This window comes from Streptomyces sp. NPDC048197 (genome assembly GCF_043202395.1).
Classification (GTDB): Bacteria; Actinomycetota; Actinomycetes; order Streptomycetales; family Streptomycetaceae; genus Streptomyces; species Streptomyces siderophoricus.
Genome location: NZ_JBIDAJ010000001.1, coordinates 364536 through 421907 on the forward strand (window position 1 = coordinate 364536; position 57372 = coordinate 421907).

The following is a 57372-nucleotide window of genomic DNA, read 5'->3' on the forward strand; positions in this document are numbered from 1 at the left end:
AGATCCTCGAACTGAAGTCGACCATCAACACCATGGTCGACCAGCTCTCCGCCTTCGCCGACGAGGTCACCCGCGTCGCCCGCGAGGTCGGCACCGAGGGCCAGCTGGGCGGCCGCGCCCAGGTCAGGGGCGTATCGGGGGTCTGGAAGGACCTCACGGAGAGCGTCAACTTCATGGCGGACAACCTCACGTCCCAGGTCCGCAACATCGCCCAGGTCGCCACCGCGGTCGCGGAGGGCGACCTCGGCAAGAAGATCACCGTCGAGGCGAAGGGCGAGATCCTCGAACTGAAGTCGACCATCAACACCATGGTCGACCAGCTCTCCGCCTTCGCCGACGAGGTCACCCGCGTCGCCCGCGAGGTCGGCACCGAAGGCAACCTGGGCGGTCAGGCGCAGGTCAGGGGCGTCTCCGGGGTCTGGAAGGACCTCACCGACAACGTCAACTCGATGGCGCTCAACCTGACCTCCCAGGTCCGCAACATCGCCCAGGTGACCACGGCCGTCGCCAACGGTGACCTGTCCAAGAAGATCGACGTCGACGCCCGCGGCGAGATCCTCGAACTCAAGGACACCGTCAACACCATGGTCAAGCAGCTGCGGGCGTTCGCCGACGAGGTGACCCGGGTGGCCCGCGAGGTCGGCACCGAGGGCCGGCTGGGCGGCCGCGCCCAGGTCCACGGCGTGTCCGGTGTCTGGAAGAACCTCACCGACAACGTCAACTTCATGGCGGACAACCTGACGTCCCAGGTCCGCAACATCGCCCAGGTCGCCACCGCCGTCGCCAAGGGCGACCTGTCCAAGAAGATCGACGTCGACGCCCGCGGCGAGATCCTCGAACTCAAGACGACGATCAACACCATGGTCGACACCCTCTCCTCGTTCTCCTCCGAGGTGACCCGGGTCGCCCGCGAGGTCGGCAGCGAGGGGCAGCTGGGCGGCCAGGCCCGGGTCGAGGGCGTCTACGGCACCTGGAAGCGGCTGACCACCAGCGTCAACGACCTGGCACTGAACCTGACGACGCAGGTGCGCGCGATCGCCGAGGTGGCCAGCGCGGTCACCCAGGGCGACATGTCCGGCTCGATCACCGTGGACGCGCAGGGCGAGGTCGCCGCGCTGAAGAACAACGTCAACCTGATGGTGGCCAACCTCCGCGAGACCACCCGTGCCAAGGACTGGCTGGAGTCCAACCTCGCCCGTATCGCCAGCCTCATGCAGGGCCACCGCGACCTGGTCGAGGTCGCCGACCTGATCCTGCGCGAGCTGACCCCGCTGGTGAACGCGCAGTTCGGCGCGTTCTTCCTGGCCGAGGCGGGCGCCGAGCCGGGCGAGGGCCTGGAGCTGATCGCCGGTTACGGCACCGGCCAGCCCGAGGGCCGGCGCTCCCTGCCGCGGCTGCGTCTGGGCACCCCCGGCTGGGGGCTGATCACCCAGTCCGCCATGGAGAAGAAGCGGATCGTGGTCGACGCCGTGCCGCCCGACTACATCACCATCAGCTCCGGTCTGGGCGCCGCGGCCCCGGCCAGCCTCGTCATCCTGCCGGTCCTCTTCGAGGACCAGGTGCTCGGCGTCATCGAGCTGGCGTCCTTCAGCCGCTTCAGCGATGTCCACCTCGCCTTCATCGACCAGTTCGTGAACACCATCGGGGTGTCCATCAACACCATCATCGCCAACTCCCGTACCGAATCGCTGCTTTCGGAATCCCAGCGGCTCACCGCCGAACTCCGCCAGCGGTCCGACGAGTTGCAGCTCACCAACGCCGAACTGGAGGAGAAGGCCGCACTCCTCGCCACCTCCTCCCAGTACAAGTCCGAATTCCTGGCGAACATGTCGCACGAGCTGCGCACCCCGCTGAATTCCCTGCTGGTGCTCTCCCGGCTCCTCGCCGACAACCCCGAGGGGCGGCTCTCCGCGCAGGAGGTGGAATTCGCGGTCACCATCCACCGGGCCGGCTCCGACCTGCTCCAGCTGATCAACGACATCCTCGACCTGTCGAAGATCGAGGCCGGCCGGATGGACGTGCACCCCAAGCCGCTGCCGCTCATCAAACTCCTCGACTACGTCCGCGCGACCTTCCGGCCGCTCACCGTCGACCGCGGCCTGGCCTTCGACGTCAAGGTCGCCGACGACGTCCCCGAGGAACTGTTCTCCGACGAACAGCGCCTGCAGCAGATCCTCCGCAACCTCCTCTCCAACGCGGTGAAATTCACCTCCACCGGTGGCGTGGAACTCCTCGTGGCACGCGTTTCCGGGCGGCATTTCGAGGAGGAATCGCTGCGCACCGCCGACGATGTCGTCGCGTTCTCCGTCAAGGACACCGGTATCGGCATTCCGCCGGAGAAACTCGGCGGGATCTTCGAGGCGTTCCAGCAGTCCGAGGGCACCACCAACCGCAAATACGGCGGCACCGGCCTCGGCCTGTCCATCAGCCGCGACATGGCGGCGCTGCTCGGCGGCCGGATCACCGCCGAGAGCGAACCCGACGTCGGCTCGACCTTCACCCTCTACGTCCCGGCCCGCTACACCGCACCGCTCCCGCCCCTCGGCCCGGCCGCGTCACCCCGGCCCGTCGACGGCACCGAACCCAGGCCCGACGGCGGGCCCGAGGGCCGTCCCGGCGGCGCGGCGGAGCACCGTCCGGGCGGAGCGGCCGCCCGCGGAACCGGGCTCGCCCCCGTCACCCTGGGCGCACCCGCCGCTCCGACCGTGCCGTCCGCCCCCGCAGCGGGCGGCCAGGGCCCGGCGAAGGGCGACGTCTTCCCCGGCAGGCCCGAGTCGGCCACCCCCCGTACGGTCCCCCGCCCCACCGACGGCGGCGACGTGACCTGGCCCGAGACCACCCGCCTCAAGGACTGGCTGAGCGGCCGCGCCGGCCAGATCCTGATGAACCGCCGGATCCTCATCGTCGACGACGACATCCGCAACGTCTTCGCGCTCACCCACGTACTGGGCCGGGTCGGCATCAATGTGAAATACGCCGAGAACGGCCGCGAGGGCCTTGAAGTTCTCGACCGGACACCGGACGTCTCCCTGGTGCTGATGGACATCATGATGCCGGAAATGGATGGTTACGAGATGATCAAGGCGATCCGACAAGCCCCCCGATTCGCGGACCTGCCGGTCATCGCACTCACCGCGAAGGCCATGCCCGGCGACCGCGAAAAGGCGATCGACAGCGGCGCCAACGATTACATCCCGAAACCGGTGGACGTGGACCGTCTGCTTTCGGTGATCTGCCAACTGCTGGACCCGAATCCGGCCCAGGATTCCGGGGGCTGCGATCCGTACACCGCCGGGGACGAGGCCGGGCAGAGCGGGAAGGCCGGGGAGGTCAAGGGGGTCGGGAAGGCCGGGGAGATCAAGGATGTCGGCAAGGCCGGGGAAATCGGGAAGGCCGGGGAAACCAAGGGGGTCAAGGGGGTCAAGGGGGCCAAGGAGACCGTGGAGACCGGGGAGGCCGACCCGCAGGACGATACGGCGGGACCGGAGTCAGGGCGGCGGTCATGACGACGACACCGGACACCTCATCGAGCATCCTCATCGTGGACGACATGGAGGAGAACCTCGTCGCCCTGGAGGCCGTACTGGGCTCGCTCACCCAGAAAGTCGTCCGCGCCCGCTCCGGCGAAGAAGCCCTCAAGGCAATGCTCCGCGAGGAATTCGCGGTGGTCCTCATCGACGTCCTGATGCCCGGCATGAACGGTTTCGAGACCGCGGCCAACATCAAGGGCCTGGACCAGACGAAGGACGTGCCCATCATTCTGCTCACCGGCGCCTCGGTCGACCCCAATTACGCCTACCGCGGCTACACGGTCGGCGCCGCCGACTTCCTCATCAAGCCCTTCGACCCCTGGCTCCTGCGCACCAAGGTGAACGTCTTCCTGGACCTCCACCGCAAAAACCGCCAACTGGCCGCTCAGGCAGAGCAATTGAAGCGGCTCCTCACGAACGAGAACCGCCCGGGCGCCGCCGAAACCGAACAGGCGGCGGGCGCGTCCACGTCCACCGCCACGTCCACGGAGGCTCGCGGGGCGGAGGAGGCTGGTGCGTCTGCCGATGTACCGGAGAGCGCGGCCGCATCCGCGACGTCCGGGGCATCCAAGGCGCACGGAGAGCCCGGGGCGCACGGGGCGACCGAGGTGCACGGGGAGACCGAGGTGGCCGGCGGCCCTCCTGAAGGCCCCGTCCCCCATCCGACGACACCCACGGCCCCTGCTACCGCCACCACGCCCGCCCCCGGCGATGCGGCCCGTCTGGCGGACATCGCCGGCCAGTTGGCAGACCTGGAGCTCCTGCTGCGCGACGCCTCCTCGGTCGACCGCACCCACCTCGCCGACCGCGTCGCCGAACTGGAAGAGGCAGTCGGCAGACTGCTGGTGAACCGCGAGACGTAACACCGCCCGGCCGGTCGGCCGCCGGACGGTTCGTGGGGGTTACGGGCGGCACAGGGGCGTGACGGACAATCCCTGGGCATGACGAGCGGCCCCTGGGCACGTGAGGGCAGTCCCCGGGCACGTGAGGGCAGTCGCCGGGCATGTGAGGGCAGTCCCCGGGCGTGACGCGTCCTGGTCCGCTAGTCCGTGGGGTACGTCCCGCGCCCGGGCTCCTGCCCCGGCCCGCCCCGGAAGCGGTGCCGTCCTCGCTGCTCCGGCGGCCGGGGGATGTACGGGAGCCCGTCGTCCTGTGTTTCCCTCGTACGGCTCCAGGCGCGGCTCTGCGCCGGCTCAACGCGTGTGAGCTCGCCGCCCGGCTCCCGGGCCGCGTCGAATTCGTCCTCGTCCTGGCCGGTGACCAATATCAGGTCGTGCAGCATCCGCTCCGCCAGATCCGGCTCCAGCTGCACCCCTACCCCCTCGGAGCCCCAGCGCAGCACGAGCTCGGCGGCCCGGGTCAGGCCCTCTTCGGTGGCGGTGGGAAACGCCAGCGCCAAGGATGCCCGCACGATCTCCACCGCACTCTCAGCCTGCATCGACCGCCACCCTCTCCCTGCTTACGGCTCACAAGCCCTACGGCTTACGAGCAATGCACACCACGCACAACCCGACGAGCGCCGCCGGCCGCATGTGGATACGCGTGGTGTCCTGTGCCTGACGCAGGCACTCGTGCCGATCGAGCTTGGAAAACTGCTGGGTACTCATCGTGTCCCGGATGATGACCTCCCAGTGGTCCTGCGCCTTCATCCAGTCATTGCGGTGGGCGATGCGCACAAAGGCGTCCACGAAGGCCTGCTCCGCCAGTGTGCCGTGAAAGTAGTTCCCGAGGTAGTCGATCCGGGACGGCGGCCGGAGTCGCGCACTCCAGGTGCGTCGCTGGAACAGGGTGCTGGTGGAGATCGACTTCACGCTCTGGATGCGGGTCGCGATCACATGACCTGCCACCCCACCGATGACCGCCGGTACGGCCAGCCAGCCGATGACCGAGGCCAGCCACAGCAGGGTGTGGCCCGGGGGATCGATGAGGGTGAACGTCCGGTAGACCTCGCTCGGGCTCGCCGCCCGGGAGGCGAAGACGGACAGCAGGGTGATGCCGACCGCGAAGGGGATCCCCCAGTCGATCACCCACTGAGTGAGCCCAGCCAGTGCCTTCCGGGAACGCCATACCCGCCGCAGCCTCCCCCTCGTGCGTACCGGTGGCAGCGCCAGAGCCGTGGGTATAGGTATCGGATTGCTCACTTGCGCCCCCGTCGTCTCACGGCCCCCGGCCCCCGCACGCGTCCACCCGCCCCGAGTTTAGGCAACGCGAACGTGCCGGGGGACGCTGATCGTCCGCTTGCCCCGGAGCACTGTCAGGGTTCACCTCAGGGTCGGACCAGGGTTGATCACTGATGCTCAACCCGCGGCTGCAGAGGGAGAGTTGTACCAGCAAGAAACGCGAAGCACGACGCAGGACGCGCGGAGCGCGGAGCGCGAAACGCGAAACGCAGAACACGAAATACGGAGCGCGAAGCAAACAGCACGCGACTCGCGACTCGCGCCCCACGCCGCTACCGACCCGTTAGGAGCATCCCGATGGCATACCGGCCCTTCACCCCCGTCGACATCACACGCCGGCTGGTCCCCTCCCTCAATTCCGCCGGCCCGGCCGCCGACCGCCACCGCGTGGGTGCCGCCGTTCCCTCAGGCGATCATGGCGAGTTCGGGGTCCTGGCGGAGCTTGGCCAGAGCGCGGGAGACGGCGCTCTTGACCGTGCCGACCGAGACCTCCATGACCGCGGCGGTCTGGGCCTCGCTCAGGTCCTCGTAATACCTGAGGACGACCATGGCCCGCTGGCGCGGGGGCAGCCGCATCACCGCGCGCCACATCGCATCGCGCAGGCCCTCCAGCTCGGCCGGGTCGGGGGACGGCAGCGGGTCGGGCTCGGGGAGCTCGTCGACGGCGAACTCCTCCACCCTGCGCTTGCGCCACTGCGAGGTACGGGTGTTGATCAGCGCGCGGCGGACGTAACCGTCCAGCGCGCGGTGGTCCTCGATCCGCTCCCAGGCCACATACGTCTTGGCCAGGGCGGTCTGGAGGAGGTCCTCGGCGTCGTTCGGGTTGGCGGACAGGGACCGCGCGGCGCGCAGCAGGACCGGCCCCCGGGCCCGTACGTAGGACGAGAAGCTGGGGAACACAGCGGCGGTCGAAGCGCTGGTGCACACAGGCGTGGTCATGGCTCCCACGCTAGGAGCGAGGGGGGTGCGGGCGGATCGGTCCCAGGTGCCGAAGCGGTCTCCCCCTCAAGTTGTACGGAGACGGCGGGCCCCACCTCCTTTGGGGGGAGGGGACGCGGCGGTCCCCTAGGGGCGACCCGGGGGACTGTCCGTGGAACCGTCCGTGGGACCCGCCGGTGGACTGTCCGCGGGACCAGCCATGGGATCGGCCGTGGGACCGGCCGGTGGACTGTCCGCGGGACCGGCCATGGGGCCGGGCGTGGGGCCGGGCGTGGGGCCTGCCTGGGCGCCGGCTTGGTCGCGGCTGAGGACCAGTCCGGAGGTCGGTACGCCGGTCCCCGCCGTGACCAGCACGTGGGTGGCGTCCGGGGTCTGGTTGGGGGAGGTGCCGCGGAGTTGCCGGACGGCCTCGGCGATGCCGTTCATGCCGTGCAGGTACGCCTCGCCGAGCTGGCCGCCGTGGGTGTTCAGCGGAAGGGCGTCCGCGGCGACGAAGCCGGCCGCCTCGCCCGGCGCGCAGAAGCCGAACTCTTCCAGCTGCATGAGGACGAAGGGGGTGAAGTGGTCGTAGAGGATGGCGACGTCGATGTCGGCGGGGGTCAGCCGTGAGGTGCGCCAGAGCTGGCGGGCCACCACGTTCATCTCCGGCAGCCCGGTCAGGTCGTCGCGGTAGAAGCTGGTCATCTGCTCCTGGGCGCGGCCGGCGCCCTGGGCCGCGGCCGTGATCAGTGCGGGCGGACGGCGCAGGTCACGGGCCCGCTCGGGGGTTGTGACGACGAGGGCCTGGCCGCCATCGGTCTCCTGGCAGCAGTCCAGCAGCCGCAGTGGCTCGGCGATCCAGCGGGAGGCCGCGTGATCGGCGAGGGTGATCGGCCTGCCGTAGAAGTACGCGGCCGGGTTGCGGGCGGCGTGCCGGCGATCCGTGACCGCGACATGACCGAATGCTTCGGAGGTGAGGCCGTAGGTGTGGAGATAGCGCTGGGCCGCCATCGCGACCCAGGAGGCGGGGGTGAGCAGACCGAAGGGGAGGTTCCAGCCGAGCGCCGCGCCCTCGGCGGAGGGCTGCCGTTCCTGTACGCCGGAACCGAAGCGGCGGCCTGAGCGCTCGTTGAACGCCCGGTAGCAGACGACTACTTCGGCGATCCCGGTGGCGACGGCGAGGGCCGCCTGCTGGACGGTGGCGCAGGCCGCGCCCCCGCCATAGTGGACGCGTGAGAAGAAGGTCAGCTCCCCGATGCCCGCTGCTTGCGCGAGGGTGATCTCGGGGGTGGTGTCCATGGTGAAGGTGACCAGACCGTCGACGTCGGCCGGGTCCAGCCCGGCGTCGTCGAGCGCGGCGTGTACCGCCTCGACGGCGAGTTTGAGCTCGCTACGGCCGGAGTCCTTGGAGAACTCCGTCGCGCCGATCCCGGCGATGGCGGCGCGCCCGGAGAGCGCGTCGGGGCGGTGCAGGCTCATACGTCGCCCTCCGGAGAACGGCGGGGCGAGGACGCGCAGGACGCCGCGGCCCCACCCGGAGGGAGGTGGAGGGTCGCTGTGCCGGTGACGTGGTGACCGAGCCCGTTGGTACCGATGATGCGGATCTGGACGGTGGTCTCGGCGGTGGCGGGGGCGGTGGTGTGGTGGGTCTCGGTGACGGCGTCCGTGGGGGTGTCCGTGGAGGCGTCGACCTCGGTGATCGTTCCCGTCAACGTCATGGTGTCGCCCGGGTAGTTGGGAGCGCCGAGCCGTATCGCGAGCTTCTGCAGCACGGCGGTGGGGCCGAAATGGTCGGTGAGGTAGCGGCCCACCAGCCCGTTGGTGGTGAGGATGTTCATGAAGATGTCGGGGGAGCCCTTCGCCTGGGCGAGCTCGGCGTCATGGTGCACGTCCTGGTAGTCGCGGGAGGCGAGGGCACCGGCGACGATCAGCGTGCGGGTGATCGGAATCTCCAGGGCGGGCAGCACGTCCCCGGCCCGGATGTCCGGCGTGCGCTGGTCAGACATGTGCTCATCAGGCATGCGCTCATCAGGTGTGCGCTCGTCAGGTGCGCACTGTTGAGGTGCGCGCTGTCGAGGTGCGCATTGTTCAGGCATCGTCATGCTGCTCCTCCTCCGTCACCGGCTCCGTCACCGGCTCCGTCACCGGCTCGGTCACCCGATTGGTCAGCAAGTCGCCGAGTTCTTCCAGGAGTTCGGCGCCGCAGCCGAGGTGGGCGTCGAGCTGGCGGCCCCAGAGGAAGTGCCGGTGGACGGGGTGGCCGAGGTCCGCGCCGATGCCGCCGTGCAGATGCTGGCCGGTGTGCACCACGCGCCTGCCCGCCTCGGAGGCCCACCAGGCGGCGGTCAGCGCCTGCCCCTCGTACGGCAGCCCCTCGTCGTGGCGCCAGGCCGCCTCGTAGGTGGTGACCCGGATGGCCTCGGTATCCATGTACGCGTCGGCCGCGCGGAGCAGGACCGCCTGGTTGGTGGAGAGCGGGCGGCCGAACTGTTCGCGGGTGGTGGTGTGGGCCACGGTACGCGCCAGCGCGCCGGCACAGACCCCGGCCTGCAGGGCGGCGAAGGCGATGCGAGCGCCCGCCAGCACGTCGTCGTACGGCGTCGGGGGCCGGTCCGCTGCCCCGTCCCCCCGCGGCCCGCCCAGCCGCTCTGTGCGCGTGCCAACGAGCCGCTCGGCCCGCGTCCCGCCCAGCCGCTCCGCCCGCGTTCCGTCGAGCGTGAGACGTCCCGCCGCCCAGGGCGCGGTCATCTCCACCGGCTCGACCCGGGCATCCGCGACGCGCACCAGCCAGAGCGCCCGCTCCGCGTCCGGGACCAGTACGTGGGTGGCGTCCCGCAACCACGGCACAACGGGGATGACTCCACTCAGCCACCCGGTACCACCGTCCACGCTCGCCTGCCCGGAGGGGGACGCGGTGGCGACGTCCGTAGTCGCGGTGACGGCGTCCGTGGTCGCTGGGCGCGCGCCCGTAGACGTTGGGAGGGCGCCCGTAGTCGCTGGGCGGGCGCCCGTAGTCGCTGGGCGGGCGTCCGCAGGCGCGGTGCGGGCGCCGGTAGTGGCGGTGACGGCGTCCCGTGCCGGGAACGGCACGGGGCGTGCCGGGAACGCGCCGGTCGCCACCGCGGTGCCGTCCCGCAGCGCCGGCAGCAGCCGTGCCCGCTGCTCCTCCGTGCCGTGCCGGGCGACGGCCAGCACGCCGTACGCGCAGGTCGCCGCGAGCGGTACCTGCGCTGTGGTGCGGCCCTGCTCCTCCAGGACCAGCGCCAGCCCCAGCAGCCCGATCTCCTCGACGGCCGCCGGCAGTCCGGCCGCGCACAACGCCTTCCAGAGCTCGGCGTCCGAGGCGGTACCGGCCGCCGCGAGCCGGTCGTGCGTCGCGAGGTCGCCGAAGATCCGCGCCGCGAGCTGCTGGGCGGCGGACTGCTCCTCGGTGGGCGTGAAGTCCATCAGCCCTCGGCCCTCCCCGACCCCGCGGAAGACCGGCCGCCGCACGCCTCGACCCCGCGGAAGACCGGCAGCTCCAACTCCTCGTCCACGGAGAGGAATTCCAGCTGCACCGGCATCCCGATCCGCACCTCCTCACAGGGCACGCCGATCACGTTGCTGACCATCCGCACGCCCTCGGCGAGTTCGATGAGCCCCACCGCGTAAGGCGGGTCGAAGGCCGGGAAGGGCGGGTGGTGCATCACCACGTACGAGTAGACGGTGCCGGTGCCGCTCGCCTCGACCGTGTCCCACTCGGGGGAGCCACATGCCTGGCAACCAGGAAGCCAGGGGAAGCGCAGCGTCCGGCATCCGCCGCACCGCTGTATCAGCAGCGTGTGCCGGCTCACGCCTTCCCAGAACCCCGCGTTGTCCCGGTTGATCACCGGCCGCGGCCGCCGCACCTTCACCGGCGCCTGCACCTTCACCGGTGCCTGCGCCTGCGCTGGTGCTTGCATCCGCGCTGGTGCTTGCATCCGCGCTGGTGCCTGCGCCTTCACCAGTGCCTGGGCCTTCGCCGGTGCCTGCGCCAAGGGATTCTGCGTCTGCGTCTGCATCTGCGGTGACGATGGTGGGGCGGATGGTGGGGCGGATGGTGGGGCGGATGGTGGTGCCGCTAGCGATGTCGCTGGTGGTGCCGCTGGTGGTGCCGCTGGCGGTGGCGGTCCCTTCCGACGTGCCGGCGCCGGGGCGTACTTGAGGATCCGGAAGCGGTGCGTCCCCGCCAGTTCCCCGTTCGCCAGGATGTCCATCCGCGTCGTGACGAAGTGGCCGGCCCCCAGCTTGGTGACCTTGCGCTCCGACACGGACTCGATCACCGCGTGGAAGGTGATCCGGTCGCCCGGCCGCAGCGGCCGCAGATACTCCTGCTCGCAGTCGGTCGCCACCACAGCCGTGCAACCGGCGCCGTCGAGCAGCGCGGACAACTCGTCGTACGCCCCCGAGCGGCCCTGATGGCCGGAGAGCCCGCCCATCGTCCACGCCTGGAGCATCGTCGGCGGGGCAATCGCGTCGGGCCCCTCGTACGCCGGGTTGGCGTCCCCCATCGCCTCGCACCAGTGCCGGATCATCGCCGCGTTGACCGGGTCCTTACCGACGCCGGCGGTGGCCGCGGGCCGCCCCTCGTACGCCTTCAGCCGCTCGAACAGGTCCCCGGTGGCCGTCATCGCCGTCCCCTCCGCATCCCCAGCCGCATCGTCGCGACGATCTCCCGCTGGACCTCGCTCACACCGCCCCCGAACGTGTTGATCTGCGCCGCACGGTTCATCCGCTCCAGCTCGCCGTCCCCGTACGCGCCCGGCGAACCGGCCCGCACCAGGGCGGCCTCGCCGACCACCTCCTGGCACATCCGGTAGACCTCGACCGCACTCTCCGTCCCGGCGAACTTGACCCCGCTGGCGTCGCCGGGGCTGAGCGTCCCGGCGCCCACTTCACCGACCAGCCGCCAGTTCAGCAGCCGGGTCGCGGCCAGCCGGGCGTGCACCTCGGCGAGCCGGGACCGCACCCACGGCCGGTCCGCCGGCCGCTCCCCGGTCTGCGGGTCGGCCGTCCGGGCGTGCTCCAGCGCCGCGCGGTACGCGTCCTCGGCCTGCATGCCGATCGCGGCCAACGCCACGCGCTCGTGGTTGAGTTGGTTGGTGATGAGCTGCCAGCCGGCGTTCTCCGCACCGACGAGGTGGCCGGCGGGGACGCGTACGTCGTCGTAGTACGTGGCGGTGGTCCGCAGCCCGCCGACCGTCTCGATCGGCGTCCAGGAGAAGCCCGGCGTATCGGTCGGCACCAGGATGATCGAGATGCCTTTGTGCTTGGGCGCGCCGGGATCGGTACGGCAGGCCAGCCAGATCCAGTCGGCCTGGTGGGCGTTACTGGTGAAGGTCTTGGCCCCGTTGATCAGCCATTGCCCGTCGGCCTCACCACCGACCTCACGACTGCCCTCACCACCCGCCTCGTGACAGGTCCCGCCACCAGCGGGACCGCCGACCTCCTCACCGGCGCCGCCGCCGGTCCCGCCACCAGCAGGACCACCGACCTCACCACCCGCCCCGCCCCCGTTTGCGCCCCCCGGAGGCCCCTCCCGCCCCTCCGTATCAGAGGCCGGCTCGCGCACCGCACGAGTACGGAGCGCCGCGAGGTCGGTCCCGGCCTCCGGCTCCGTATAGCCGATCGCGAAGACGATCTCGCCCCGGAGGATCCGCGGCAGGAAGAACTCCTTCTGCCGCCGCGTGCCGTACTTCATCAGGGTCGGCCCGACGGTGTTGAGGGTGACCATGGAGACCGGAACGCCGGCGCGGTACGCCTCGTCGAAGAAGACGAACTGCTCGTCGGGGCCGCGCCCCTGCCCGCCGTACTCCGTCGGCCAGCCGAGGCCGAGCATGCCGTCGGCACCGATCCGGCGCAGCACCGCACGCTGGGCGGCAGCACCCTCCGGCACCCCGTCCGGCATCACGTCCCTGAAGTACGCGCGGAGTTCGGCGCGCAGGCGTTCCTGGCTCGCGGTGGGGGCGAGGTGCACGTCGACGGCCTCCCCTTCTGTGGCCCGATACCCGGCGGACCCGGACGGCCCGATGTCCCCATGGGCCGATGTCCCCATGGGCCGATAGCCCGAGGTCCCCCTGAGACCTCCTGCCCCCTGATCCCTGGCCCCTGGCCCGGCAGCCCGGCAGCCCGGTGACCCGGTGACCCGTGACGGTCCCCACCGGCACGCACAAGTAAGCGGGTTCCTGACTGTCCGTCAGAAACCCGCTCACTGTCAAGGCCGGCGCGGTGAACCCCGGGCAGCCCATGCCCTCGGTACCGGCCTCGACGCATCACCCCTCGGTCAGCCGCCACTCCCCATACGGCGGCCCCGGGTCAGCCGATGTTGTTCCCGAAGCTCACGGTGGTGTTGTCCTGGTCGATGTCCGTGAAACCGGACCCGTTGACGCTCGCGGTGTTGTTCTGGTTGGAGGCGCCGGCACCGTTGGCAACCTGCTGGCCGTTGGTCGCATTGCCGTGGTTGTCGTCGCCGATGAAGACGCCCCCCTGGCTCGTCGACGCCGCATTCGACCCGTTACTCGCAAAGCCACCGTTATCAGCCTGCGCCACACCGGAAAGGACCGCCGCCGCGAAGGGTAGTGCGGCGGCCACAGCGAGGACGCGGGCAGTACGGGTACTTGCCATGTCAATTCCTCCTACGGAACACAACTTCTGGATCCGACCTGCCGACCGGGCCCGCAGGGCCTGATCACGCCTGGTCAAGTGCAGTAACTCCGCTGTTTCATCGGGCAGTTGGCCGGCCACCACGATGCTTGCCGCGACGTCGCGAACTCAGGCTTGCCCACGAATCCCCAGCGAACCCGCCACGAAGGCCCGATTCCCCCGCAAGCATGAGGAACCCCGGGTAAACCCCCGCTGCCTCACGTCGCCCCACCCCCACCCCACGACGGGGACACAGCCCACCGACACCCCCCGCCCCCGCGGGGATGAGCGCCCCCCACCCGCCCCGCCAAGCCACCCGGCGCACGGGCCCTCCCCCGCGCGCCCCCTTCCCTTCATCGAACATTCGTACGAAAATAACGTCATGGCACCCCTGCACCTACGCCATACCGAGCCACCGGCCGACGGACGGAGGCACGCAGCACCGGCCAACGGGCGATGGCTAGCGTCACCGACCGACGGGCGGCGGCAGGAGTCACCGGCCAACGCACGATGGCACGAGTCACCGGCCGACGCCCCGTCGCGCCCACCCGCCGACAAACGGTGGTCACCATCGACCGCGCCCCCCTCGCGCCCACCGACCACCGCGCCCACCCACCCAGCACCGGCCGACCGCCCCACCACCGACCACCCCACGACCAGCGAGCAAACGGCCGACGATCCGACGACTAGCGAGCCGAGGGCTGGCGAGCCGACGCCCAGCGAGCCCACGGCCAGCAAGCCGACGACCGGCGAACCCACAGCCAGCAAGCCGACGACCGGCGAGCCCACAGCCAGCAAGCCCACGACCAGCGCCCCGACAGCCAGCGAGCAAACGGCCGGCGATCCGACAGCCACCCACCCCACCGCCGCCGAGCCAACACCCGGCCACAGCTCCCCCACCGACCACCCCCCGCCGCCCTCCGACAGGGATGACAGGAGAGCCACCCCCAGGAGAGCCACCCACACGCTGACCCCGCCCCCCGACGCCCACACCGCCGCCCTGGCCGAAGCGCTGATGGCCGCCGAGCGCGGCTATCCCGTCATCCCGCTCACCCGCGCCAAGCTGCCCGCCCTGCGGTCCCCGCACCGTGGCCACCCCGAGGTCCCGCCCTGCCACGGCGGCTGCGGCCGGCTCGGGCACGGTGTGCACGACGCAAGCACCGACCCGTTCACCATCCGCCGCATGTTCGCCGCCGCCCCCTGGGCCACCGGCTACGGCATCGCCTGTGGGCTGCCGCCGCACCACCTCATAGGTCTCGACCTCGACACCAAAAACGGCGCCGACGGCCTCACCGCCCTGCTGTTCCTCGCCGAGGCGCACGACTTCCCGGTCCCGCCGACGATCATGGTCCGCACTCCCAGCGGCGGCCGGCACGTCTGGTTCACCGGCCCGCCGTCCCGGCCCGTCCCGAACTCGGTCGGCCGCCTCGCCCCCGGTATAGACGTCCGCGGCGCGGGCGGCTATCTGGTCGGCCCCGGCTCACTCACCGCCCACGGCCGCTATGTCCTCGCACCGAACGCCCCGGCCCGCCCGGCCCCCGTCCCCGGCGCCCTGCTCACGCTGCTCACGGACCCGCCCACGCCCACCCGGCGCGCCTCCCCACAGCACGCCGGTGCCGGCCACGAGCCACCGCCCGGCGTCCCGCCCCAGCCCGCCGCGGCGCTCGTACGCTTCGTGCGCTCCTCCCCGGTCGGCCAGCGCAACGCCCGGCTCTTCTGGGCCGCCTGCCGCGCCTACGAGGACGGCCTCGGCCCGGAGCTCGCCGCCCGCCTGACCGAGGCCGCCTGCCACACCGCCCCCCTCGAACACGAGGCCCGCGCCACCATCACCTCAGCATCCCGCCAGCACTAACAGACCCCTCCCAGGCCCCCCTGCACCCCACCCTCCCCACCAACACACTGCTCCCCGCCGACACACTGCCCTCCCCCACAACACACACCCTGCCAAATCCCGCGCCAAATCCCGCGCTAATCCAGCGCTAATCCAGCGCTAAATCCCGCGGTCCGACTTCCTCCTCCCCTCGATCAAAAAGCGCGTCGTATGCGCCACGAACGAGCCCTCCCGCCGGATCTCCTCATCCAACTCCCGCAGCCGGTCCTGGTATTGCTCCACACTGAACCCAGGCACCATCCACACCACCTTCCGCAGGAAATAGACAACCGCCCCGATGTCGAAGAACTCGGTCCGCAACGACTCGGCCCGTAGATCAACCACCTCAAGCCCGGCCGCCTCCGCCGCCCGCCGCGCATCCTCGGGGTGCCGCGCCCGCCGTACTTCTTCAGGCTGCGGCCCGAGGAAGTACTCCACCAGCTCGAACACACTGGCCGGCCCCACCTGTTGGGAGAAATACGTCCCCCCGGGCCGCAGCACCCGGGCGATCTCCTCCCACCACACGGTCACCGGATGGCGGCTCGTCACAAGATCGAAGGCCGCATCGGCGAACGGCAGCGGCGGCTCGTCCGCATCGGCCACCACCACCGCACCGAGCGGATGCAGCAGCGCGGTGGCCTTCGCGACGTTCGGCGGCCAGGACTCCGTGGCCGCCATCACCGGCGGCAACTTCGGCACCCCGGCCAGCACCTCTCCACCCCCCGTCTGGATGTCCAGCGCCGCCCCCACCCGCGCCAACCGCTCCCCCATCGCCCGCTGATACCCCCAAGAGGGCCGCTCCTCCGTAGCCCTCCCCTCCAACCACGAAAAATCCCACCCCTCCACCGAAACGGCCTCCGCCTCGGCAACCAATTCCTCAAACTCCCGCATACGACTCATAACCCCACACTTCCCCCGACCAGCCCCACCCCGCCACCCATTTATCCCTAGCCCCAGCGCGTCCCCCTATCCGGTTGCTCTCCTGCAGCGGCCGGTACCCGAAGTCTCCACGGGGGCCGCACAGCAGATGACGAGATGCGAGCACGGCTCAAGTCCTCCATCTCCCAAGGCCGTTGCCGGCTTGGGACGTCCGTGCGGTGGCTAGGGTTTGGCCCATGAGCCGAGGGAACTGGAGCGCCAAGGACATCCGGAAAGCGCGCGAGCTGGACGTGCTGCCGTCGGAGAACGATGCCTGCCCCTGTGGTTGCGTGAGCAGCAGTCCCGGTTCTCGACATGGGTGCGGGAGGTCAGCGGCCTGTGGGACTTCTCCCCCGAGTCATTGGATCTCCTGGAGGAGGCGCTGCGGGAGAGGTTCCCCTCGGAGGAAGCGTTCCGATAGCAGGAGAGCAAGGCGTTCCTGCAGGTCGCTGCCTGGTATCTCGGCGAGGTGCACAACTACTACCGAGGCACACACTGGCAGATGCACCCGACGGCGCTCAGCAGCCTCCGCTCGGTACTGCTGGAACCGTACGAGCGTCCATACCCGGACCAGACGCTACGCAGCGGACTGGACGCCTACGAGACCAAGACAGAGTCAAAGACAGGCTGACGCACTTCCGGTCCACGTTGGTCCGCATCTGGTCCACACAAGCTGATCCCCACCGGGACGGACGCACTGCAGGACGCGACACCTGAAACACCGAAGGGGCACCCGATCTACTCGGGCACCCCTTCTGACCAGCTAAGACGCTGACCTCTGCGGAGGCTGTGGGATTTGAACCCACGGTGACGTTGCCGCCACGACAGTTTTCAAGACTGTTCCCTTAGGCCGCTCGGGCAAGCCTCCCCGCGGCGCCGGCGCGTGGGAGCGCGGGTGCCGCGGGATCAGATTAGCGCGTCACTTGTCGCCCGTGCGCTGCCCCAGGGTGACTTTGGCCGTGTGCTCCTTGCCGGCGCGCTTGTAGGTCAGGGTGACCTGGTCGCCGGGCTTGTGCTGCCAGATTTCGCTGATGAGGGTGGGGCCGCTGTCGATGACCGTGTCGTCGAGCTTGGTGATCGTGTCGCCGGGCTGCAGGCCGGCCTTGTCGGCCGGGCCGTTCGGGGTGACCGCGTCGGAGCCGTTGTTGCCCGTCTGGGCGATGGTCGCGCCGTCGCCGGTGTCCCGCATGCCGACCTGGACGCCGATCTGCGGATAGACCGGCTTGCCGGTCTTGATCAGGTCCTGGGCCACCCGCTTGGCCTGGTCGATGGGGATCGCGAAGCCCAGCCCGATGCTGCCGGACTGGCCGGACTCGCCACCCAGGCCGCCGCCGTTGCCGGCCGACTGGATCGCGGAGTTGATGCCGATGACGTTGCCGCCGGCGTCCATCAGGGGGCCGCCGGAGTTACCCGGGTTTATCGACGCGTCCGTCTGGAGGGCGCTCATGTACGACGCCTGGCTGCCGCCGCCGTCGCTGGACGCCACCGGCCGGTCCTTGGCGCTGATGATGCCGGTGGTGACCGTGCCGGACAGGCCGAAGGGCGCACCGATCGCGATCGTGGCATCGCCGACCTGCACGTTGGACGACTTGCCCAGTGGGAGCGGGTTGAGGGTGGCGTCACCCGGGTTCTTGAGCTTGATCACGGCGACGTCGTAGCCCTGGGCGTGGCCGACGACCTCGGCGTCGTACTTCTTGCCGTTGGAGAACGTCGCGGTGAGCTTGCCGCCGTCGGCCGCACTGGCGACGACGTGGTTGTTGGTGAGGATGTGGCCCTGCTTGTCGTAGACGAAGCCGGTGCCGGTGCCGCCCTCACCGGTGGCGCCCTGCGCCTCGATCGTGACGACGCTCGGCAGCGCGCGCTGCGCTATCCCGGAGACCGAGGTGGGCTTGCGGTTCAGCGCGCCGGCGTCACCGGGCGCGGAAACCGTCGTCGAGGCGGTGTCGTCGCGGCCCGCGGCCCAGTAGCCGATGCCGCCGCCGACTCCGCCGGCGACCAGCGCGGCCACCAGGACCGCGGCGATCAGCCCGCCGGTGCGCCGCTTGGGAGCCGGGGTACCGGTACCGGCCCCTGCCCACGGGTCGCCGCCACCGCCGTACGGGGGCCCGCCCCAGCCGCCGCCGGACGAACCGTGTCCGGCCGCGGCATACGGGGGGAGCTGCGCGGTGGGCTCGCCACCCGGGTAGCCGGGTGACCCGGGCTCCGTGGGCTCACCACCCGGGTATCCCGACTGGGACGCCTGGTGCGGCTGGGGCGACTGGGGCGCCTCGTATGGCTGCTGCGGGTGGCCGGGGCCGCCCGCAGCGGCGACGGTCGGGGCGAAGTCCGGCGGCGGGGGCGCCGCAGGGGGAGTCGCGGGCGCGGGCGGCAGGGCGTCGGGAGTCTGGGCGCCGGAGGCGGACGCGGCAGCGCTGTCCGGCTGCGCCCCGGTCGGCGGCCTGGCCTCCGACGGGACGGCTCCCTCGTTCTCGGTGCTCACAGCTCTCTCCTCAGCTTCACGGCCTTACGGTCCCGGCCGGGCCCGGCGGCCCGTATGGGGGTCTTACGGTCCGGCCGGGCCTCACGGTCCGACCGGGTGGTGATGAGTGTTGACAGTGACACGGAGTGCGTCCCCGCGGCGCCCGGGAGCGCGTACCGGACGGCATCTCCGAGTACTACTGCCTACTCCTGCCTACTCCTGCCTCCGGTTGGTGGCTCGGCTACCCACTTCGCGGCTCGCCAGTACGCCCGGCGCGCCGTTCCGTGCTCCAGTACTCCCAGCGCTCCTAGTACTCCCAGCACTCCCACGTACTCCCAGCACTCCCGGTTCTCCGCTGCTCCAGTCCTCCCGGACTCCGTTCTCGGCTGCTCCAGTGCTCGGGCAGTCCGAGACCCCAGGATTCAGGATCCCGGCGGTCTCGGCGAGTCCCGGGCCGCCGGACCGGTCCGTCGGCCGAGGCCGCGCGGTGGGTCCGCGGGTCCCTGGCCGGCGGTACGGGCCGGGCGATACGGGCGAAGCTCCGTCCCAGCCTTTCCCACCGCGCGTCAGAGCGCCGTAAGCCGAGGCTGTGACTGTGCTCTCATCCTTTATGCCGGACAAAACGGGCGCATCCGTTGTTCCGCACGTTGGGGTACGACCGCCCTACGCGCCAGGGCCCGCGGCGGGGCCCACAGCGGTCTCCTGTGGCGGGGCCCACAGGACTCCAGTGACGAAGACCGCAGCGAAGATCGCAGCGCCGCCCCCCAAGGCCCCGCGAAGACCGAAGGGGCCCGGTCCCGCGCCCCCCGGGGTCCGCCCGGTCCCCCCGGCACCGGCGAGTGGCACGATAACGCGGTGAGCTACGCACGCCCCGCCCAGGACCGCCACCCGGATCGCCCCGCCATGTCCGTAGTGGCCCATCGAGGCGCCTCGGAGGACGCCCCGGAGCACACCCTGGCCGCGTACCGCAAGGCGATCGAGGACGGGGCGGACGCCCTGGAGTGCGATGTCCGGCTGACCGCGGACGGCCATCTGGTCTGCGTGCACGACCGGCGGGTGAACCGCACCTCCAACGGGCGCGGCGCGGTCTCCGCCCTCGAACTCGCCGATCTCGCCTCCCTCGACTTCGGCTCCTGGAAGGAGGAGGCGCTTGGCAGTGGGGCACTCGGTAGCGGGGCGCTCAGCAGCGGGGCATTCGGGGCGGAGGCGCCGGACCGCCAGGGCGGGGTGTTCGGGCGCGAGGCGCCGGACCGGCAGAACGAGGATCCCGAGCGGACGTCCGTGCTGACGCTGGAGCGGCTGCTGGAGCTGGTGGCCGACGCGGACCGCCGGGTCGAGCTGGCCATCGAGACCAAACATCCGACGCGTTGGGCCGGACAGGTGGAAGAGCGACTGGTCGAGCTGCTGGGCCGGTTCGGCTACACGAAACCGGGCGTGAGCGCCGACCAGCCGTCTCCGGTCCGGGTGATGAGTTTCTCCGCCCGTTCGCTGCACCGCGTCCGGACCGCGGCACCCGCCATCCCCGTCGTCTACCTGATGCAATTCCTCACCCCCCGCTACCGCGACGGCCGGTTGCCGGCGGGCGTGGGCATCGCGGGGCCCGGTATCCGGATCCTCCGGGCACATCCCGAATACGTCGCAAAGGCGCATCGAGCGGGCAATCAGGTGCATGTGTGGACGGTCAACGAACCCGATGATGTCGTGCTGTGCCAGGAATTGGGCGTCGATGCGGTGATCACAAATCGCCCCAAGCAGGTACGAATGCAACTCGGCCTTGGCTAAAGCCCCTCACAGGGTGTGCACCGGCGCATTCGGCCGGTATCCGATGCCGGTTTGTGCGTCACTGCGTGCCGAGTGGCCGGTTTCCGGTCCAGTCCATTGGGGCATTCATCCCGTGGCGTGGGGCAAAGGAGGTCTCGGGGGTGGCGTTGGTGGTGGCACAAGAGGTGCCGACGTCGTCGATCATGGCCGTACCCCATGGCCCGGTGGGCGTGGGCATGGCCAGGCGGCGCATGCGTGAAGAGCTGTTGGCAAGCGGAGTTCAGGACACGGTCGTCGATGACGCGGTCCTAATCCTTTCGGAGTTGCTGAGCAATTCCTGCCGGCATGCCCGTCCGATCGACGAACCCGGCCCGGCGGGCCCGGCGGCTCGGAACGGCTCGCGGGTGGGGGCCGCAGCGTCCGTGCGGGCGTCCTGGCAGATCGACGGACAGGGCCGGCTGACGGTTGCGGTCACGGACGGCGGCGGGCCGACCCGACCGCGCCCGGCGACCCCTTCCGTCACGGCGCACGGCGGCCGGGGACTGGCGATCATCCGCTCGCTCGCCAAGGACTGGGGCGTACGCGACAGCGCCCCGGGGGAGGTCACGGTCTGGGCGGTGCTCTCTCTTCAGGGCGCGTTCGCTACGCGCGTGGATCTGATGCCCGATCCGACGGCCGCCGCGATGACCGACCCGGTCGCCGGGCTGCCGACCTCACTCGCACCCAGCGGCCGGCCGCTGAACCCGACCGCCTTCCTGGACATCGAGGACTTGGCGTAGGGGCCGAGGTCTCGGCGTACTCGCACACGGCTTGGCATAGGGTCCCAGGACTTGACGTGGGGGCCCAGGACTTGACGTAGAGGTACAGGACTCGGCCCAAGGGGCGAGAGGGTCGAGAGGTGCGAGAGCCCAAGACACCCGCGACGGCCTCCCGCGCGGTCAGGGCGCCCCGGTACGCGATGGCCTAGGCTCGCGCCGAAACGCGTACGACCGGGACCGACCAGGAGAAGCCGTCGCATGGCCAAGAAGCGCCGCCCCCAGCCCCAGTCCGCAGCACCGCAGATCAAGGACGGGGAGGTGCCGGTCGTCGGCGCTCGTGAGCCCTGCCCGTGTGGTTCCGGCCGCCGGTACAAGGCGTGTCACGGGCGGCGCGCGGCGCACGCCGCCACCGAGTTGGTGCAGCGCCCCTTCGAGGGCCTGCCCGGCGAGTGCGACTGGGTGGCGCTGCGCGAGCTGGTGCCCGCCGCCACCGCCGAGTTGACGCTGAAGGGCGGGCTGCCCGAGGGCGTGCCCTCCGTGACGCTGGCGACGGTGCTGCCGATGGCCTGGCCCGCGCTGCGCCGCGACAACGGGGCGATCCTGCTCGGGCTGCAGAACGACACCGCCTCCGGTGACATCAGCCGCGACCTCGCGGACACCCTGCAGCGCGCGCTGGACGCGGAACCGGGCAATCCGGTCGCGGCCGCACGCCCCTCCGCCGAGGGTCCGCGCCTGCAGGACCTGCTCGACCTGAACGCTCCTTTTGAGCCGACCGTCCACACGGGCTTCGAGTTCTGGGTGGAGAACGCCGAGAACGCCACCGGTGAGGTCGCCGCCTCTCTGGAGCGGGCCAACGCGGCCGCCATCCCGACCGCCCGGATTCCCGGCCTGGAGGGCGCGTACTGGTGCGAGGCGCCCGAGAAGAACCACCTGCGCTGGGTCACCGCCCACCCCGAGGAGCAGCTGCTGGACGCGCTCGCCCGGCTGCACGCGGCGGGCTCGTCCTCGCTCGGTGAGGGCACCCGCCTGGTCGGTTCGTTCCGCGCCCACGGGCTGGTCGTACCGGTGTGGGACCTGCCCTCCGCGATGGGGGCGGACGAGGTCGCCAAGCCGGCCGTGGAGTTCGCCGAGCGGCTGACCGAGGCGCTCGCGGCGAAGACCCCGCTGACCGCCGACGAACGCCGGGCGCGCGGCGGCCTCACCAACCGTCAGATCACGCTGAGCTGACCGTTGGGCTGACCGTCCCGGCGGCGCTCGTGCGCACCGTACGCATCGGGGGACCCTTGCGTGACGCCAGTCACAACTCCCCCTACCTGACGGTAAATAAGCGTCCGGAATTCCACGATCGAATTTGCGAACCGCCGATCTCTTGTTACGGTTCTAAAAGCCCGGTCGCTGGTGCATCCCCCGTCGCCAGCGACCGGGCGCTTCCATGTCCGGAGCCAGGTATTCCGGAACCAGGCATTCCGATCGGGCCGGACGATCAGCGCCCACGGACGAGCACGCCGGGCACGAGCACGCGCGTCAATCAGCACGGCCGAGCGGTACGGACGAGCAGTACGAAAAAGCAGTACGGACGAGCACGCGCGGCGATCAGCCCGAGCCACTGCCGTCCGGCGCCGGTCCGCCCACCTCCGGTCCGCCCGCCTCCCGGCCGCCCGCCGCCCGGCTCCTTAGCCCGCCGCCGAGTTGCTGCCGGAGCGCAACAGCAGCCGTTCCCCCGCCGCGTCCGTGAACTCCGCGACCGCCGCGTATCCGGTGCGGTCCCCGCGTACCGTCCGGCCGGCCGGCGTCTCGCACACGCCCGGCACATCGGCCGCCGGTACCTCGCAGTTCACCTGGATGCTCCGGCCGTCCGGGCGCAGCAGGGTCAGTACGGCCCGCAGCGCACCGCCGGTGACATTGCGGTAATAGGTCCGCGCCCAGGTCCGGCCGCGCTCGGTGAGCACACAGGTCTGCGCCTCGATGCCCCGCCCGGAGGCGAGTTCGGGGCCGCAGTGGGTGATCCGGCCGGAGAGGAGCGGCAGCCCGAGGTCGTCGAGCGGGCCGTCGAGGGGGCCGTCGGGGGATCCGGCCCGGGGCCCGGCGGCCGCCCGGGATCCGCCGGGACGGTGGGAGGCGGCGGCACCGGCACTCCAGCCTGCCCCGGCGCCGCGTCCCCCGGTCTTGGCATCGCGTTCGCCCGCCTTGGCGCCGATTTCCCCCGGCTTGGCGCCGTTTCTCCGTACCTCGGTGCCGCTTTTCCCCGCCAGGTCGCCTGCGAGCAGGGGATGGTTTTCGGCCGTGCGTGTTCCTTGTCCGGCGCGGGGGGCCGCGGCCCGGCGGTGCGGGAGCAGTGGGGCGGCCGGGCCGGCCGTCGCGACGCCGAGCGGTACGGCGACGGCGAGCGTCGCCACACCGGCGAGCCCGGTCATGCGGAGTTTCTGCGCACGCTGCATGGGCCCCACCTGCGATTGAGATGCCGTCGTCGACGCCGACGGCTTGACGGTGGGCCGAACCTATCGGCCGCGGGCGGTGCGTCCGGTCGTCCGGACACCCATTTCCCGTAGTGACCGGGCCCGTCACACCCGTACGGGTGAACCGCCCGCGGTTCCTTCGAGGTCGCCCGTGCCGCGCCCGTCAGTACGCGAGCCGGCTGCCGCCGTCCGGAGTGCTGGTGCTGGCCGTCACCAGGGCGTCGACGATGGTGGCCACCTTCGGCAGCCAGGGGGCGGCGGGGGCCGGGGGTCCCCCCTGCTCGAACGCAGTCGAGAGCTTGGGGGCCGCCGGCGGCCGCTCCCAGCGCACCCGGCCGGCGCCGATCTGGGACGGCGGGAGCACCACATAGCCGCCCTCGCCGTGGAACCGCAGCGAGCTGGGCACCCAGTCCTGCGAGTGCAGCAGCTCCCCCAACTCCGCGAGGCCGTACGGCGATACGAGCAGCGACCAGCGGGTGGGCGTGGCGACCACGGGGCCGACGCGGACGCCGAAGTGGTCCAGGGCGGCCAGCGCGCGGGCACCCGCGACCGCCGGCAGGCTCACCGCGCAGGGCGCGCGTCCGCCGGTGGCCAGCACGATCGGGGCGGACGGGCGGTTGGTCCACCACCAGCGCACCATCCGGGCGTCGGTGGTCGCCGCGAGCAGGCCGGGGTCGAAGGGGTGCGCGCCGGGCACCACGCAGTCCGGGTCGGGGCAGCTGCAGCGGCGGGTGGGCCGCTCGCCGAGGCCGAGCCGGGCACCGGCGGGCTGCCGGCCGGCGGGGCCGAGCGCCACGCCGGGAAGTACGGGCCACTGCCACTCGGTGGCGCAATGGAGCGCCGCACCGAGCAGCGCCGACCTCCCCGTGCGCCGGAACAGGTTCTTGCGTCGCCTTCCGAGGATCTCGCGCATGAGCGCTCGTTCCTTTCCGTTAACGCCAAGGGCTTGCCGAGGGCTTCGTCCATCGCTCTTCAAGGCACTGCTTGCCGGTCCGCATGGTCCCGCACGGGCCGCCCGATGCCGTGGTGGCGTTCTTGCGGCCCGGTCATGCACGCCGGGGTCGATCGCGCGTCGATCACGCCACGTGGATCTCTGATCACCGCGTGTACAAGGCAGCGCATCACGTCGTACGCCGAGCGGGGAACGTGGCGAGGGGTGGCGCGCGCATGGCGCTTGCGCTTCCGGTGGTTCAGTCCCCGCCACTTGGGAGTGCGTGCGGTCGTCGTCGTATGAGACGCCGGTGCCCGCCGGAGAGTTCCCGGTGCGAGCCCAACTGACCCCACACCTTTCCGAGTACGTACCCGCCATGGTGGTGATGACGCGCTGTCGATCGGCGCCAGTCGACCTCAAATTGACGCCCGTGGGGCTTTTTTCAGGCCAATCTACAGACCTCACGGACACCACAAACCCCACGGGGACAGTGCTGGACATCCCCTCTCTGGTGCGTGTACATGTGGAGCATTGATAGCGGAGCAGCATGACATGGGGGTTTGCGATGCTATTGAGGAAATTGAGCGCCCGAACGGATCGCACAACGTCACTCAACAAAAAGCCGCACTCCCTCACAAACAGCGGCCTGAACTGGAGCAATGCCTGGCGCGACGATAGCCGCCGGCCATGACTGCCCCTCACGTACCGAAAGTGGCTGGAATCGAACCAGCTCTGCCCGCTCCCACGCACACTGTCGGCCCGCATGTGGCGAATACCCCCGCGGACCCCGCCTCCGGCAGCCCGTCCGACCCTTCCGACGACGCGTCCGACACCGCCACCGACGGAGCCGGGAACGCCGCTCCCGACCCCCCGCCCGGCTCCGCCCCCGCCACCCCCGACGTCTCCGCCCTCGACCAACTCGCCGCCGTCCAGGACCGGCTGGCCGGCTGGATCTCCGACCTCAGCACCCTGCACGACCTGACCGAACGGCTCGCCCGCACACGGACGTTGGACGATGCGCTGCACGAGCTGCTGCGCGCCGGCGCCTCGCTGGTCGGCGCCCGCCGCGGTCTGGTCGTCCTGGCGCCGGCCGACGGACTCGGCCCGGAGACCACCGTCGGCCTCGGCCTCGGTCACGCCGAGATCGGTCACATCGAGACCGTGCCGCGCCGCGCCCTGTCGTACGCGCGGATACTGGACGGCCTTCCGGAGCCGGGCATCTCCGGCGACGACCCTCCCGAGGGCAAGGGCGGGCCCGAGGACCGCACGGAGATCAGCGAGCCCGACATCCCCGGGGAGAAGGACCTCGACCCCCGGCTGCGGGAGGTCGCCGCCCGCCTCGGGTACGCCGCCAGTTACGCCGTGCCGCTCACCGCCGATCCCGTCGGCCGGACCGGCGCCGCGGTCTGGCTCTACGACGAACCGGCCGTCCCCACCGAGCGCCAGCGCCACCTCGTCGGCCTCTACCGCAGCCACGCCGCCGAACACCTCGCCCGCCTCCTCGAACTCCACCGCAGCCGGCAGGCCGCCGCCACGCTCCGCGACGAGCTGCTGCCGCACCGGCTGCCGCGGGTCCCGGGCGTCCGCCTCGCGGTGCGGCACGCCACCGGCCCGCGCGGCGGCGGCGACTGGTACGACGCACTGCCGCTGCCGGACGGCGCGCTGGGCCTGGCCGTCGGCTCGGTGACCGGGTCCGGGCCGAGCGCGGTGGCCGCCATGGGACGGCTCCGGGCGTCGCTGCGCGCGTACGCGGTCATGGAGGGTGAGGACCCGGTCGCGGTCCTCTCCGACCTGGAGCTGCTGCTGCGGCTGACCGAGCCGGCGCGCAGCGCGACCGCGCTGTTCGCGTTCACCGAGCCGCCGCCGGGCGCGCCGGGCGGCCCGCCCGCGCCGCCGGTGCCGGGCGTACTGCCGCGGAAGCTGGTGCTGGCCGGGGCCGGTCACTGCCCGCCGCTGATCCTCGGGGATCTGCGGACGGAGTTCGTGGAGACCACGCTGTCCGCGCCCCTGGGCATGCTGGCCTGCTGGGAAGCGCCCAGCGTGGAGATCGAACCGGCCGGCGGCGAGACCCTGCTCCTCTACAGCGACGGGCTGCTGCACCGCACCGGGGAGCCGATGGACCGCGCCTTCGCCCGGTTGCACACCGCCGCCGCGGCCGTCCCCCGGGCGATCCGCCAGGATCCCGAGGCGGTGGCCGACCACATCCTGCGCACGATGCTGCCGCGGGGCCTGGACGACCCGTCGTCGGAGGAGGACGTGGTGCTGCTGGTGGCGTACTTCGAGGAGTAGGGCCGGCGATTTCGCAGGTCAGGCGGGTGAGCGGCGGTGCCCCGGAAAGGGGCGCGGCCGCTGCCCGACAGGTCACACCTTCTTGCCCCCTGGACCGTCATCCATCGGCACATACGATGGAATGCGGTTCACTCTTAAAAGGAGGCATTGTGACCGACGAGCTCACGCCGGAGACCCCGGACGAGGACGAGCAGCCGATCAAGCAGCGCAAGAACGGCCTTTACCCGGGCGTCTCGGACGAGCTCGCGGAGAACATGAAGAGCGGCTGGGCCGACACCGAGCTGCGCGACCTGCAGCCGATCGAGCAGGCCCCGAACGCCGCCCGCCGCCGCGCCGCGCTGTCCGCGCGCTTCCCCGGTGAGCGCCTGGTGATCCCGGCGGGCAACCTCAAGACCCGCTCCAACGACACCGAGTACTCCTTCCGCGCCTCGACCGAGTACGTCTACCTCACCGGCGACCAGACCGACGACAGCGTGCTGGTCCTGGAGCCCACCAAGGACGGCCACGAGGCGACGCTCTACCGCCTGCCCCGTTCCGACCGCGAGAACGGCGAGTTCTGGCTCAACGGCATGGGCGAGCTGTGGGTGGGCCGCCGCCACAGCCTCACCGAGTCCGAGGCGCTGCTGGGCGTGCCCTGCAAGGACGTACGGGAGCTGGCCGAGGCGCTCAAGGAGGCCACCGGCCCGGTCCGCGTCGTCCGCGGGCACGACGCCGGCATCGAGGCCGCGCTGACCGACAAGGTCACCGCCGAGCGCGACGAGGAGCTGCGGGTCTACCTCTCCGAAGCCCGGGTGATCAAGGACGAGTTCGAGATCGGCCAGCTGCAGAAGGCCGTCGACTCCACCGTCCGCGGGTTCGAGGACGTCGTGAAGGTCCTGGACAAGGCCGAGGCGACCTCCGAGCGCTACATCGAAGGAACGTTCTTCCTGCGCGCCCGCGTCGAGGGCAACGACGTCGGCTACGGCTCGATCTGCGCCGCCGGCCCGCACGCCACCACCCTGCACTGGGTCCGCAACGACGGCCCGGTCCGCTCCGGCGACCTGCTGCTGCTGGACGCCGGTGTGGAGACCGACACCCTCTACACCGCGGACGTCACCCGCACCCTGCCGATCAACGGCCGCTTCTCCGACCTCCAGCGCAAGATCTACGACGCGGTCCACGAGGCCCAGGAGGCGGGCATCGCGGCGGTCAAGCCGGGCGCCGCCTACCGCGACTTCCACGACGCGGCGCAGCGGGTGCTCGCCGAGAAGCTGGTCGAGTGGGGCCTGGTCGAGGGCCCGGCCGAGCGGGTGCTGGAGCTCGGCCTGCAGCGCCGCTGGACCCTGCACGGCACCGGCCACATGCTCGGCCTGGACGTCCACGACTGCGCCGCGGCCCGCACCGAGACGTACGTCAACGGCACGCTGGAGCCCGGCATGGTCCTCACCGTCGAGCCCGGTCTGTACTTCCAGGCGGACGACCTGACGGTCCCCGAGGAGTACCGCGGCATCGGCGTCCGCATCGAGGACGACATCCTCGTCACGGAGGACGGCAACCGGAACCTCTCGGCCGCGCTGCCGCGCCGGTCCGACGAGGTCGAGGCCTGGATGGCCGGGCTGAAGAAGTAGCCCTGGTTCCCCTGGTTCGCGGGGAAGCAGCTTTGAGTCACGGGCCGGTGGCGTCGTCCACCGGCCCGTGGCCTGCCCGCCGGTACGCGCCGGCGCGGGCCGCGGCCCACACGGCGGTGGCCGCGGATTCCGCCAGCGCCGGGTCGACCGGGCGGCGGGCGATCAGGATCCGGTAGTAGAAGGGCGCGCCGAGCGCCGACATCACCTGCTCGGGATCGGTGTCCGCGGGCAGTTCGCCGCGCGCGACGGCCCGCTCCACCATCTGGCCGGCCAGCGCCAGCCGTTCGCCGAAGAAGGACCGCAGCACGGTGGCCACCTGCGGATCGCGGGCCGCCGCGGACACCACCGCCTCGATGAGCCGCCGCATCGGCGGCTCGCCGTAGAACGCGCTTATCGAGCGGGCCAGCGCATGCAGGTCGCCCGGGAGCGTGCCGGTGTCCGGCAGCGGCACATCGGAGCTCAGTTCGGTCAGCAGGTCGCAGACCAGGCCCTCGGTGCTGCGCCAGCGCCGGTAGAGCGTCGCGACGTGGATCCCCGAGCGGTGGGCGACCTTCTCCATGGTGAGCGCGGCGAACCCGCCGGCGCCCAACTCCTCGAAGACCGCGGCCAGTACGGCTTCGCGGGTACGCGCCGTGCGCCCGCCGGGTCGGGTCTCGCCCGGGGCGCCCCGGGGCTGGTGCGCTGTCGTCACGCCGGCTCCGTATTGCAGTGCGGGATCACGCCAAGTATTGTCCGGGAAAGACTAACGCGAGCATCTTCGCGTTAGATTTGGTGTGCGCCGGTCTCGCAGGGACAGGGGACGCCGCGGGGGAGGTCCTCCCACCGCGAGACCGCCGCCGCCATCCCTCCCGAACAGGCACTTTCCGGCCAGCCCGCGACCTCACGAGGCACTTCCGCCCTTACACTCCGCGCCGCCGACCCGATCCCGCCCACGGCTCCCGCCGGCACCTCAGGACGCCATCGGCAAGACATGCCCAATCTGCGTCGGGCTGGAGCAGCCTGCGACTCTGCTGCAACGGCTCGGGGACACCCGGCACGTCCTCGCCCAATCCGGCACATGATCTCGGATGTCGCCCAGGCCGGTCGTGCACCGTCGTAGGCCCAAGGTCGGCCGGTCTGTCGATAGTCCTCCCATGGGGATCGGCTGGGATCCTGCTCCCTAGAGCCGGTAAGCGGTCCACCAAAGGCTGATCAACTGTGGGTCATGGTCATGCCAATATCTATCTCCTCAGGCCCCTCAGAGCGACATGAAACCCCCCAAGTGGAATCCCGTCGCTTGGCAGACTCCCTTGGGTTGACCACTGGGGGGATGCATGTCAGGCAAGTTAAAGGTCCATTTCGGGACCTTGACCGAGGCCACCGATGAGCTCAATTCCATAGCCAAGTCGCTCCAGGAGCACCTGACGGAAGTGGACCGGGCCGTTCGCCAGGTTTCCGAGAGCTGGGAAGGTGACGCCCGGGAAGGATTCGCCGCCTATTACCAGCGGTGGCGTGCCGCCTCGCGCAGCCTGCACCGTGCGGTTCGCGCGTTGCACAAAACCGTGCACACCGCACACGGCAACTACTCGGCGGCACGAACCGCCAACCTGCGCATGTGGGGAGGGGGCCGATGAGCCGCCCTCCCGGCCATGGCGGGAAGCCGATAGACCTGCATCCTGAGGACCTGCACCGCGTCGCCCTGATGTTCGCCAAGGGCCAGGACCGCCTCGAATCGGTCTCCTCCAAACTCAACGCCGCCCTGCAGAGCGTCGCCGGCATGGCGGGCAACGATGATTACGGCCACAAGTTCGGCAAGAAGTACGATCCGGCCGCCAATGCCCTTTTCCGTACCCTGTCCGGCGCTGTACGCGCGATCGGTCAGCATTCCACCGGCCTGGTAACCACACAAGGCTGACCACCACTCCAACGCCAAGGCCTCGAAGGGCGGACCTGAGCAATATCCGGCGCCCCCTGTGGTCATCGACGTGATATATCCCGACCTGGACTCGGCCATCGGTCCGGGCGACAGCGACGTCCCCGACGTCATCGCCAAGTACTGGCCCAACGGCCACGAGGACATGCTGCGTTTAGCAGCGACCGCCTACCGGAACGCAGCCGCCGAAATCGACAACATCGGCACTGCCCTGCACCAGCAGGTGCGCTCGATCACTGACAACGGCGACGACGACTCCATCGACGCCATGGCCGACTTCTGGGCGCAGATATGGCAAGGCAGCGCTCGCGCCGGCAAGGCACCTTTGTCCGCGGCCAAGCACGCCTGCGACGAACTCGCCAAAGCCTGCGAGTCCTTCGCCCACGCCATCGACGAAGCCCACAGCGACGCCGAGTGGAAGCTCGGCGCGGCAGGAGTCGCCATCACGGTCACGACGGCGCTGGGCCTCATCCTCACCCCCTTCACCGGCGGCACCTCGGATGCCGGGGCCGCCGCACTCGACGGCGCAGAAGCCGCCGCGATCCTCGGCGGGGTCGAAGTCGCCCTTGACGACTCCCTCGCCACCATCGGCACCGAAATGATCGCCGATCTGGAAACCTACCTCCAGGCTGCCGCCGACAGCGTCCCCGAGTTCGAGGCGGTCGACGCCGAAACCACCGAAGTCGGCCAGGTCCTCGAACGCGAACTCGCCGAAACCGAAGCCCGCGAGCCCGCCGGTGTGGGCGGCCGGGGCGGCGGAGGAAGCAAGCCACCAAACAATGGTGGAGGTGAAGAACCGCCTCCCGAAGAACCAGAGCCCGGAAAAATCGACGAGTCGGAGAAGCCCTTCAACCCGGAGGAACGCAAGATCGCCGAGCTGCTTGAGTCCGAGGGAAAGCATGTAAAGGCGATCAAGGAATCCGAAGTCGATGGAGTCAAGACCGCAGATTCCGAGGTCGACGGAACACCTACAGAGTTCAAAAGCCTGCAGCCGGGCGCCCGCGCCAACACGGTAAAAAATCAGCTCAACTCGGCGAAGAAGCAGGCCCGGGATGCCATCATAGACACGCGCGGGAGCGGGCTCGGCGAAGGCGAGGCGCGCGAAGGCTTGGAGAAATTCCTGCGCAACAATCCGCCCGGCCGGATGGACTTCATCAGGATCGTTGGAGACGGCTTCAATATCGTTTGGCCATAGGAGTGCGCATGAGCAACTATCACTACATCTTCATTCACCCTGGATATCCCGTCGACCCAATGATCGCGGACATCTCCACCGCCTGCGGGGTGACATTGCGACCAGCGCAGGATGAATTCATAGACTTCAGCGCCGCTCTCGATCGAGCGGCGGTCGAAGTGGAGATCGACCACGAATATGAAGAAGATCACAGAATTCCGTTCGAAAAATACGACTCGATGCTGACCGTTCGAGATTTTGACCGCGATATCGAACGCCAGGAAGTCATTGCAAAACAGATCTTCGGCAACCTCGCCAACACCGGTAAGTACTCACTTGCTCTCGTGCTGGATCTTCAGAAATTGATCGACTCGGCTGGGCCACCTCTCTAAAAACGCGTGTCCAGGGAGGGACTGGCGTACGACCACGGCGTACGCGTCGGTGTTTGCTCGCGCTTCGGTGTTTTGCTCGCGCGGTGCACACCGGGCCGCGATTCTCGCCGGGTTGAGCGTTTCGGCAGGGCAGAAGCCGTAGCTTGGCCGGCTCCCGCTACGACGCCATCGGCAGCGCCGCGCCCTCGCGCCATTTGAGGATCTTGTCGAAGCTGACCACCGCGCCCGGGCGGCCGGTGCGGTTGCGGTAGCGGACGTGGTCGGTGAGGGCCTCGATCAGAAAGAGCCCCCGGCCGGCCTCCGCGTACGCGGGGGCCTGGGCGGGGGCGGGGGCCGGCAGGGGGCGGTCCGCGGGGCTATGGGGCGGGGCGGCGGGGGCGCCGCGGAAACCGGGGCCCGAGTCGGTGACTTCGATGCGGCAGGTGTCGCCGTCGATGAAGACCGTGACGCGGTAGTCCTCGGGGGCTCCGTCGCCGCCGTGCTCGACGGCGTTCGCACACGCCTCGGACAGTGCGACCGACAGGTCGTAACAGATGTCCGGGTCCACGCCCGCCGTTTCCATCGTGCCCAGCAGCAGACGCCGGGCGAGCGGCACGCTCGCAGCCTCGCGCCGCAAATGGAGTGACCACCAGATGCTCATCGCTCCAGCCTCCTGGCCGCGGCTCGACATATCGATACGTATTGCCGTGCCCCAAGGTCCGTAAGCATGTCCGGGACGTGATACCGCTCATTCGGCGGATGCGAAGAGTGAGCGCATCGGTGTAGGCGCAGCGCCGCGCACGCGCCTCCGCGCGCCCTCCCGGACGCCCTGGACGCCCCCGGGAGGCACCGCCTCGGGCCGCCCTGCCGTAGGACGCGGGTGCGGGCAGTGGGATGATGGCGCGGCCATGATTGCCCCGCCCGCCTCCCCAGCGCGCGCGGCCGCGGACCTGCGGCTGCTGAGGGCCGCGGTCTTCACCGCGGTCTGTGTCGCGCTGTCCGCGGCCGGGCACATGATCGCTTCCTGTGCCGCCGTCCCGCTGTGGACGCTGGGCGTCGCCGCCGCCGTGGTGTTCGCGGTCGCGGCGCCGCTGGCCGGCCGGGAGCGGTCGCTGCCGGGCATCGCCGCGGGACTCGCCGTGGGCCAGCTGGCCCTGCACTCGCTGTTCGTGTGGGGGCAGGTGTGCGGCCTGACGACCGCCGAGCGGATGGCGCGGCAGCGGATGCCGATGGCGGGGATGGCGACCGGCTCCGGAGGTTCCGGGCACGGCGCGCTGTCCGACGCGACGGCCGTGGACCTGGCCCGGCACCTGATGTGCGGGCTCGGCACGGGCCGGCTGGACGGTGCGCGGGCGCGGCGGCTCCTCGACGGGGGCGGCTACGACATGGCCTCCGCGGCCGGTCTGGGCACGCCCGGCGGACCGGCGGCGGCCGGTGGCGCCGCCGCCGACCCGGCGATGACGCACGGTCTGCTGCCGTCGCTGCCCATGCTGCTGGGCCACCTGCTGGCCGCGCTCGCGGTCGGCTGGCTGCTGCGGCGGGGCGAGGCGGCGCTGTGGCGGCTGGTCCGGCTGTCGGCCCCGGCGGCGTACGAGCTGACCGTCCGCGCCCTGCTCGGTGCGGTGCGCGGGGTGCTCGCGCTCGTCGGCGCCCTGCTCGCGGGTCTCGGCGCGGCGCACGAGGCGCTGCTGCGCGCCCTCGTTTCGTACGGGGATGACAAACCCGGCCCGCAGGGTGCCGCGCTCGACCACAGTGTGATCCGGCGAGGGCCGCCTGCCGTGACCGCCCTGGCCCTCGCGGCCTGACGTCACGCGACGCACGCTCCCACAGGACGGGTACGGGCTCGCGCGGCGTCGCCGTGGGCGTGCCACCGATCACCGTCACCCGTATCTCTCTCCTTCCTGTGGAGTGCTTTCCATGCCGAACGCGTCGACCATGCCCAGCGAGCCCACGATGTCCGGGATCTCCGGAACTTCCGCTACTTCCCAGTCCTCCGGAAGGGCCGGATTCCTCAGGACCCGGCTGCCCCTGGTGGGCGGGATCGCGGCCGGCAGTGTGCTGCTGCTCGCCGGGCCGGCCTTCGCGCACGTCAGCGTGCAGCCCGGCCAGGCCCCCAAGGGCGGCTTCGCCACGGTCAACTTCAAGGTCCCCAACGAGCGGGACAACGCCTCGACGGTGAAGCTCGAGGTGACCCTGCCGACCGACCACCCGCTGGCGTCCGTCATGCCGCAGCCGGTGCCCGGCTGGAAGGTCTCGGTCACCAAGACCAAGCTCGCCAAGCCGATCGAGATGGAGGGCGAGAAGATCACCGAGGCGCCCTCGAAGGTCACCTGGACCGCCGACGGCAAGGGCGTCGAGCCCGGACAGTTCCAGCAGTTCCCGCTCTCCATCGGCCAGCTGCCCGAGGACGCCGACCAGCTCGTCTTCAAGGCCCTCCAGACGTACGACAACAAGCAGGTCGTGCGGTGGATCGAGCCGACGAAGGAGGGCGGCCCGGAGCCGGAGAACCCGGCGCCGGTGCTCAAGCTCACCGCGGCCGAGGACGACGCGCACGGCGCGGCCGCCGATGCCAAGAGCGGGGACAAGGGCGGGGACGCGAAGACCGTCGCGGCCGCCGACACCAGCGACAACACCGCTCGCCTGCTGGGCGCCGCGGGCATCGTCGTCGGCGTCATCGGCGTCGGCTTCGGCGTGTTCGCCGGCCGGCGGCGCAACGCCTGATCGCCACCACGGGCCGGCGGCGCCCCACCGCGCCGCCGGCCCGGTGCCCCGTTTCCCCATGAGCGGGGCACCGGACCACACCACACAAACGGGATACATCTGCAATGCGTAGCGCAATGCGTAGAAGGGCCCTGCTCGCCTCCGCCGTCGCGGCGGTCACGGCACTCGGCCTGACCGCCTGCGACCAGGGAAGCGACCGCGACCAGCCGGCCGCCGAGGTCTCCGGAGGCACGGCCGCCAAGCCCCTCGTCACGCTCGACACCCCGATGGAGAAGCCGGACCTGGTCCTGACCGACTCCCAGGGCGCCAAGTACGACCTGCTGGAGAAGACCAAGGGCCACCCGACACTGATCTACTTCGGCTACACCCACTGCCCGGACGTCTGCCCGCTGACCATGGCCAACATCGCGGTCGCGGTGAAGCAGCTGCCCAAGGCCGAGCAGAAGGACCTGCGGGTCGTCTTCGTCACCTCCGACCCGGAGCGCGACAACCCCGCCGCCCTCAAGAAGTGGCTCGGCGGCATCAACAAGGACTTCATCGGTCTGACGGGCCGCTTCGACACCATCCAGGCGGGCGCGCGCAGCGTCAACATCGGGATCGAGAAGCCGGTCAAGAAGAAGAACGGCGATGTGGTCTCCACCCACGGCGCGCAGGTCCTGCTGAGCTCCCCCAAGGACGACAAGATCCACTGGCTGGGCATGCAGGAGGCGACCGCCGACAACTACACCACCGCACTTCCGAAGATCATCAAGGGACAGAACCCGTGAACCGCCGCACCACCCTCGCCGCCGCCCTCGCCCTCACCGCCGGACTCGCCCTGTCGGCCTGCGGAGCCGGCGACGCAGGCCCGCATTTCCAGGTCGACGGCGCCTACATGCCGCAGCCGGTCACCCAGGACATGGCCGGCGCGTTCTTCACGGTCAAGAACAACGGCGCCGCCGACAAGATCGTCGGGGTCACCAGCGACCTGGCCAAGGACGTCTCGATGCACAAGACGGTCGGCAACAAGATGGAGCAGGTCACCTCGCTCCCGATAGCCGCGGGCGGCGAGCTCCGGTTCGAACGCGGCGGCATGCACCTGATGTTCATGGGCCTCAAGTACAAGCCGACCAAGGGGGACTCGATCGGCGTCACGCTGCAGTTCGCCCACGCCGAGCCCGTCAAGGTGGCCGTCACGGTCCGGGCCGTCACCTACCAGCCGAAGAAGTAGCGGGCGGTCCGGTACGTCACAGCACAGGCACTCACACGGCAGTTGAGGGAGCGATCCATGGTCACCACCGGCCTCCGGCCGCGACGGTCCGCCGCGCTGCGCCTGCTCGTCGTCGCGGTGGCGCTGGCGGGCGCGCTGTTCGGCGGGCTGCTCGGCGGTGCCGCCCCGGCCTCGGCGCACGCCGCGCTGACCGGCAGCACCCCCGCCGAGGGCTCGGTGGTGGACCAGGCGCCCGAGCAGGTGGCGCTCACCTTCTCCGAGGGCGTCGCGATGGGCGACGATTCCATCCGGGTGCTCGACCCGAAGGGCAAACGGGTGGACCGCGGCAAACTGCGCAACCTGTGCAGCGACGGCACCGTCAAATACGGCACGGGGCTGCCGCCGGGCCTGGGCGACGGTACGTACACCGTCGCCTGGCAGGCGGTCTCCGCCGACAGCCACCCGGTCTCCGGTGCCTTCACCTTCTCGATCGGGGCGCCCTCGAAGACCACCGCACCGGTGGCTCAGCAGGAGGCCGGCGGGGGGCTCGTGGGGGCGCTCTACGGCATCGCCCGCGCGCTGGCGTACGCGGGCTTCGTCCTGCTGGCCGGCGGTGCCGCCTTCGTGGTGGCCTGCCGGCCGGCCGCCGCCCGGGTACGGTCCGTCCAGCGCCTGGTCGTCCAGGGATGGGCGGTGCTGACCGGCACCACCGTGGCGATGCTGCTGCTGCGCACGCCGTACACCGGCTCCGGCGATCTCTCGGACGTCTTCGACCTCGGCGGGCTGCAGCAGGTACTGGTCACCAAGCCGGGCGCGGCACTGGTCTCCCGGCTGCTGCTGCTCGCCGCGGCGGCGCTGTTCGTGGCGGTGCTGTTCGGGGCGTACGCGCGGGCGCAGGAGCCCCGGGAGGACGCCCCCGAGGACCTCGACGCCCCCAAGGACCCCGCCGAGGAGGCCCGGCGGCGCAAGGACCTGTCGTTCGGGCTCGGCATCGGCGGGGTGATCGTCGCCTCCGGTCTCGCGGCGACCTGGGCGATGGCCGAACACGCCTCGACCGGGCTGCAGCCCGTGATCGCGATGCCGGTCGACGTGCTGCACCTGCTCGCCGTCGCCACCTGGCTCGGCGGGCTGGCCGCGCTGGTGGTGTCCCTGTACTGGGGGCCGCCGGTCGAACGGACCGCCGTCCGCCGCTTCTCCCGCATCGCGTTCGGCTCCGTCCTGGTGCTGGTGGCCACCGGCCTCTACCAGTCCTGGCGGCAGGTCGGCACCTGGACCGCGCTGACCGGCACCACCTACGGGCGGCTGCTGCTGCTCAAGGTGGGCCTGGTGGCGGTGCTCGTGGGCATCGCCTGGTGCTCCCGGCGCTGGACGGCGCGGCTGACGGAGGTACGGAAGCCGGAAGCGGAAGCGGCGGAAGCGGCGGTAGCGGCGGAAGCGGCGGAAGCGGCGGTCGCAGCCCCGGCCGACGAGGAGGCCGACGCGCCCTCCGAGAAGGCCGTGACCGTCCCTGCGGCCGAACCGGCGGTGGAACCGCCCGCGGCGCCCACGGCAGAACCGGCGACGGAACCGGCCGCGGCGCCCACGGAAGAACCGGACGACCCCGCCCGCGCCGCCCAACTCGCCCGTCAGCAGGCCGCGTTGCGCACCGCCCGCAGCAAGCGGCTGCGGGACGCCGATCCCGAGCGGCTGGGGCTGCGCCGGTCCGTGCTGGCCGAGGCGTCGGTCGCGGTGGTCCTGCTGGTGGTGACGACGGTGCTCACCGCCACCGAGCCGGCCCGTACCGAGGAGGCGGTCAAGGCCGTGTCGGGCGGGCAGTCGGCCACGGTCAACCAGCCGCAGGTCCTCACCGTCCCGTTCGACACCGGCGGTCCGGACGGCAAGGGCACCGCCCGCCTCGACCTCGACCCCGGCCGCAGCGGCAACGCCAACGAGCTGCGGCTGCGGATCTCCGACCCGAAGGGCCGGGCCAAGGACGTCCCCGAGGTGAAGATCGAGTTCACCCTCAAGGCCAAGAAGCTCGGGCCGCTGACGGTGGTGCCCCGGCACACCGGCAAGGGACACTGGCGCGCCAGCGGCGTCCTGCTGCCGGTCCCCGGACGGTGGCAGCTGTCGCTGCTCGTACGGACCTCCGACATCGACCAGGTGACCGAGTTCAAGAACGTGAAGATCGGCTGATGAGCAAGCGAACCGCGCAGGCCCCCGAACCCCGGGCCCCCGAACCGCAGGCCCCGGCGCCCGAGCCGGCCGGCCCGCGGACCGCCCTGACGCTCTCCCGCCGCCGGCTGCTCGGCACCGTCGGCGCGGCGGGCGCCGCCGGGCTGGTCGTCGGCGGCGCCGGCGGCGCCCTGAGCACGGCCGCAGCCCATGAGGACGGGCCCGCCGCGGCCCTGAGCTCCCTGGGCTCGACCGAGGTGCCGTTCCGGGACGACCGGGCGAAGCAGCAGGCCGGGATCACCACCCCGCTGCAGGCCAGCGGCCACCTCGTCGCCTTCGACCTGGCACCGGGCAGCAACCGCAAGGCCGCCGCCGCGCTGCTGCGCCGCTGGTCGCGGACGGCCGAGCGGCTGATGGCCGGCCGGGCGCCGGACGCCGACACCGGCGTCGCGCTGGACGCCGGCCCGTCCTCGCTGACCGTCACCTTCGGCCTCGGCCACAGCTTCTTCGACCGTACGGGCCTGACGAAGCACCGCCCCGTGCAGCTCGATCCGCTACCGGACTTCTCCGCCGACGCGCTGGACCCCAAGCGCAGCAACGGCGACCTGTGGATCCAGATCGGCGCCGACGACGCGCTGGTCGCCTTCCACGCGCTGCGGGCGCTGCAGAAGGACGCGGCCGGCACCGCCCGGCTGCGCTGGCAGATGAACGGCTTCAACCGCACCCCGGGCGCCACCGCGCACCCGATGACCGCCCGCAACCTGATGGGCCAGGTCGACGGCACCAACAATCCCAAGCCGGCCGACCCGGACTTCGACGAGCGGATCTTCGTCGGGCGGGACGCCGCGCAGGAGTGGATGCGCGGCGGTTCGTACGCCGTCGTCCGCCGGATCCGGATGCTGCTGGACGACTGGGAGAAGCGCTCCCGGCACGAGCAGGAGCGGGTCATCGGGCGCCGCAAGGACAACGGGGCGCCGCTGACCGGCGGTTCCGAGACCACGCCCATGAAGCTCGACGCCACCGGCGCGGACGGGCTGCCGGTCATCCCGGCCAACGCGCACGCCCGGGTCGCGGCGCCGGAGTCCAACCAGGGCGCGGCGATGCTGCGCCGCCCGTTCTCGTTCCACGACGGCTTCCGGGAGGACGGCGCGCCGGACGCCGGGCTGCTGTTCATCTGCTGGCAGGCCGACCCGCTGCGGGCCTTCACCCAGGTCCAGCGGAAGCTGGACCGCGGGGACGCGCTCTCGCCGTTCCTGCGGCACGAGGCGAGCGGCCTGTACGCGGTGCCGCCGGCCGCGGCGCCGGGCGGGTACGTGGGGCAGCCGCTGCTGGAGGGCTGAGACCCCCGCGCGGGGCCGTGCCGGCCTGTCCGGCCTGTCCGGCCTGCGGAAGCCCGGTCCGGGGGCCGGGACGGCTCGGTATCGTGGCAGGACAGGGAGACGATCGGCGGGGTGCCCCCGCAGTCACGCGAGGGAGTCCTCAAGGATGTCGGCCAGCCGCTATACGTATCTCGGACCCGCGGGCACCTTCACCGAGGCCGCGCTGCGCAGCCTGCCCGAGGCGGCGACGCGGGAGCTGGTGCCGATGGTGTCGGTGCCGGCCGCCCTGGACGCGGTGCGGGCGGGGGAGGCGGCGGCCGCCCTGGTGCCGATCGAGAACTCCGTCGAGGGCGGGGTGACCACCACCCTCGACGAACTCGCCTCCGGCGAGCCGCTGATGATCTACCGCGAGGTGCTGCTGCCGATCGCCTTCGCGCTGCTGGTGCGCCCCGGTACGACGCTCGACGGGGTCAAGACGGTGACCGGGCACCCGGTCGCCCAGCCACAGGTCCGCAAGTGGCTGGCGGCCCAACTCCCGGAGGCCGTATGGGAGTCGGCGGCCTCGAACGCGGACGGTGCGCGGCTGGTGCAGGAGGGCCGCTACGACGGTGCGTTCGCCGGTGAATTCGCGGCGGCGACGTACGGCCTGACGCCGCTGGTCACCGACATCCACGACGCCCAGAACGCGGCCACCCGCTTCGTGCTGGTGGGCCGCCCGGCCCGGCCGGCGGCACCCACCGGCGCGGACAAGACGTCGGTGGTGCTGTGGCTGGCCGAGGACCATCCCGGTGCGCTGCTCGAACTGCTCCAGGAGTACGCGGTGCGCGGGGTCAGCATGATGCGCATCGAGTCCCGGCCGACCGGCGAGGGCATCGGGCGCTACTGCTTCTCGGTGGACTGCGAGGGGCACATCACCGACCGCCGGGTCAGCGAGGTCCTGATGGGCCTCAAGCGGGTCTGCCGCGAGGTGCGGTTCCTCGGTTCGTATCCGCGCGCGGACGAGACCACGCCGAGCGTGCGGCGGCAGATGACCGACTCGGCGTTCACCGAGGCCGCGGACTGGCTCGCGCGCTGCCTGGACGGGCGGGGCTGACCTCCCGGGCTGACCTCCCGGCAGGTGGCGGGCCCGGTGGCTGGAAAGTGCGCCACGACCTGCGGCTTTGAACGGCCTGTGGGTTGTCCACAAAGTTATCCACAGGCTCGGTTCTCGACCTGTGGGTAAGTCGACATGACAGTCGGACACAGTCGACAAATCGCCCTACCGACCCCACATCCCTCCACAGCACCCCACCTCGGACTCCGTCAGCATAATTCCTGCAGTCCATCCTTTAGAGCGAGGCAATCCCACACGAAAGAGTGCGTGAACGGGGTTTGGACAGAGAATCCATAGGCGAGCAATTCGGAAGCGGAATGATCGCCACCGACTTCCACAGATTCCACGCACAGCCTGTGGATAAAATTCCGGGAACCCCTCCCCCCTGTGGACAACCCCGCCGCCCGAGAGTGGCGAGGGCCGCCCCAACTCCCCGATCCCGCCCAGTGGATCACCGATCGCCGACGCGCGCGAACGCCCGCATACCGGACGGGTCCACGACCGTCCCCCAGAAGATCACGGCGGCAGCGAAGGGGCGCGAATGGGCAGGAATTCCCCAGCGGATTTACCGCACCCCGCCAACGGAATAAACCTCTCAAACCGGACAAACTGCAATGCCGGGGAATATCGCGTCGAAGCGCGGGGCGCGGCCCCGGTAGCCTGGGGGTGTGATTGACCTTCGCCTGCTCCGTGAGGACCCCGACCGTGTGCGCGCGTCCCAGCGCGCCCGTGGAGAGGACGTCGCGCTCGTCGACGCACTGCTCTCCGCCGACGAGCGGCGCAGGTCGTCCAGCGTCCGCTTCGACGAGCTGCGCGCCGAGCAGAAGTCGCTCGGCAAGCTCATCCCCAAGGCCACCGGCGACGAGAAGGCCGAGCTGCTGAAGAAGGCCGGCGAGCTGTCCGCCGCCGTCAAGGCCGCCGACGCCGCGCAGGACGAGGCCAAGGAAGAGACCCAGCAGCTGCTGCTCAAGCTCGGCAACCTCGTCCACCCCGACGTCCCCGTGGGCGGCGAGGAGGACTTCGCGGTCCTGGAGACGCACGGCACCATCCGTGACTTCGCCGCCGAGGGCTTCGAGCCCAAGGACCACCTGGAGATCGGCCAGGCACTCGGCGCCATCGACGTGGAGCGGGCCGCCAAGGTCTCCGGCTCGCGCTTCTACTACCTGACGGGCATCGGCGCGCTCCTGGAGCTCGCGCTGGTCAACGCCGCCATCGCGCAGGCCACCGAGGCCGGCTTCGTGCCGATGCTGACCCCGGCGCTGGTCCGCCCGCACGCCATGGAGGGCACCGGCTTCCTCGGCCAGGCCGCCGAGAACGTCTACCACCTCGAAAAGGACGACTACTACCTCGTCGGCACCTCCGAGGTCCCGCTCGCCGCCTACCACATGGACGAGATCGTCGACGCCGGCCAGCTGCCGCTGCGCTACGCCGGCTTCTCGCCCTGCTTCCGCCGCGAGGCCGGCACGTACGGCAAGGACACCCGCGGCATCTTCCGGGTCCACCAGTTCGACAAGGTGGAGATGTTCTCCTACGTCGCGCCGGAGGACGCGCAGGCCGAGCACCAGCGCCTGCTGGAGTGGGAGAAGCAGTGGCTGAACGGCCTGGAGCTGCCGTTCCAGGTGATCGACGTCGCCACCGGTGACCTCGGCGCCTCGGCCTCCCGCAAGTTCGACTGCGAGGCGTGGATCCCGACCCAGGGCAAGTACCGCGAGCTGACCTCGGCCTCCAACTGCGACGAGTTCCAGGCCCGCCGGCTCTCCGTCCGCATGCGCGAGAACGCCGACGGCAAGCAGAAGGTCCGCCCGCTGGCCACCCTCAACGGCACGCTCTGCGCCGTCCCGCGCACCATCGTGGCGATCTTCGAGAACCACCAGCAGGCGGACGGCTCGGTGCGCGTCCCCGAGATGCTGCGCCCCTACCTCGGCGGCCGGACCGTGCTGGAGCCCGCCGCCGGTCGCCCGGAGTCCGGCGCCAAGTGAGCGGATCAGCTCCGGCGGACGTCCCGCCGCTGCCGTACACGCTCATCGCGACCGACCTCGACGGGACGCTGCTGCGCCCGGACGAGACCGTCTCGGAGCGCACCCGCCAGGCGCTCGCCGCGGCCACCGCGGCGGGCGCGGCGCACATCGTCGTCACCGGCCGTGCGGTGCCCTGGACCCGGCACATCCTCGACGCCCTGGACTACAACGGGCTCGCGGTGTGCGGCCAGGGCGGGCAGGTCTACCACGCCGGTGAGCACCGGCTGCTGACCTCGGTGACGCTGGACCGCCAGCTGGCCGGTCTCGCGCTGTCCAAGATCGAGGCGGAGGTGGGCCCGCTGTATCTGGCGGCGAGCCGGGACGGCCTGGAGGGCGAGGTGCTGGTCGGCCCCGGCTACCGCGTCCAGGCGGGCCCGCTGCCGAACGTCATGCTCGACGACCCCGGCGAGCTCTGGACGGCCCCGATCAACAAGGTCTACCTCCAGCACCCGACGCTGGACGACGACGCACTGGCCGCGGCCGCCCGCCAGGTCGCCGGTGACCTGGTCGGCATCATGGTGGCCGGCCCCGGCGTCGTCGAGCTGCTGCCGCTGGGCCTGACCAAGGCCACCGGGCTGTCCCTGGCCGCCCGCCGCCTGGGCCGCACCGCCAAGGAGACGCTGGCGTTCGGCGACATGCCCAATGACATCCCGATGTTCGCCTGGGCCGCCCACGGCGTGGCCATGGCCAACGCCCACCCCGAACTGAAGGCGGTCGCCGACGAGGTGACCACCTCCCACGAGGCCGACGGCATCGCGGCGGTCCTGGAGCGGCTGTACGGGGTTTGAGGGGTGGGCCCGGGGGGCCGGGGCCGGGGGCGCCGGGGCCGGGGGCGCCGGAGGGAGCTTTCGTGTTGCGTGGAGGTCCGCGGCCCGCTCCGAGATGCCGCGGCCCGCTCCGGAATGCCGCCGCCCGCTCCGAGATGCCGCCGCCCGGAATACCGTCCCCTGCGGCGGTGTTGAGGGCCCCGAGGGGGCGCTCGCGTCCCCTACGGGATCTGTTCGAACCACCCGTAGGGGTTCCGAAGGCCCCTTGAACCCTTAACGCCCGCGCCCGGCGCCTTCTTCCCCACCGCCGTCTTCTTCCCCACCCCCGCCCGCTTCCCGCCTGCTGGCTTCCGCTTCCCGCCTGCCGGCTTCCGCTTCCCGCCGGCCGGCTTCCTCTTCCCCCGCGTCGGCTCCGTCATCCCGCATGTCGGCTCCGTCGTCCCGCATGTCGGCTCCCGCTTTCCGCGCTGGCCCTGCTTCCCTCGCGTCGGCCTCGGCCCCCGCCTGCCCCGCATCGGCTCCGTCCCCCGCTTCCTCCCCTTCCCCCACCACCACCGCCGCCGGGGTCAACGGCCATGCCGCGAAGCCCATGGTCAGGGCGATGGCGTGGCCGAAGTCGGTGAAGGTGGCGCCGGTCGTCAGGGGGATGGCGAAGAAGGCCAGGACGCCGACGAGATAGCCGTAGCGCCAGGGGGACCGCAGCCGGTACGTCAGCGCGCCGGCGGCGGCCGCCAGGCCGTACGAGACGCCGATGTCGACGACGTGCGTCATCGAGCGCGGCAGCTGGTGTCCCTCGATGGCGAGCAGGACAAGTTCCTGGCTGGCCAGGGTCGCGGCGACGTGCGCCCCGCCGACGATCAGCAGCCAGCGCCAACTGCCCGTCCAGCGCTCGACGTTGGCGTGCACCAGCTCGAACATCACGACGTACAGCAGGAACGATCCGGGGTTCTCGATCCAGAAGCCGCTGATCAGCAGCGACGGCAGCGGATGCTCATTCAGTTCGTGGATGTTGCTGCTGGTGCGGTGGATGAGGAACTGGCCCAGCCCGTCCGAGGCGGAGGCGATCACGAGGCTAGTCACACCGATGATCAGCAGCCAGATATGGGTCCCGGGGGACGACCTGACCCAGTTCTTCACCCAGGCCACGGGGTTGCCCGCGCGGCGCGCCCAGGGGTCGCGCGGCGGCTCCAGCAGGACCCTCGCCGGCGCCCTCATCGCCGGCGTCCCCGGGCCGCGGGCGAACCGGCGACCAGCGGGCCCGGCCCCTTGACCTGCCGGATGCGGGGCGCACTCTCCATCGTCCGTACGCCGGGCAGCGCCGCGACCCGGGTCGTCAGGTACGTGTAGAGGGCCCGGACGTCCCGGCAGAGCACCGACGCGAACAGGTTGTTCGGGCCGGTGGTGGCACCGGCGAAGGCGACCTCCGGGTGTTCCGCCAACGCCGCGCCGGCCGCGGCGAGTTCGGCGGGGGCGACGGACATCCAGAGGGCGGCCATCACGCCGTACCCGAACTTCCGCAGGTCAGTCCCAGCACCTTGAGCGCACCGCTGGTGCGGTGTCGCCCGTAGTGCCGGGCGACGGTCCGGTCAGACACCCCGAGCACCTCCACGATCCGGCCGAACGGCGCGCGGCCGATGAGCTGCAGCGCATGGGCCAGCCGGCGGTCGAGGGCGTCGAAACCACCCGCGCCGGGCTTCTCGTCGGCTTTCACCGTCCGAGGCTAGCGCGGGTCGGATTGCGCCGCCGGGAGCGCGGTGGCTGCAAGACCGAGGGGTGCGGAACTGACCGCGGGGTCGCAATCTAAGCGACGGAGGGAGCCACCCTGACCGCACCGGCGGATCGGTAGAGGCAGATCAGGGGAGATTTCCGGGTTCCCGGTCCCGGGCCACTACGGGGCGACCCGGACGGGACCCGGAAAGCGGCCGTGTCTCGTCTCGTCCACGCGGCCGAGGAATCGGCGCCGGGCGGGCCGGATCCTGGAACCGGCCCTCCGACGGAACGAAAGGACGAAACCCATGGCCGCCCGCGACTTACGCCCCGAGACCTCCTCCCCCGCCGCCCTCCCCGCCTCGGCCAAGGTGCCGCTCGCCCCGCGCGCTCTGGCGGCCCTCCGCCGCACGACGTTGCTCGTCGGCGGCTATCTCGGCCTCAGCGTCCTCACCCTCGCGGCCGTCGTCGCCCTGCGCGACGACGCCGCGGTGGTGAACGACGCCGTCTGGGTGCGCACCGCCATCGTCGTGGCCAGTGCGGTGGTGATGTTCGTCTCCGCCCTCCGCGCGGTCCGGGGTTCCCGCCCGGCGTACCGCCGTGTGCGGATCCTCTCCGGCGTGATGCTGGCGGCCATCGCGGTGATCATCGCGATCCCCGGCGCCTTCCCGGTGTGGCTGAAGATCGAGCAGGGAGTCTGCGGCATCGCCCTGCTCGGCGTCGCACTGATCGTCAACGGCCGGCAGCTGCGGTCGTCGTTCGCCGCGGGGTGACGCGTTACCGGCGAGCGGAGCCGGAGGGCGCTGACGTATCGCTAAGCGGTGACCTCCCGCTGAGCGGTGACGCATCGCCGGCAGCCGCCCACCCGGTGGTGCGGTGCTGGGTCGGCACCCGGAACCGTACGGCCGTACGCGGTTCCGGGTTGCCGCCCGGGGCCCGGGACGATCGTCGCGTCGCCGCAGGCCCAAGTCAATCCTCTGGTCTCCTTCCAAATTCCTTAGCTGAGGCTTGGGTTGGGCGCATGGCGCGGCGTAGCGTACCCGGGTGACTCTCGATGATCTGCGCGCCTTCGTGGCGGTCTGCGAGGCGGGCAATCTCAGCGCCGTCGCCCGTGACCTGGGCTGCACCCAGTCGGCCGTCAGCCAGCGCATCAAGCGCCTGGAACGCGAGACGGGCATCGGGCTCCTGGAACGCCGGCCGCGCGGGGTCGCCCCCACCCAGGCCGGCCGGATCCTCCAGCGCGCCGCGGCGGACGGTCTGAGCGGGCTGGACCTGGCGCTACGACAACTCGCCGATCTGCGGGCGGGCGACGGCGGCACCGTACGCGTCACCACCGGCGCGACGACCGTACGGCACTTCATGTCCGGGGCCGTGGTCGCCTTCCGCGGTCGCCATCCGCACGTCAACCTGGAGTTCCGGACCGAGAGTTCGAGCCGCCATTGCTTCGAGGCGGTGGCGGACGGCGACTCCGAACTGGCCTGGATCACCATCGGCCCAGCGGTGCGCGGCCTCGAGCAGCATCCGGTGATCGGACTGCCGTGGGTGCTCGCCGTACGCAGCGATGATCCGCTCGCCGCCCGGGAACGGATCGAGCCGGAGGAACTCGCCGGCATCCGGCACATACGGCTGCCGGAGAACTCCACCTCCCGCATGCGGCTCGACGGACACCTCAGCCATCGGCTCGACGGGCACCACAGCCATCGCTCCGACGAACACCACAACCACCAGCCCGACGAACACCACAACCACCAGCTCGCCGGACACCACAGCCATCGCTCCGGCGGGCACGGGCACCACAGCCATGGGGAGCCACCTCACGGGCAGGGCCCCGGTGCCGCCGTGCTGCCGCCGCCGAGCACCACCAGCGTCGCCGACTGGGACACCGCGCTGCTGCTGGCCGAACTCGGCGTCGGCCCCGCGGTCGTCCCCCGGCTCCCGGGTCTCCGGGCCGCCGCCCATCCGTCCCTGCGGCTGGTCCCGATCCCCGCGTTGCCGCCGCTCGCCACGGGGTGGGCGGTGCGTCAGTGGGATGCCCTGAGCCCGGCGGCGGTGGCGTTCGCGGAGACCGTCACGGCGTCTCTGGGGCGGCCCGCACCACCGGTTCCTGGATCTCCGTGACCCACTTCTCCTGGTCCGGCGGGCACTCCAGGTAGAGCTCGCGGGCGTATCCGGCGGAGCGGTAGCCGTTCGCGTCGATCCAGTGCGCCAGGTTCTGTGCGGTGGGCAGGATGCGGCTCATCGGTCCGCGGTGCACCACCGTGGCGGCGCACTCCAGACCGGGCAGCGCGACCACATCGAAGCCGAGGCCGGTCGCGGTGGGGGTGCGGGTGGCCGGCGCGCCCGTCCCGCCGCTCCGGGCGCCGGCCCTGGCCAGCGCCTCCGCGGTGACCGTCAGCCCGGCATGCACGACGACGGCACCGGGCCCGGGCTCGTACCCCGGCTCGTACCCCGCCGCGGCCGCCGCGGCTGACGCGCTCCCCGGTACGTCCGCGTGGCCCTCGGGTACGTTCCTACGGCCGCCGGGTATGCCGCCGTGGCCTCCGTTTGCGCCGCGGTCGCCGGGCGCGTGCTCGTAGTCGCCCGGTACGGTCTCGTAAGCGGCCTCGTGAACGGCCTCGTAATACGCGAGACCCGGTCCCGCCGGGGTGACGCCCGCCGCCTCCAGGCGTGCGCACAGCTCCGCGTAGAGCGGCTGGATCACCGGACCGATGTGCTCGGGCCCGTAACTTGCGGCGATCCCGCTCAGCTCGGCGAGCAGTACCGTCCCGGTCGGCTTGACCACCACATCGTCGGCAGACATGTGTCCCTCACTCTCGATGGAGCGGAGCCTCGCCTCGACCTGCGCCAGCCGTTCGCCGGCCGCGGTCAGCGTCGCCTCCAGCTCCGCCCGGCGCAGCCGCAGCATGCCGCGCAGTTCCGGCACGCTCACCTCCTCGGCCAGGATCGCCCCCACCTGTTGGAGGCTGAATCCGAGGTTCTTGAGGGCGATGATCCGGTTGAGCCGGGCGAGCTGGGCCGCTTCGTAGAAGCGGTAACCGGTGACGGGGTCGGTACGGGCCGGGCACAGCAGCCCGATCGCGTCGTAGTGGCGCAGCATGCGCGCCGATACGCGGCCGTACTGGGCGAAATCTCCGATGCTGAACATGACGCCTTCCAGTGGAGTGCTTTCCACAGTGTCAAGGTCAAGAGCGGCGGTCCACCCGATGGGGGACGGCGTTGGCCCACCCTGCCGTGGCCGCGCGGAACGAGCCGGCAGGCGGCCCGGGGCGTCCCGGTACTCAGCCCGGAACGAGCCGGCAGTCAGCCCGAAAGAGCGGCGGTGCGCCTGGAACAGGCGGTGGTTGGTCCGGAACGAGCAGCAGTGCGCCCGGAGTGAGCAGCCGTGTGCATGGAACGGGCGGCGGTTGGTCCGGAGCGAGCAGCGGTGGGTCCGGCTCCACCGCGTCACTCCCGTCCCACAATCGGCCACCGGGCAGCAGCATCGCGTCAAGTAGGGGCCACAACTCGTCAATGACGCGTCAGCATCCGGCGGAGGGGTCCGTTCTCCGGGCATAGCGTCGGCAGAGCCGAGCCCCGGCATACGCATCGTCATCCACCGGTCCGGGGCCGCCGATGTCCCGTTCGAGGAGCAACGCCGTGTCCCACCATCTCTACGCGGAAGATCCCGAGCCCTCCGATCGCATCCCGGCCGGGCCTCTGTTCGTCCCCGTCCGGTCGGGCCCCGCGGGCTGTACGGCCCGCCTGTTCCGCACCGCGCTCGGCGGGCGTACCGCCGTCGGCTTCACCTCGGCCCAACGCCTGGCCGCGGCCCTCGGCGGCGGCCAGCCGTGGGTCAGGCTCTCCGAGCCGGCCCTGCGGGCGCTCGCCGAGCCCCTCGGGGCGACGGCCCTGACCGTCGATCCCCGTCTCACTCCGGAGGCCCCCCGCGCCACCCGCGCCCCGGGCGCACCACGCGTGCCCCAGGCGGCCCGGACAGCGGGCGCCTCGCACCTGGCCCAGGCGTCCCGTACGCCGCACCTGCGGGCCGTCTGAGAGGGGCGAACACACCATGAGCCACAGCACCCTGCCCCGCACCGCCCAGGAGCCCGGCACCCCGACACCGCCCGCGGCCCCCGGGCCTCTCACCGCCCCGGCACCGGCTGCGACCGCCGGCCCCCTCACCGCCCCGGCACCAGCGGCCGCACCCGCGCCCTCACCGGCACCGGCACCGGCACCGACACCGGCCCCCACCGACCCCCTGAGGGACACGCTGCCCGATCCGCTGCCCGATCCACTGTCGGATGCACGGCCCGATCCGCTGCCCGATGCACTCCCCACCCCGCCGTCCGACCCGCTCTCCGTCTGGCCCGGCTCCACGTTGCCGCACGGCCCCGGTGACCTCACCCTCGGCGGCGTCCCGCTGACCGAACTGGCCGACCGCTTCGGTACCCCCGCCTACGTGGTGGACGAGGACGAGGTGCGCCACCGCTGCCGCGCCTACCTCCGGGCCTTCCCCGACGCCGACGTCTTCTACGCGGCCAAGGCGTTCCTCTGTCGCGCCATGGTCCACTGGGTGCACGAAGAGGGCCTCGGCCTGGACGTCTGCTCCGCGGGCGAACTGGAACTCGCCGTCACCACCGGCTTCCCGCCCGGGCGGATCGTGCTGCACGGCAACGCCAAGAGCCCGGCGGACCTGGGGGCCGCGCTCCGGCTCGGCGTCGGGCGGATCGTCATCGACTCCACCTCCGAGATCGCCCGGCTGGCCGCGGCGGTCCCGGCCGGTACGCGCCAGAAGGTGCTGATCCGGGTCGTTCCGGGAATCGCCGCGGGCGGTCACGCCAAGGTCCGGACCGGGACCGACGACCAGAAGTTCGGGCTGTCGATCGCGGACGGTTCCGCACAGCACGCCATCACCCGGGTCCTCGGCCAGCCGCGCCTCGAACTCACCGGTCTGCACTGCCACTTGGGCTCCCAGATCACCACCGTCAAGCCGTATCTGTCGGCCGTACGGCGGCTGGTCGGCCTGCTGGCACGGATCCGCGAACAGCACGGTGTCACCCTGCCCGAGCTGGACCTCGGCGGCGGGCACGGCGTCGCGTACCGGCCCGGCGAGCCCGCGCTCGACATCGCCGCGCTCGGCGCCCGGATCCGCGCCGAGCTGGCACGCGGCTGTGCGGCGGCCGGACTGCCGGTGCCCCGGCTCGCCGTCGAACCCGGCCGCGCGATCGTCGGCCCGTCCGGAGTCGTCCTCTACCGGGTGCTGTCCGTCAAGCGCACCGGGACGCACCTCTTCGTGGCGGTGGACGGCGGGATGAGCGACAACCCGCGGCCCGCGCTGTACGGGGTGCGCTACGCGCCCCGGCTGGTCGGCCGGTCCTCGTCGGCCGCCCCGGAACGGGTCACCGTCGTCGGCCGGCACTGCGCGGCCGGCGACGTACTGGCCGCCGACGCCCGGCTGCCCGGCGACCTCCGCCCCGGCGACCTGCTCGCCGTGCCCGTGGCCGGCGCGTATCACCTCTCCATGGCCTCCGGCTACAACCTCGTCGGCCGCCCTCCGGTCGTCGCCGTCACCTCAGGCACCGCCCGCCTCCTCGTCCGCCGTGAATCCCTGGCGGACATCCAGGAACGCGATATCGGTCTGTGAGGTCTGGGCGGGGTGGGGATCGCTCCCTGAACGCCACCCATCCTCTGCCCGCTGCCCGCTGCCCGCTGCCCGGGCGAGACTGCCCCGCTGCCCGGGGCAGTCAAGCCGAGGCAGTACCCCCGCAACTTCCATGTACCATGAACCCATATTTGTAGGATGACTGGGCAACTGGCGGGTGACTGAGCAGGGGCGGCCAACCGCGCCCCCGCCCCGAGCAACAGGAAAAGGCAAGGGCAAACGGAGATGGCACTGCAGGCGGCGGGACGGCGATCCCTCGTGGACACCGTGGTCGAAGCGCTGCGGGCCCAGCTGACGGCCGGGGAGTGGCCGGTCGGCTCGCGGATCCCCACCGAGCACGCGCTCGCCGAGCAGTTGCAGGTCGGCCGCAACACCGTGCGCGAGGCCGTCCGGGTCCTCGTGCACGCCGGGATGCTGCGCTCGCGGCAGGGCGAGGGAACCTTCGTCGTCTCCACCGCGGACCCGGGCGACATCCTGCGCGGGGTGCGGCGGGCCGGTATCCGCGACGTGCTGGAGCTGCGGATCGCACTGGAGGCGGAGGCCGCCCGGCTGGCCGCGCTCCGGCACCGCCCGGACGACCTGGAGCGGATGCGCGCGGCCCTGGACGCCCAGGCCGAGCTGGCGGACGCGTCCGGCCAGCCCGGCTCCGGCAGCCTGGAGCTCTACGCCGATCACGACATCGCCTTCCACAAAGCCGTCGTCGACGCCGCCCACAACACCGCGCTGACCGCGACCTACGGCTGGTTCAGCAGCTCCGTACGGGAGGCGCTGGTCAGCGCGCTGGACGACCAGGCGATGCCGAAGATCGTGCACGGCGACCACCGCGCCGTTCTGGACGCGATCGCCGCGGGCGACCCGGACGCCGCGGAGCGGGCCACCCGCGACCTGCTGGAGAAGCCGAAACGGGCCGTAGAAGCCCTGCTCGGCGAACCACCCGCACCCACGCCACACGCCTGACCCCCTGGCTCCCGCTTCCCCCTCCTCCCGGTCTCCCCAGCCCCCGCTTCCCCCTTTCTTTCTCTCCGTTCCCGTAACGCTTGGCGAGGTATGTACGCATGTCAGGATCTCGACCCGCTGCTCCGTCGAGCCCGGACGCTCGGCTGATCGATGCCGAGGAGGATCTCGTCGCGGCACCGGCGGTCGCCGCGGCCCGGCGCCGGCTGCGGACCGTCCATCCGGCGCTCGTGCTGGCCGGGATCGTCCTCGCCGCGCTCAACATGCGGGCGGCGCTCGCCGGGGTGTCGCCGCTGCTCGGGGAGATCGGCACGCACTTCCATCTGCCCGCCACCATCAGCAGCCTGGTGACCACCATCCCGCTGATCTTCATGGGACTGGGCTCGGTCGTCGCACCCGCACTGGCCCGGCGCTGGGGCACCGAGACCGTGCTGTGCGGGGCGCTGGTGACGCTGTGCGGCGGCATCGTGCTGCGGATCGCGCCGCCGGTGGTCGCCCTGTTCGCCGGCTGCGCGGTGGTCGGTGCGGCCATCGCCCTGCTGAACGTGCTGATGCCCGGCCTGATCAAGCGGGACTTCCCGGACCGGGCCGCCGGGATGACGGCGCTGTACTCGACCGCGATGATCCTCGGCGCGACCGTCTCCGCCGCCACGGCCGTACCGCTGGAGAGCGCGCTCGGCGGCTGGCAGGGGTCGCTGGTCTCCTGGGCGCTGCTGGCCGCCGTCGCCGCGGTGGTCTGGGTCCCGCAGGCGGTACTGGCGCGGCGCGGCACCCGGCACGGCGCCGCCGCGGCCACGCCCGCGCACCCGGCCGGGCGCGGCCCGAAGCTCGCCCGCTCGCCGCTCGCCTGGCAGGTCACGCTGTTCATGGGCTCGCAATCGCTGGTCGCCTACGTGGTCATCGCCTGGATGCCGACGATCTTCACCGACCACGGGATGGGCAAGGGCGAAGCGGGGCTGGTCTTCGCGTTCAGCACGCTGCTGCAGATGGCCGGTTCGTTCGTGGTGCCGGTGCTGGCGGGGCGGATGCGGCGGCAGCGGCTGCTGGGTGTGGCAGTGTCCGCCCTGATGGCCTGCGGCGTCGTCGGACTGCTCATGGCGCCGGTGGCGGGTGCCTGGCTGTGGGCGGCGCTGCTCGGGGTCGGGCAGGGCGGTGCGCTGGGGCTGGCCCTGACGATGATGGTGCTGCGCTCCGGCGACGCCCATACGGCCGCCCGCCTTTCCGGTATGGCGCAGACCGGTGGCTACCTCCTCGCCGCCGTCGGCCCCCTCGCCCTCGGCGCCGTCCACCAGCTGACCAACGGCTGGACCGTCCCCCTCCTCCTCCTGCTCACCGTCTGCGCCGGCCTGGCCCTGCTCGCCATGGGCGCCGGCCGCAACCGCCGCATCGGGGAGACGGCACCGTACACACCCTGACGACGTACACCGGGCCCACCCTGCCGAGCACGGCGCCGCTCGGTGGGCGCGCCTGGCAGGGGCCCGGGAGCCTCGTACGGCTGGCGGGCGCTCGCACCCGGCCCGACGGCACACGACGGGCGACGGGTAGCCACCGAGCCGAGGGCAGGCGCGAGCGAAGGTGGCGGGTGGCGAGCAGCGGTGGCGGTGGCGACCGGCAAATCGCAGGCGACAGCCAGCGGACGGCATCCATCCACCGCGCTGACGGCAATGGCCAGGCATCGGGCCACCACCCTTACGGAACAGCCCGGCGGTGACGTCTCGTGTGGGCGGGGGATGGCGGGCCGGTGAACGATCTCCGTCGTTGGCAACGATCCGGGGGTGGCCGCCCGGGGGCCCGGGGGGCGTGGCTTACCGTGCCTCCATGAGCGATGTTCAGCACACCGATCACCGGCCGGGCCCGCGGTTCTCCCGCGCCGGCCGGCTCATCGTGGTGGCCGTGCTGGCCGTCCTGGTCGTCCTCGCCGTGGTCCTGGTGACCCGGCTGCTGCGGGAACGGGCGAACGAGGAGACCTTGACCGTCCCCGAGGGCCGGCGGGCCGCCCAGATCTACGCCGCCGCGGACAAGGCCCTCCACCTGCCCGGCGGGTCCACGGCGAAGGCCGCCAAGACGGCGCACCTCCCGCTGCCGGCCGAGGCGAAGGGCAACCCGGAGGGCTACCTCTTCCCGGCGACGTATCCGATCCGCTCGGACACCACCCCGGCGTCGTTGCTCTCGTACATGGTCAAGACCGGCAACCAGCGGCTCGCCGAGGACCACATCACCTCCTACCGGACGGTGGTGATCGCCAGCATCGTGCAGGCGGAGGCGGACCGGCCAGCCGACATGGGCAAGGTCGCGCGGGTGATCAACAACCGGCTGGCCCGGCACATGCCGCTGCAGATGGACTCGACGATCAATTACGCGCTGGGCCGCAGCACACTCCGCACCAGCCATGCCGACACCCGCACCGAGAGCCCGTACAACACCTACCGCTACGAGGGCCTGCCGCCCACCCCGATCGACAACCCCGGAGCGGACGCCCTCAAGGCGGCCGGCGCGCCGCCCGCGGGTGACTGGCTGTACTTCGTCACCGTCAAACCGGGCGACACCCGCTTCACCGCCGACTACCAGGAGCACCTGAAGAACGTGCAGGAGTTCAACGACCGGCAGAAGAACGGCGGCGGCGCCTAGGCCCAGGCCGCAGGAGCAGCCGGTGGGACAGCCGGCACCGGATCGGCGCTCTACTCCTCGCCCGCCAGGGTGAGTGCCTTCAGCCGGCGGCCGGCGTACCAGGTCGCGGCGGCGGTGAGGGCAACCAACATCCCTATGGCAAGAGGCAGTTGGACGGCCGAGGTGATCGCTCCTTCGGCGGCGGTCTGCTGGCCGATGGCGAGGGCCCACTGCTGGATGCTGAGGGTTCGCGCGCCGGGCACGAGGTTGCCGACCAGCGCCTCCCAGACCAGGGCGTAGACCAGCCCGAAGACCACGGCGTGCCGGGTGATCGTGCCGAAGAGGAGGAAGAGCGCACTGTAGGCGACCGCGGCGACGGCCGCGGACACGGCGTACCCGACCGCTATCTGCTGGCTGTTGCCGTTCAGCAGGAAGCCGGCGAGCAGCACGGGGAGGGCGGAGAAGGCGACCGTGACGCCGATCGCGACCAGCAGTTTGGTGAAGATGATCGTCGGCCGGGGAACCGGCTTGGACAGCAGGTAGACCACCGATCCGTCGTCGATCTCCGGTCCGATCGCGCCGGTGCCGGCGATGACGCCGATCAGCGGCACCATCGTGCCCAGGGCGAAGCCGCCCAGGATGCCGCCGGCGGTGGTGTCATCGGCGCCGGCCAGGACACGGACGGCCACCGCGATGACGATGAGCAGGGCGGGCAGCACGAAGAGGATCAGGGCCCGCCGCCGGCCGAGCAGGGCACGGTAGGTGAGCCGGGCGACGGTCGGGTGGAACAGCGAGGCCCGGGGCGCGGCGGCCGGTGCCGGCGGGGCGGTCGGGGTGGTCGTGCTCGTGGACATGCGTCAGGGCTCCTTTCAGCCTCAGGCCGCTACGAGGTAGGAGAAGACGGATTCCAGCGATTCGTCGGAGGGCGAGACGGTCAGCAGTCGGATGCCGTGGTCGCGGGCGACCCGCGGCAGGAGTTCGGTGAAGCGGCCGAAGTCGACCGCCTGGATGCGCAGTCCGCCCTCGACGAGATCGACCTCGATCCCGGACGTCGAGGGGTCGGCGATCAGCGCGCCCGCCAGCGCCCGGTCGTCGTCGGACCGGACGAGATAGCGGTGCGGGCGGTCGGTCATCAGCCGGCGGATCTTGCGGAAGTCGCCGGACGCGGCGTGCCGGCCGGCGACCACCACCTCGATGTGCGAGGCGAGTTGCTCGACCTCCTCCAGGATGTGCGAGGAGAACAGGACCGTGCGCCCCTCGTCGCCCATCCGGCGCAGCAGTTCCATCAGCTGCATCCGCTGGCGCGGGTCCATGCCGTTGAAAGGCTCGTCGAGCAGCAGCACAGACGGGTCGTGGACCAGCGCGGAGGCCATCTTCACGCGCTGCCGCATGCCCTTGCTGTACGTGGCGATCTTGCGGTCCTGGGCGTACTCCATCTCCACGGTGGCCAGCGCCCGGGCCGCCTCCCGCCGCCCGAGGCCGTGCAACTCGGCGTTGGCCACGACGAATTCGCGCCCGGTGAGGAAGTCGTACATCGCCTCGCGCTCCGGGACGATGCCGATGTGACGGTAGATGCCGGCGTTGCGCCAGATCGTCGTCCCGTCGAGGGTGACCGAGCCGTTGGAGGGGGCGAGGAAGCCACCCATCATGTTGATCAGCGTGGACTTGCCGGCGCCGTTGGGGCCGAGCAGGCCGGTCACGCCGGGGCCGATGGTCATCGTGATGTCGTTGACGGCCACGACATTGCCGAACCAGCGCGAGGCGTGGTCGATGTGGAGGGTGCTCATAGACCGGCCTTCCGGTAGCGGCGCATCAGCAGGGCATAGCAGCCGGCGATGGCGATCAGGGTGACGAGGAGGTAGACGAACCCGGCGCCGGTCGACGGCGCGAGCCCGTTGGGGAAGGAGCTGCTCCCGCCGAGGAACGTGGACTGCACCCCGTCGATGAGCGTGATGGGGGAGAACAGTCCGAGCCAGCCGACGGCGGCCTCGTTGCCCTGGACGAAGGCGATGCCCTGGACCGCGCTCACCGCGCCGTACGGGATGGTGAGGACGGCGATCACGGCGGCGACGCCGAAGCCGCGACGCGGGGTGAGCGCGGAGACGACCAGCCCTATCCCGGCGAACAGCAGCGACAGCAGCACCACGGAGACCAGCCCTTGGGCGAAGCCCTTGGTCTGCTCGAGGAAGTCCATCTTCGCCAGCAGCGCACCGACGTAGAGGACGAGCAGCGGGGCGGCGGTGAGGACGAACAGGGCGCTCGCCATCGCCGCGAACTTCGAGGCCACGTAGTCGCCGCGCTCGATGGGGCGGGAGAAATACAGCGGCACGGTCTTGAAGCGCAGGTCCCGGGAGACCGACTGCGGGGCCTGGGCGGCCAGATAGAGGCCGATGACGGCCTGGAGGTAGATGGCGTAGCGGGTGTAGCCGACCGGGAGGCTGCCGGCCTTGGTGAACACCGCGACCGCGACCATGATCGCGGCGGGCAGGCACATCACCGCGAAGAGCAGCATCGGCAGCACCTTGCTCTTGGCCGAGCGGCCGAGGCCATAGGCGCCGCGCAGGCTCTGCGAGAAGAGCGACCGGCGGGCATAGGCGCGGCCCAGCCGCGGGCCGTCGTAATGGCGGTAGCCGATGTTGTGGATGGAGGCGCCGGGTGGGGCGGTGGATGCCGGGGTCATGGGCTCAGGCGACATCGTGGGCGCCTCCTTCCTGGGTGGCGTACGGGGCGCCCGGGGCGCCTGCGGGGGTGGGGGTGGATTGGGCCCGGTCCGCGTCGCGGAAGACCTCGGCGATCTGGTGGCGGCGCTGTTCCATCCGGATCAGGCCGAGTCCGAGTCCGGCGACGGTGTCCCGCACCAGGTCGTAGGTCTGCTCACCGGCCGCCTCGACGAACAGGAGGTGCCCGGAGGAGGGGAGGCCGCCGGCGCCCTGGGTGCCGGCCGTCACCGCGACGCCGGCGGCGGCCAGGGCCGCGCGCAGCGCCTCGGTGCCGTCCGGGTGGGCCTCGGTGTCCGTGACCTCCACCGCGAGGGAGGTCGTGACCTGCGTGAACTCATCGGTGGCGGAGGACCGCAGCAGCTTGCCGCCGTCGATGACGACGACGTGGTCGCAGGTGCGCTCCAGCTCGCCGAGGAGGTGCGAGGTCACGAGGACGGAGATGCCGAAGTCGGTGTGGACCCGCCGGATCAGGCCGAGCATCTCGTCCCGGCCGGCCGGGTCGAGGCCGTTGGTGGGCTCGTCGAGGAACACCAGCTGCGGGTCGTGGACCAGCGCCTGGGCCAGCTTCACCCGCTGCTTCATGCCCGTCGAGTAGCCGCCGATGGGGCGGTAGCGCTCCTCGTAGAGGCCGACGTGGCGCAGGGTGTCGGCGGTGCGCTCGCGGGCGGCGGTCGGCGGCAGTCCCGACA

The 57372-nt window shown here is 71.6% G+C and carries 50 protein-coding genes, 1 tRNA gene and 1 pseudogene (1 of these 52 cut by a window edge); 28 read left to right on the forward strand and 24 right to left on the reverse strand.

The window, feature by feature from the left end; all coding sequences use genetic code 11:
• Together ACGF4C_RS01655 and ACGF4C_RS01660 are read left to right on the forward strand one after the other, a co-directional pair.
• Positions 1-3506 (forward strand): HAMP domain-containing protein (locus ACGF4C_RS01655; protein ID WP_393562398.1); only part of this gene is annotated, 3506 nt, incomplete at its 5' end.
• Positions 3503-4393: a two-component system response regulator gene (locus tag ACGF4C_RS01660; protein WP_393562399.1), complete on the forward strand. Its 891-nt coding sequence runs from the start codon at positions 3503-3505 to the stop codon at positions 4391-4393. The genes ACGF4C_RS01655 and ACGF4C_RS01660, both read left to right, overlap by 4 nt.
• A gap of 179 nt (positions 4394-4572) precedes the next feature.
• Here the strand turns inward: ACGF4C_RS01660 and ACGF4C_RS01665 are convergent, their stop codons facing one another.
• The 9 genes from ACGF4C_RS01665 to ACGF4C_RS01705 form a co-directional block, all read right to left on the reverse strand.
• Positions 4573-4968: a hypothetical protein gene (locus ACGF4C_RS01665; RefSeq protein ID WP_393562400.1), complete on the reverse strand. Its 396-nt coding sequence runs from the start codon at positions 4966-4968 to the stop codon at positions 4573-4575.
• A gap of 37 nt (positions 4969-5005) precedes the next feature.
• Complete coding sequence (locus tag ACGF4C_RS01670; RefSeq protein WP_393562401.1) at positions 5006-5557, reverse strand: DUF6313 family protein; 552 nt, start codon at positions 5555-5557, stop codon at positions 5006-5008.
• Positions 5558-6115: 558 nt separating this feature from the next.
• Positions 6116-6649: a SigE family RNA polymerase sigma factor gene (locus tag ACGF4C_RS01675; RefSeq protein WP_393562403.1), complete on the reverse strand. Its 534-nt coding sequence runs from the start codon at positions 6647-6649 to the stop codon at positions 6116-6118.
• 126 nt (positions 6650-6775) lie between these two features.
• Positions 6776-8107: a lipid-transfer protein gene (locus ACGF4C_RS01680; protein WP_393562404.1), complete on the reverse strand. Its 1332-nt coding sequence runs from the start codon at positions 8105-8107 to the stop codon at positions 6776-6778.
• A complete protein-coding gene (locus tag ACGF4C_RS01685) occupies positions 8104-8634 on the reverse strand; it encodes a MaoC family dehydratase (RefSeq protein ID WP_393562406.1) in 531 nt (176 codons plus the stop codon). Before ACGF4C_RS01685 ends, ACGF4C_RS01680 begins: the two co-directional genes overlap by 4 nt.
• 82 nt (positions 8635-8716) lie before the next feature.
• Complete coding sequence (locus tag ACGF4C_RS01690; RefSeq protein WP_393562407.1) at positions 8717-10075, reverse strand: acyl-CoA dehydrogenase family protein; 1359 nt, start codon at positions 10073-10075, stop codon at positions 8717-8719.
• A complete protein-coding gene (locus ACGF4C_RS01695) occupies positions 10075-11277 on the reverse strand; it encodes an OB-fold domain-containing protein (RefSeq protein WP_393562408.1) in 1203 nt (400 codons plus the stop codon). Before ACGF4C_RS01695 ends, ACGF4C_RS01690 begins: the two co-directional genes overlap by 1 nt.
• Entirely contained in the window at positions 11274-12623 is a 1350-nt protein-coding gene (locus ACGF4C_RS01700) for an acyl-CoA dehydrogenase family protein (protein ID WP_393562410.1), read from the reverse strand. The genes ACGF4C_RS01695 and ACGF4C_RS01700 overlap by 4 nt, the downstream gene beginning before the upstream one ends.
• A 338-nt stretch (positions 12624-12961) precedes the next feature.
• Positions 12962-13270 carry a hypothetical protein gene (locus ACGF4C_RS01705; protein WP_393562411.1) on the reverse strand — a complete coding sequence of 103 codons (309 nt, stop codon included), beginning with the start codon at positions 13268-13270 and terminating at the stop codon, positions 12962-12964.
• A gap of 1033 nt (positions 13271-14303) precedes the next feature.
• Here ACGF4C_RS01705 and ACGF4C_RS01710 point away from each other — a divergent pair.
• Positions 14304-15140: a bifunctional DNA primase/polymerase gene (locus ACGF4C_RS01710; protein ID WP_393562413.1), complete on the forward strand. Its 837-nt coding sequence runs from the start codon at positions 14304-14306 to the stop codon at positions 15138-15140.
• Between the two features lie 138 nt (positions 15141-15278).
• Here the strand turns inward: ACGF4C_RS01710 and ACGF4C_RS01715 are convergent, their stop codons facing one another.
• The 3 genes from ACGF4C_RS01715 to ACGF4C_RS01725 form a co-directional block, all read right to left on the reverse strand.
• On the reverse strand, positions 15279-16058 hold the full coding sequence (locus ACGF4C_RS01715; RefSeq protein WP_393562415.1) for a class I SAM-dependent methyltransferase: 780 nt from the start codon (positions 16056-16058) through the stop codon (positions 15279-15281).
• Positions 16059-16857: 799 nt separating this feature from the next.
• Positions 16858-16944, reverse strand: a tRNA-Ser gene (locus ACGF4C_RS01720).
• Positions 16945-16995: 51 nt separating this feature from the next.
• Positions 16996-18555: a S1C family serine protease gene (locus tag ACGF4C_RS01725; protein WP_393562416.1), complete on the reverse strand. Its 1560-nt coding sequence runs from the start codon at positions 18553-18555 to the stop codon at positions 16996-16998.
• Between the two features lie 834 nt (positions 18556-19389).
• On the opposite strand from ACGF4C_RS01725, the gene ACGF4C_RS01730 reads away from it, so the two are divergent.
• The 3 genes from ACGF4C_RS01730 to ACGF4C_RS01740 all read left to right on the forward strand — a co-directional run bounded on the left by ACGF4C_RS01730 (position 19390) and on the right by ACGF4C_RS01740 (position 22280).
• Positions 19390-20316, forward strand: a complete 927-nt coding sequence (locus ACGF4C_RS01730) for a glycerophosphodiester phosphodiesterase (protein WP_393562418.1) — start codon at positions 19390-19392, stop codon at positions 20314-20316.
• A 53-nt stretch (positions 20317-20369) separates the two neighbouring features.
• A complete protein-coding gene (locus ACGF4C_RS01735; protein ID WP_393562420.1) occupies positions 20370-21074 on the forward strand; it encodes an ATP-binding protein in 705 nt (234 codons plus the stop codon).
• A 237-nt stretch (positions 21075-21311) separates the two neighbouring features.
• On the forward strand, positions 21312-22280 hold the full coding sequence (locus ACGF4C_RS01740; RefSeq protein WP_393562421.1) for a DUF5926 family protein: 969 nt from the start codon (positions 21312-21314) through the stop codon (positions 22278-22280).
• Positions 22281-22726: 446 nt separating this feature from the next.
• On the opposite strand, the gene ACGF4C_RS01745 is transcribed toward ACGF4C_RS01740, so the two are convergent.
• The gene (locus tag ACGF4C_RS01745) at positions 22727-23491 is read right to left on the reverse strand and encodes a hypothetical protein (protein WP_393562423.1); all 765 of its coding nucleotides are present in this window, start codon (positions 23489-23491) and stop codon (positions 22727-22729) included.
• A gap of 181 nt (positions 23492-23672) precedes the next feature.
• Positions 23673-24422 carry a bifunctional DNA primase/polymerase gene (locus tag ACGF4C_RS01750; protein WP_393562425.1) on the reverse strand — a complete coding sequence of 250 codons (750 nt, stop codon included), beginning with the start codon at positions 24420-24422 and terminating at the stop codon, positions 23673-23675.
• Positions 24423-25127: 705 nt separating this feature from the next.
• On the opposite strand from ACGF4C_RS01750, the gene ACGF4C_RS01755 reads away from it, so the two are divergent.
• Complete coding sequence (locus ACGF4C_RS01755) at positions 25128-26729, forward strand: PP2C family protein-serine/threonine phosphatase (RefSeq protein ID WP_393562427.1); 1602 nt, start codon at positions 25128-25130, stop codon at positions 26727-26729.
• Positions 26730-26878: 149 nt separating this feature from the next.
• Complete coding sequence (locus tag ACGF4C_RS01760; protein WP_393562428.1) at positions 26879-28336, forward strand: aminopeptidase P family protein; 1458 nt, start codon at positions 26879-26881, stop codon at positions 28334-28336.
• Positions 28337-28373: 37 nt separating this feature from the next.
• Here the strand turns inward: ACGF4C_RS01760 and ACGF4C_RS01765 are convergent, their stop codons facing one another.
• Positions 28374-29027 (reverse strand): TetR/AcrR family transcriptional regulator, encoded by a 654-nt coding sequence (locus ACGF4C_RS01765; protein ID WP_393562429.1) that lies wholly within the window; start codon positions 29025-29027, stop codon positions 28374-28376.
• Between the two features lie 622 nt (positions 29028-29649).
• Between ACGF4C_RS01765 and ACGF4C_RS01770 the strand changes: the two genes are divergently transcribed.
• Genes ACGF4C_RS01770 through ACGF4C_RS01785 form a run of 4 tightly spaced genes read left to right on the forward strand, consistent with a single transcriptional unit; the run spans position 29650 to position 31814 of the window.
• A complete protein-coding gene (locus ACGF4C_RS01770; protein WP_393562431.1) occupies positions 29650-29949 on the forward strand; it encodes a WXG100 family type VII secretion target in 300 nt (99 codons plus the stop codon).
• Positions 29946-30230 carry a hypothetical protein gene (locus tag ACGF4C_RS01775; protein ID WP_393562433.1) on the forward strand — a complete coding sequence of 95 codons (285 nt, stop codon included), beginning with the start codon at positions 29946-29948 and terminating at the stop codon, positions 30228-30230. The genes ACGF4C_RS01770 and ACGF4C_RS01775 overlap by 4 nt, the downstream gene beginning before the upstream one ends.
• A gap of 58 nt (positions 30231-30288) precedes the next feature.
• Positions 30289-31443 (forward strand): hypothetical protein, encoded by a 1155-nt coding sequence (locus tag ACGF4C_RS01780; protein ID WP_393562435.1) that lies wholly within the window; start codon positions 30289-30291, stop codon positions 31441-31443.
• 8 nt (positions 31444-31451) lie between these two features.
• Positions 31452-31814 (forward strand): hypothetical protein, encoded by a 363-nt coding sequence (locus ACGF4C_RS01785; RefSeq protein ID WP_393562436.1) that lies wholly within the window; start codon positions 31452-31454, stop codon positions 31812-31814.
• A gap of 157 nt (positions 31815-31971) precedes the next feature.
• Here the strand turns inward: ACGF4C_RS01785 and ACGF4C_RS01790 are convergent, their stop codons facing one another.
• Positions 31972-32454, reverse strand: coding sequence for an ATP-binding protein (locus tag ACGF4C_RS01790; RefSeq protein WP_393562437.1), 483 nt, complete (start codon positions 32452-32454; stop codon positions 31972-31974).
• Between the two features lie 247 nt (positions 32455-32701).
• Between ACGF4C_RS01790 and ACGF4C_RS01795 the strand changes: the two genes are divergently transcribed.
• From ACGF4C_RS01795 to ACGF4C_RS01835, 9 genes are all read left to right on the forward strand, one after another.
• Complete coding sequence (locus ACGF4C_RS01795) at positions 32702-33598, forward strand: hypothetical protein (RefSeq protein WP_393562439.1); 897 nt, start codon at positions 32702-32704, stop codon at positions 33596-33598.
• 148 nt (positions 33599-33746) lie between these two features.
• The gene (locus ACGF4C_RS01800) at positions 33747-34514 is read left to right on the forward strand and encodes a YcnI family protein (protein ID WP_393562831.1); all 768 of its coding nucleotides are present in this window, start codon (positions 33747-33749) and stop codon (positions 34512-34514) included.
• Positions 34515-34630: 116 nt separating this feature from the next.
• Complete coding sequence (locus tag ACGF4C_RS01805; protein WP_393562441.1) at positions 34631-35281, forward strand: SCO family protein; 651 nt, start codon at positions 34631-34633, stop codon at positions 35279-35281.
• Positions 35278-35724: a copper chaperone PCu(A)C gene (locus ACGF4C_RS01810; RefSeq protein ID WP_393562442.1), complete on the forward strand. Its 447-nt coding sequence runs from the start codon at positions 35278-35280 to the stop codon at positions 35722-35724. The genes ACGF4C_RS01805 and ACGF4C_RS01810 overlap by 4 nt, the downstream gene beginning before the upstream one ends.
• A gap of 57 nt (positions 35725-35781) precedes the next feature.
• Complete coding sequence (locus ACGF4C_RS01815) at positions 35782-37878, forward strand: copper resistance CopC/CopD family protein (RefSeq protein WP_393562444.1); 2097 nt, start codon at positions 35782-35784, stop codon at positions 37876-37878.
• Positions 37878-39197, forward strand: a complete 1320-nt coding sequence (gene efeB, locus ACGF4C_RS01820) for an iron uptake transporter deferrochelatase/peroxidase subunit (protein WP_393562446.1) — start codon at positions 37878-37880, stop codon at positions 39195-39197. The genes ACGF4C_RS01815 and efeB overlap by 1 nt, the downstream gene beginning before the upstream one ends.
• Before the next feature lie 145 nt (positions 39198-39342).
• Positions 39343-40269, forward strand: coding sequence for a prephenate dehydratase (gene pheA, locus ACGF4C_RS01825; RefSeq protein ID WP_030411952.1), 927 nt, complete (start codon positions 39343-39345; stop codon positions 40267-40269).
• Between the two features lie 668 nt (positions 40270-40937).
• The gene (gene serS / locus ACGF4C_RS01830; RefSeq protein WP_393562449.1) at positions 40938-42248 is read left to right on the forward strand and encodes a serine--tRNA ligase; all 1311 of its coding nucleotides are present in this window, start codon (positions 40938-40940) and stop codon (positions 42246-42248) included.
• A complete protein-coding gene (locus tag ACGF4C_RS01835) occupies positions 42245-43075 on the forward strand; it encodes an HAD family hydrolase (RefSeq protein ID WP_393562450.1) in 831 nt (276 codons plus the stop codon). The genes serS and ACGF4C_RS01835 overlap by 4 nt, the downstream gene beginning before the upstream one ends.
• 530 nt (positions 43076-43605) lie before the next feature.
• On the opposite strand, the pseudogene ACGF4C_RS01840 reads toward ACGF4C_RS01835, so the two are convergent.
• From ACGF4C_RS01840 to ACGF4C_RS01850, 3 genes and pseudogenes are all read right to left on the reverse strand, one after another.
• Positions 43606-44269, reverse strand: a pseudogene (locus tag ACGF4C_RS01840) (rhomboid-like protein); the annotation flags it as partial.
• Positions 44266-44550: an Lrp/AsnC ligand binding domain-containing protein gene (locus tag ACGF4C_RS01845; protein ID WP_393562452.1), complete on the reverse strand. Its 285-nt coding sequence runs from the start codon at positions 44548-44550 to the stop codon at positions 44266-44268. The gene ACGF4C_RS01845 and the pseudogene ACGF4C_RS01840, both read right to left, overlap by 4 nt.
• Positions 44550-44765, reverse strand: coding sequence for an AsnC family protein (locus ACGF4C_RS01850; RefSeq protein WP_393562453.1), 216 nt, complete (start codon positions 44763-44765; stop codon positions 44550-44552). The genes ACGF4C_RS01845 and ACGF4C_RS01850 overlap by 1 nt, the downstream gene beginning before the upstream one ends.
• Before the next feature lie 304 nt (positions 44766-45069).
• Between ACGF4C_RS01850 and ACGF4C_RS01855 the strand changes: the two genes are divergently transcribed.
• Complete coding sequence (locus tag ACGF4C_RS01855; RefSeq protein WP_393562455.1) at positions 45070-45534, forward strand: hypothetical protein; 465 nt, start codon at positions 45070-45072, stop codon at positions 45532-45534.
• A gap of 271 nt (positions 45535-45805) precedes the next feature.
• Positions 45806-46879: a LysR substrate-binding domain-containing protein gene (locus ACGF4C_RS01860; RefSeq protein ID WP_393562457.1), complete on the forward strand. Its 1074-nt coding sequence runs from the start codon at positions 45806-45808 to the stop codon at positions 46877-46879.
• Here the strand turns inward: ACGF4C_RS01860 and ACGF4C_RS01865 are convergent.
• Positions 46830-47906: a MerR family transcriptional regulator gene (locus tag ACGF4C_RS01865; protein WP_393562458.1), complete on the reverse strand. Its 1077-nt coding sequence runs from the start codon at positions 47904-47906 to the stop codon at positions 46830-46832. The genes ACGF4C_RS01860 and ACGF4C_RS01865 overlap by 50 nt on opposite strands.
• A gap of 491 nt (positions 47907-48397) precedes the next feature.
• Here ACGF4C_RS01865 and ACGF4C_RS01870 point away from each other — a divergent pair, with 491 nt between their 5' ends.
• The 5 genes from ACGF4C_RS01870 to mltG all read left to right on the forward strand — a co-directional run bounded on the left by ACGF4C_RS01870 (position 48398) and on the right by mltG (position 53984).
• Positions 48398-48793, forward strand: a complete 396-nt coding sequence (locus ACGF4C_RS01870) for an SAV_915 family protein (protein WP_393562459.1) — start codon at positions 48398-48400, stop codon at positions 48791-48793.
• A gap of 16 nt (positions 48794-48809) precedes the next feature.
• Positions 48810-50384, forward strand: a complete 1575-nt coding sequence (gene lysA / locus ACGF4C_RS01875) for a diaminopimelate decarboxylase (RefSeq protein WP_393562460.1) — start codon at positions 48810-48812, stop codon at positions 50382-50384.
• 243 nt (positions 50385-50627) lie between these two features.
• Complete coding sequence (locus tag ACGF4C_RS01880; RefSeq protein WP_393562462.1) at positions 50628-51359, forward strand: FadR/GntR family transcriptional regulator; 732 nt, start codon at positions 50628-50630, stop codon at positions 51357-51359.
• A 98-nt stretch (positions 51360-51457) separates the two neighbouring features.
• Positions 51458-52771 carry a CynX/NimT family MFS transporter gene (locus tag ACGF4C_RS01885; RefSeq protein ID WP_393562464.1) on the forward strand — a complete coding sequence of 438 codons (1314 nt, stop codon included), beginning with the start codon at positions 51458-51460 and terminating at the stop codon, positions 52769-52771.
• A gap of 403 nt (positions 52772-53174) precedes the next feature.
• A complete protein-coding gene (gene mltG / locus ACGF4C_RS01890; protein ID WP_393562466.1) occupies positions 53175-53984 on the forward strand; it encodes an endolytic transglycosylase MltG in 810 nt (269 codons plus the stop codon).
• Between the two features lie 50 nt (positions 53985-54034).
• Here the strand turns inward: mltG and ACGF4C_RS01895 are convergent, their stop codons facing one another.
• The 4 genes from ACGF4C_RS01895 to ACGF4C_RS01910 all read right to left on the reverse strand — a co-directional run.
• Positions 54035-54754, reverse strand: a complete 720-nt coding sequence (locus tag ACGF4C_RS01895) for an ABC transporter permease subunit (RefSeq protein WP_393562833.1) — start codon at positions 54752-54754, stop codon at positions 54035-54037.
• An 84-nt stretch (positions 54755-54838) separates the two neighbouring features.
• Positions 54839-55750: an ABC transporter ATP-binding protein gene (locus ACGF4C_RS01900; protein WP_393562468.1), complete on the reverse strand. Its 912-nt coding sequence runs from the start codon at positions 55748-55750 to the stop codon at positions 54839-54841.
• Positions 55747-56643, reverse strand: a complete 897-nt coding sequence (locus ACGF4C_RS01905) for an ABC transporter permease (RefSeq protein WP_393562470.1) — start codon at positions 56641-56643, stop codon at positions 55747-55749. The genes ACGF4C_RS01900 and ACGF4C_RS01905 overlap by 4 nt, the downstream gene beginning before the upstream one ends.
• 4 nt (positions 56644-56647) lie before the next feature.
• Positions 56648-57372 carry the 3' portion of an ABC transporter ATP-binding protein gene (locus ACGF4C_RS01910; protein WP_393562472.1) on the reverse strand. It continues 364 nt past the right edge of the window, so only the last 725 of its 1089 coding nucleotides appear in the window; the start codon falls outside the window, past its right edge; the stop codon is at positions 56648-56650.

Bases quoted from the DNA above. Each gene is read 5' to 3' on its own strand.
- ACGF4C_RS01660 (WP_393562399.1), top strand. From the start codon at position 3,503: ATGACGACGACACCGGACACCTCATCGAGCATCCTCATCGTGGACGAC.
- ACGF4C_RS01665 (WP_393562400.1), bottom strand. From the start codon at position 4,968: ATGCAGGCTGAGAGTGCGGTGGAGATCGTGCGGGCATCCTTGGCGCTG.
- ACGF4C_RS01675 (WP_393562403.1), bottom strand. From the start codon at position 6,649: ATGACCACGCCTGTGTGCACCAGCGCTTCGACCGCCGCTGTGTTCCCC.
- ACGF4C_RS01680 (WP_393562404.1), bottom strand. From the start codon at position 8,107: ATGAGCCTGCACCGCCCCGACGCGCTCTCCGGGCGCGCCGCCATCGCC.
- ACGF4C_RS01685 (WP_393562406.1), bottom strand. From the start codon at position 8,634: ATGTCTGACCAGCGCACGCCGGACATCCGGGCCGGGGACGTGCTGCCC.
- ACGF4C_RS01690 (WP_393562407.1), bottom strand. From the start codon at position 10,075: ATGGACTTCACGCCCACCGAGGAGCAGTCCGCCGCCCAGCAGCTCGCG.
- ACGF4C_RS01695 (WP_393562408.1), bottom strand. From the start codon at position 11,277: ATGACGGCCACCGGGGACCTGTTCGAGCGGCTGAAGGCGTACGAGGGG.
- ACGF4C_RS01705 (WP_393562411.1), bottom strand. From the start codon at position 13,270: ATGGCAAGTACCCGTACTGCCCGCGTCCTCGCTGTGGCCGCCGCACTA.
- ACGF4C_RS01710 (WP_393562413.1), top strand. From the start codon at position 14,304: ATGGCCGCCGAGCGCGGCTATCCCGTCATCCCGCTCACCCGCGCCAAG.
- ACGF4C_RS01715 (WP_393562415.1), bottom strand. From the start codon at position 16,058: ATGAGTCGTATGCGGGAGTTTGAGGAATTGGTTGCCGAGGCGGAGGCC.
- ACGF4C_RS01740 (WP_393562421.1), top strand. From the start codon at position 21,312: ATGGCCAAGAAGCGCCGCCCCCAGCCCCAGTCCGCAGCACCGCAGATC.
- ACGF4C_RS01745 (WP_393562423.1), bottom strand. From the start codon at position 23,491: ATGCAGCGTGCGCAGAAACTCCGCATGACCGGGCTCGCCGGTGTGGCG.
- ACGF4C_RS01750 (WP_393562425.1), bottom strand. From the start codon at position 24,422: ATGCGCGAGATCCTCGGAAGGCGACGCAAGAACCTGTTCCGGCGCACG.
- ACGF4C_RS01755 (WP_393562427.1), top strand. From the start codon at position 25,128: ATGACTGCCCCTCACGTACCGAAAGTGGCTGGAATCGAACCAGCTCTG.
- ACGF4C_RS01770 (WP_393562431.1), top strand. From the start codon at position 29,650: ATGTCAGGCAAGTTAAAGGTCCATTTCGGGACCTTGACCGAGGCCACC.
- ACGF4C_RS01775 (WP_393562433.1), top strand. From the start codon at position 29,946: ATGAGCCGCCCTCCCGGCCATGGCGGGAAGCCGATAGACCTGCATCCT.
- ACGF4C_RS01785 (WP_393562436.1), top strand. From the start codon at position 31,452: ATGAGCAACTATCACTACATCTTCATTCACCCTGGATATCCCGTCGAC.
- ACGF4C_RS01790 (WP_393562437.1), bottom strand. From the start codon at position 32,454: ATGAGCATCTGGTGGTCACTCCATTTGCGGCGCGAGGCTGCGAGCGTG.
- ACGF4C_RS01795 (WP_393562439.1), top strand. From the start codon at position 32,702: ATGATTGCCCCGCCCGCCTCCCCAGCGCGCGCGGCCGCGGACCTGCGG.
- ACGF4C_RS01800 (WP_393562831.1), top strand. From the start codon at position 33,747: ATGTCCGGGATCTCCGGAACTTCCGCTACTTCCCAGTCCTCCGGAAGG.
- ACGF4C_RS01805 (WP_393562441.1), top strand. From the start codon at position 34,631: ATGCGTAGAAGGGCCCTGCTCGCCTCCGCCGTCGCGGCGGTCACGGCA.
- ACGF4C_RS01815 (WP_393562444.1), top strand. From the start codon at position 35,782: ATGGTCACCACCGGCCTCCGGCCGCGACGGTCCGCCGCGCTGCGCCTG.
- efeB (WP_393562446.1), top strand. From the start codon at position 37,878: ATGAGCAAGCGAACCGCGCAGGCCCCCGAACCCCGGGCCCCCGAACCG.
- pheA (WP_030411952.1), top strand. From the start codon at position 39,343: ATGTCGGCCAGCCGCTATACGTATCTCGGACCCGCGGGCACCTTCACC.
- ACGF4C_RS01845 (WP_393562452.1), bottom strand. From the start codon at position 44,550: ATGGCCGCCCTCTGGATGTCCGTCGCCCCCGCCGAACTCGCCGCGGCC.
- ACGF4C_RS01855 (WP_393562455.1), top strand. From the start codon at position 45,070: ATGGCCGCCCGCGACTTACGCCCCGAGACCTCCTCCCCCGCCGCCCTC.
- ACGF4C_RS01865 (WP_393562458.1), bottom strand. From the start codon at position 47,906: ATGTTCAGCATCGGAGATTTCGCCCAGTACGGCCGCGTATCGGCGCGC.
- lysA (WP_393562460.1), top strand. From the start codon at position 48,810: ATGAGCCACAGCACCCTGCCCCGCACCGCCCAGGAGCCCGGCACCCCG.
- ACGF4C_RS01880 (WP_393562462.1), top strand. From the start codon at position 50,628: ATGGCACTGCAGGCGGCGGGACGGCGATCCCTCGTGGACACCGTGGTC.
- ACGF4C_RS01885 (WP_393562464.1), top strand. From the start codon at position 51,458: ATGTCAGGATCTCGACCCGCTGCTCCGTCGAGCCCGGACGCTCGGCTG.
- mltG (WP_393562466.1), top strand. From the start codon at position 53,175: ATGAGCGATGTTCAGCACACCGATCACCGGCCGGGCCCGCGGTTCTCC.
- ACGF4C_RS01900 (WP_393562468.1), bottom strand. From the start codon at position 55,750: ATGAGCACCCTCCACATCGACCACGCCTCGCGCTGGTTCGGCAATGTC.
- ACGF4C_RS01905 (WP_393562470.1), bottom strand. From the start codon at position 56,643: ATGACCCCGGCATCCACCGCCCCACCCGGCGCCTCCATCCACAACATC.